This is a genomic window from Actinomadura sp. 6K520, assembly GCF_004349245.1.
GTDB lineage: Bacteria > Actinomycetota > Actinomycetes > Streptosporangiales > Streptosporangiaceae > Spirillospora.
Map to the genome: position 1 here is coordinate 1 of NZ_SMLC01000039.1, position 52,201 is coordinate 52,201.

The window sequence follows — 52,201 nt, forward strand, 5'->3', positions numbered from 1 at the left end:
GGAAGGGCGGGCGAGCTTCGGACATGACGGCCTCCTCTGGTTGAGAACGTACGTTCTCGACATCTGCCGCTAACCTAGGGAACGGTCGTTCTCGACGTCAAGGCAGGAGCGATGTGATGCCGGCCGCGATCACGCAGGAGCAGCAGGCCCGGGACCGCGGGGCACTGCTGGACGTCGCCGAGGACCTCTTCTACTCGCGGGGCGTCCAAGCGGTCGGCATGGACGAGCTGCGGGCCGTCTCAGGGCTGCCCCTGAAGCGCATCTATCGCCTCTTCCCGACGAAGGAGTCCCTCGTCGTCGCGATGCTGGAGCGCCGCGACCGGCGCTGGCGGGGGAGCCTGGCGGCCTACGTGGCGAAGGTGCCGGACCCCCGGGAACGCGTGCTCGCGATGTTCGACTGGCTCGGCGGGTGGTTCGCGGAGCCCGGCTTCCGCGGCTGCGCGTGGGCCAACGTCCACGGCGAGCTCGGCGCGTCGTCCCCGGCCATCGCCGCGGCGGTGCGTGCGCACAAGCGGGCGTTCCACGACCAGGTCGTCGAGCTGGTCTCCGCCGTGGCCCCGTCCGCCGCCGAACCGATCCACCTGCTCGCGGAGGGGGCCATCGTGGTGGCCGGCGTCCACGGCGACCCCGCGGCGGCCACCGGCGCCCGAACCGGCGCCCGCGCCCTGCTGGACGGGACCTCCTAGCCATACTCGGCCCCGCCCAACGGACCCCGTGGGGCCTTGGCGCTGGAAAACGGGCTGCTCCGGTGGCCGGCGGTCGGGTAGCGTGCGGGCCATGTCGAGCCCCGAGGCGTCCAGGGTGGGGGCTTTCGGTCACGCCGTCAGCTCCCTGAACCACTGAGCTCCCCGTCCCGCCGCGCCCGCGGCCGGACCGGTGCGCCATCGGGCGCTGACCGCGGTGACGAGACGTCCCCTCTCGTACTCCTCCTCACCTCGGGATCGACTCGATGCCTCTCTCGCTGTACCTGCTCGCCCTGGCGGTCTTCGCCATGGGCACCTCGGAGTTCATGCTGGCCGGGCTCCTCCCGGACATCGCCGCGGACCTCGGCGTCACGGTCGGGGCGGCGGGCACCCTCACCTCGGCCTTCGCGATCGGGATGGTCGCCGGTGCCCCGCTCATGGCCGCGCTCGCCCGCAACCGGCCCGGACGGGCCGCCCTGCTCGGCTTCCTCCTGCTGTTCTCGGCGGCCCACGCCGTGGGCGCCGTCACCACGAGCCTCCCGGTGCTGCTCACGACCCGCGTGCTCGCGGCGCTCGCGAACGCGGGATTCCTCGCCGTGGCCCTGACGACCGCCGCCGCGCTCGTCCCGCCCGGCCGGAAGGGACGCGCGCTCGCCGTACTGCTGTCGGGCACGACGATCGCCACGATCGCCGGGGTCCCCGGGGGATCGGTGCTCGGCACGCTGCTCGGGTGGCGGGCCACGTTCTGGGCCGTCGCCGCGCTCTGCCTGCCCGCGGCCGCCGGCGTCCTCAAGGCGATCCCGGGCCGCCGCGCGGAGCCGGACACCGCCGCGTCGCCGCTGCGCGCGGAGCTCGCCCGGCTCGCGAGGCCGCGGCTGCTGCTCGTCATGCTGCTCGGCGCGCTGGTCAACGCGGCGACCTTCGCGAGCTTCACGTTCCTCGCCCCGGTCGTGACCGGCACCGGCGGGCTGGACGAATGGTGGGTGCCGGTCGCCCTGGTGCTCTTCGGCGCCGGGTCCTTCGCCGGGGTGACCATCGCGGGACGGCTGTCCGACCGCCGTCCCGGCCTGGTCATCGCGGTCGGCGGACCGCTGCTGCTCGCGGGCTGGCCGGCCCTGGCGGTGCTCGCCGGCGAGCCGGTCGCACTGCTGACCCTCGTGTTCGTCCAGGGCACCCTCTCGTTCGCGCTGGGCGGCACGCTGATCACGCGCGTCCTCTACGAGGCGGCGGGAGCCCCCACCATGGCCGGCTCCTACTCGATCGCGGCGCTCAACGTCGGCGCCGCCGCCGGCCCCCTCATCGCCGCGACCACCCTCGGCACCGCGGCCGGCGAACTCGGGCCCCTGTGGACGAGCGGACTCCTCGTCGCCGTCGCCCTGCTCCTGGCGCTCCCCTTCCGCCCCGCGGTCACGGGCGACCAGCGGCACGCGGCGCCGCAGGGCCGCGTAGAGAGGACGCACCCACCACACACCGAAAGCGACCATCACCGCCACTGAGGGATTCGTCCGCGAGGGGCCGACCCGGACGTGCGGGCGAAGCTTGCCCGATCCGGGGCAGCCGATGACTTTCCTCCGCCGCCGAGGTCGGTACAGGCTGCACACAGGCTCCTCGTGGAGGGAGGGAACATGGCGCTGGACCTCTTCGCCGGCATTCCCGTCACCGACTACAACGCGGCGCTGCCGTGGTACGAGCGGTTCTTCGGCAGGGAGCCGTCGTTCCTGCCGAACGACGTCGAGGCCGTGTGGGAGGTGGCCGAGCACCGGTACGTCTACATCGTCCAGGACCCGGACCGCGCGGGGCACGCCCTGGTGTTCTCGTACGTCGACGACCTCGACGAGCGGGTCGGGGCGATCACCGCACGCGGAACCGAACCCGCGGATCGCGAAACGTACGGGAACGGCGTGACGAAGGTGATCTACCGGGACCCCGACGGCAACGAGATCAGCCTCGGCGGCGGGCCGGGCTGAGCCCAGGAGATCCCGACCCCGTCGACCCAGGCGGCTCAGGGCGTTTCAGGGCGTCAGGACGCCGCGTCCGGTGGGCGAGTGGGCGCCCTGGCGGGCCTCGTTGCCGCAGTGGCGGCAGATCACCATCGGGCTGACCGGGTTGCCGCAGGAATGCTGCCAGCGGACGGGCGGGTCGTCCGCGTGCAGGTGGCGGTCGCCCCACTTCATCAGCATGAGCAGGACGTCGCTCAACTCGACGCCCGCGGCGGTCAGGTGGTACTCGTAGCGGGCGGGCCGGTCGCTGTAGCGCTCGCGGCGGATGATGCCGTTCGCCTCCAGTTTGCGGAGGCGGGAGGTGAGGATGTCGCGCGACGCCCCGGTGTTCCGGGCGATCCGGTCGAAGCGCCGCACCCCGTACACGAGTTCGCGGATCACGAGCAGGCTCCAGCGCTCGCCGACCAGATCCAGCGTGTCGGCGACCGAGCACTCGCGCGGATGGGCGTCCTTCGGCATACCACGCAGCCTAATGCGCCGCTCCCGTTGTTCCGTCGGGCCGACGGCCCGCACCGGTCGTGACCGGGCCGGCGGCGGCGTCCCGTCCGGGTCCGCGGGCGGTGCGCCACGGTCCGGTGCGGGCCGGTGGGCGTCCGTGGACGCCGCACCGGCCGCCGTGCCCGTCCGGCCCATGCGTCAGAGTCGCTCGATGACGGTGGCGTTGGCCAGGCCGCCCGCTTCGCACATGGTCTGGAGGCCGTAGCGTCCGCCGCGGTCTTCGAGGGCGTGCAGGAGCGTCGTCATGATGCGGGTACCGCTGGCGCCGAGCGGGTGGCCGATCGCGATCGCGCCGCCGCGGACGTTGACCCGGGCCGGGTCGGCGCCGGTCTCGCGCTGCCAGGCCAGGACGACCGGGGCGAACGCCTCGTTCACCTCGAACAGGTCGATGTCGCCGAGGGACAGGCCGGCCCGCTCCAGGACCTTCCCGGTCGCCGGGATGATCGCGGTGAGCATCAGCAGCGGGTCGTCGCCGGTCACGGCGAACGCGTGGAAGCGGGCGCGGGGACGCAGGCCGAGGCGTTCGGCCACATCGGCGCCCATGACGAGCACGGCGGCGGCGCCGTCGTTGATCGGGGACGCGTTGCCCGCGGTGATCTTCCAGGCGATCTCGGGGAACCGCTCGGCCGTGCGCTCGTCGTAGTAGGCGGGTCCGAGCCCGGCGAGGATCTCCGGGGACGTCCCGGGACGGACGGTCTCGTCCCACTGGCCCGCCCAGGCGACCTCGCGGTCGAACTCGCCGTTCTTCCACGCTTCGGCGGCGCGGCGGTGCGACTCGTAGGCGAAGGCGTCGAGTTCCTCGCGGGGCAGGTCCCAGCGGGCGGCGATCAGTTCGGCGCTGATGCCCTGGCCGACGAGGCCGTCCGGGTACCGCTCGCCGAGCAGCGTCCCGAACGGGTCGGTGCCGGGCAGCACGCTCGACCCCATCGGCACGCGGGACATCGACTCGACGCCGCACGCGATCGCGATGTCGTAGGCGCCGCTCTGCACGCCCTGCGCCGCGATGTGCAGGGCCTGCTGCGACGAGCCGCACTGCCGGTCGACGGTCATGGCGGGGACGCTCTCCGGGAACCCCGCGGCGAGGACGGCCGTGCGGGTGATGTTGAGCGCCTGGTCGCCGACCTGGGTGACGACGCCGCCGACGACGTCGTCCACCTGGGCCGGGTCGACGCCCGCGCGTTCGACGAGCGTCTGCAGCGTCCGGGCCAGCAGGTCGGCCGGGTGGTCGTCGTGCAGCGTCCCGTTCGGTTTGCCCTTGCCCACCGGGGTGCGCACGGCCTCCACGATCACCGCGTCGCGCATGACTCCCACCTCCGTTGTGTTTTCCAACTCACCACCGGAGTATCCGGTCAGTAAGTTGGAAAACACAACCCACTAGGTGCGTGGGCTGCCTCACACGAGAGAAACCCGGGAGCCCGGCGTATACCGCCGCGACTCCCGGGCCGTCGGACCGCTCAGCGGGAGGGGCCCATACTGTGGTCCGTCTCTTTCCTCCATACGCCGAAGGGCCCCGTGGTGGAGCCGCCCGACAGTGCGAGGTCGGACAAGCGCACCTCCTTCATGCCCTTGACGTCACGTTCACCTCGGACACTAGCCCCAAATACCCCGAAAAGCCCCCAATGGGGATTCAAGGGCCAGCAAGCATCAGCTGACGGTCGGTGCCCGCTCCCCCGACACGAGGCGCAGCCGCACCACCGTGGGCACCGAGTCACGCTCGAGAGCGGCGCGCAGGCGCGGCACGGCCTCGTCCTGGACGCGCCCGCGCAGTTCGGCGGGGTCCGCGTCCCGCCCGTACGCGATGTTCAGCCACAACTCGGGCGCCCGGGACGAGCCGAGCAGCCGGGCCCGCACGTTCTGGACGCCCGGATACTCGCCGATCTCGGCTTCGAGCGCGCCGGCGATGGCCTTGGCCGACAGCCGCGTCGTCCCCGCCCCGGCGTCCGGCTCCAGCGCCAGGCCGGGGAGCCTCCCGGTGCGTCCCTGGGCGAGCAGCCAGGCGAGCCCGAGCAGCGCCAGGACCACCGCCGCGGCGGCGACGGCCGGCCAGAACCAGTCGTTGTCCTCGGCGAAGCGGCGCGCCCCGGCGGTGAGGACCGGCGCGGACGCCCGCCCGTCACCGAAGGCGCCCAGCCCCCGGGCGAGGCCCGCACCCCCCGCGGCCGTGAGGACGACGCCCGACAGGATCAGCCCGGTGCGGTTGAGGTGCGCGGGTCGGCGGTCCATCACGCCCCCCGGTGCCGCAGCTGCACCCGCACGGACCGGTCGGGCAGCGGCTCAAGCCGGTCGAGACGGTCGTGCACCGCCTCGGCTACGCCCTCGTCCAGCCCCGCGGGCTCGTGCACGGGCGTCTTGGCCACCACCCTCACCCGGCGGCGCCCCAGCCGGACCCGTGTCACACCCGACACGCCCGGCGCCTCCTCGGCCGCCGCGGCCACGGCGCGTTTGAGCCCGCGCCTGCTCACCCCCATCACCAGGCCCGGGTCGTCGCCGTGCAGCGGAACCATCCGGGACCGGCCCGGCAGCAGGGCCGCCAGCAGGAAGAGCAGCCCGAGCAGCGCCAGCGCGGCGAAGATCGCCAGCGCGTACCAGTCGTCCCACTCCGCGTCGTCGACCCACCCGTAGGGGAAGATGCCCGCGGGGCGGTCGAGCAGCGCCGAGATGACCTCGATCGCGGTGAGCACGCCCGCCGCCGTCAGCAGCAGCGCAGCGACCATGGCGGACGGCACCCGCCGGGAGCGGAACACGTGCTTCGCCGCGCGGTCGGCCTTGCGCGAACTGGGCCCCGGCCCTTCCCGCTCGACCGCGGGCCGAAGACCGGCCTGCGCGGTCACCGCACGGTCCTTTCACCGGCGCCCGGAAGGCCCAGCTCGGAGACGTCGATGTCCACCTGCCGGACGGTGAGGCCGGTCAGCTCCGCCACCCTGTCGCGCACGCGCTCGCGCACCCGCCCCGCCACGGCGCGCACCGGCATCGGGTAGGTCACCGACATCGCCACCTTGGCGGTGACGACGTCCCCGTTCACCCGGACCTCGGCGCGAGCCGGGCGGCGCCCCGGGACCGGCACGCCGAGCACCGTCCGGCCGACCCCTCCGGACTCGTCCACCTCCGCCGCGGCCCTGGCGACGATGCGCGCCACGGCCTGCTCGCGGATCGTCGTGGTGCCCCGTTCCCCGTCGTTCATCGCGACCGCCGGCCGGTACCGATCAGCCGCCCGACGTCGAGGTCTCCCTCGATGGCGCGCCCGACCAGGAAGCCGAGCCCGCCGAGGAACAGGACGATGAAGAACGGCCCGAACCCCCCGAACGCGCCGGCGAACCCGAGCGCCACCCCGAAAGCCATTCCGACCAGGGGCCACAGCAGTCTCATGTCCATGACCGAATCCCCCTCACCGCACCTGCCGTTCGTCGGCGAAGTCCCCGATCAGGACGTTCACCCGCCGCCCACCGGCGAGCGGGCGCACCAGCCGCCGGACGTCATCGGCGATCTCCGCACACGGCCGTCCGTACCTGACGACGACCCCGACCTCGACCTCCCCGGAACGCACCGCCACCCCCGCGAGCGGCGGTCCCGGACGATGCGTCGCGATCCAGCCGCGCGGCCCGGAGGTCAGTTCCAGCACGTCCGGGCACCCCAGCGCCGCCTCGCCGACCCGCAGCGCCAGGTCGACGACCGAGGCCCGCTCCCCGCGTTCCACCACGGACGCCTCCTCCAAGACCCCCGGACCGGACCCGCCGGGCGCCTCGTCCGTCCAGGCGATCATCGAACCCGGGGCTCTTCGGACCGCCCGCCCTCGTCGTCGCCGTCCAGGTGGACGTCGTCCACGGTGATGTTCACCTCGACGACCTCCAGGCCGCACATGTGCTCGACCTCGTTGACGACGTTGGCGCGCACCGCGCCCGCGAGGTCCGGGATCGAGAGCCCGTATTCGACGACCAGGTCGATGTCCACGGCGGCCTGCCGTTCGCCGACCTGGACGTCCACGCCCTGGGTGTCGTCGGAAGCCACGCCGGGCACCCGCTCCCTGACCGACCCCAGCGTCCGCGACATCCCCCTGCCCATCGCGTACACGCCGCCGACCTGCCGCGCCGCCATCGTCGCGATCTTGGCGACGACGGTGTCGGCGATCCGGGTCGTGCCGTCCGACGTGACGAGTTCGCTGGAACCGCCGTCAGGGCCCCGCTTGCGCAACGTCCCCGTGGCGCCCTGACCGGCGGCCCGTGCGTCGTCCTGACTCATGCCGTCCCCCCAAAGTCACTGATGTCCGATTCATGCTCGCCGCGCCGCACATGAACCGCCACTTTGGAGAAAGAGCAGGCCAACGTCGATTTACTCGGCGGGTGCGGAGCGGGTGCCGCCGCCGCGGGATGTGGGCCGGGCCTCGCCGGCCGACTTCGTCGCGTGGAACATCGCGCGCATCTTGCGTGCCGCGTCCCCGGGCTTCTTCGGGCCCTCGCCCGTACCGCCCTCCCGCCCGGTGTTCCCGGCCGCCCTGTCCTTGCCCTGCTTGTCGTTCACGACAACACTCCCCCGATGTCGATCACACTCGTCACATGAGTACCCCGTCTACCCGGGGTAGAAGCGCACTTCCGGGCGCCCGACCTGACCGTAGTGCGGGCGGCGGTGCGCGAGGCCGTTCTCCGCGAGGTATTCGAGGTAGCGGCGGGCCGTGACGCGGGAGACGCCGGTGAGGTCGGCCGCCGCGGCGGCCGACAGCCCGTCGGCGGCGCCGGCCAGCACCTCGGTGACGGCCTGGAGCGTCTCGTCGCTCATGCCCTTGGGCAGCGTGCGGTGGCCGGGGGTGCGGAGCGTGGCGAGCATGCCGTCCACGTCGGCCTGGCCGCTGACCTCCCCGGCGCCGACCGCCTGCTCCCGGAACCGCGCGTAGCGTTCGAGCTTGTCGCGCAGGGACGCGAACGTGAACGGCTTGAGCAGGTACTGGACGACGCCGACCGCCACCGCGGACCGGATCACGGCCAGGTCCCGGGCGGAGGTGACGGCGATGACGTCCACGTCGCTGCCCGCGGCGCGGAGCGCACGGCACACCGTGAGGCCGTGGGTGTCGGGGAGGTAGAAGTCCAGCAGGACGACGTCCACGGCGGAGCGCTCGCAGAACCGCAGCGCGTCCGCCCCGGAGTGGACGACGCCGGCGACGGTGAAGCCGGCGACGCGCTCGACGTAGGAGCGGTGCGCCTCGGCGGCGACGGGGTCGTCCTCGACCACGAGCACCCTGATCATGACGCGTCCAGGGGCAGCCGGACGGTGAACACGGCGCCCTCGTCGTGGCTCACCCGGACGTCGCCGCCGTGGCGGCGGACGGCCTGCCCGACCAGCGCGAGGCCGATGCCGTGGCCGACGGGCCCGCCGGACGTCTTGGTCGTCCAGCCGCGCCGGAACATCTCGGGCACCGCGGCCGGGTCCACGCCCGGCCCGCTGTCGGACACCTCCAGCACGAGGGCGCCGCCCTCCTTCCGCGCGCTGACGACCACGCGGGGCGGGCGGACGTCCGCGCCCGCGAGCGCGGCGTCCACCGCGTTGTCGATGAGGTTGCCGAGGATGGTGACGAGGTCGCGGGGCTCGGGCACGCCCTCGATGGCGGTGTCCTCGGTGACGGCGAGCTCGACGCCGCGCTCCCCCGCCTCCGCGGACTTGCCGAGCAGCAGGGCGGCCAGCACCGGTTCCGACACCGACCCGACGACCCGGTCGGTGAGCCGCTGCGCGGTCCGCAGCTCGGCGGTGGCGAACTCGACGGCCTGGTCGGGACGGCCCAGCTCCACCAGCGACACCACGGTGTGCAGCCGGTTCGCCGCCTCGTGCGCCTGCGAGCGCAGCGACTCGGCGAACCCGCGCACGGTGTCCAGCTCGCCGGTCAGCACCTGCAGCTCGGTGTGGTCCCGCAACGTGACGACGTTGCCCATCGCGGTGTCCCGCGACCGGACGGGCTGGGTGTTCACGACGAGCACCCGGGTGTCGGCGACGTGGACCTCGTCCGACCGCGGCTCCGCCGAGACGCAGGTGGTGGCCAGCTCGTCCGACAGCCCCAGCTCCGTGACGTGCCGCCCCCGCGGATCCGGGTCCAGGTCGAGCAGGTCGCGCGCGGCGTCGTTGCACAGGACGACGCGGCCCGAGTGGTCGAGGAGCAGCAGGCCCTCCCGGACGGTGTGCAGGATCGCCTCGTAGTACTCGAACATCTCGCGCAGCTCGCCGGGCGCGACGCCGCGGGTCTGGCGGCGCAGCCGGGCGGCGACCAGGTAGCTGCCGCCCACGCCGACGGCCAGCACCGCGGCGGCGACGACGGCCAGGGCGATGAGCCGCTGCCGCAGCTCGGCGGTGATGACGCGGATCGTGATGCCGACCGCGACCAGGGCCACGATGCGTCCGCCGTCGAAGACCGGGGCGACGGTGCGGACGGACGGGCCGAGCGTCCCCGTGTAGGTCTCGGTGAACGTCAGCCCCGCGAGGGCGGGCCCGGTGTTGCCGACGAACCGTCCGCCGATCCGGGCCGGGTTCGGGTGGGTGTACCGGATCCCGGCCGGGCTCATGATCGTGATGAAGTCGACGCCGGTGTCGCGGCGGACGCGTTCGGCGTACGGCTGCAGGAGCCGGCTGGGATCGGAGGTCGCGACCGCGACGCGGACGTTGTCGGCGTCGGCGATGCTCTTCGCGACCGCCGTCACCGTCTGCGCCGCGGCGTCGTCGGCGGACCGCCCGGCGTCCAGGTAGGCGATGCTCGCGCCCGCCGCCACCAGCAGCCCGACGATCGCCGCCTGCAGCACCAGCAGCTGCCGCGCCACACTCCAGCGGCCGGGGATCGTCCATGCGGGACGCCGCACGCGCGCACCTTTCGTCTCGGCCACACCGTGAACGAAATGTACACAAGGGTGACCGCCGGCTCCGGAACGCGCATAGTCCGGTACGGAACCGAGTCCCTCGCCGAGCAAAGCGTCGACCTGCGCGGCCCCTCCCCCCACGCAGGCGCCCACCGTGTGCATGTGCCCGCTCCGCCGGCACATGGGCGTCTGTCCCAGGGCGCGGGCGCCCGTCCGGAATCAGGAGACTGTGCGGGCCTGATCCGGACGGGCGCCGCCCCTACCTATTGCATTGCCCTTGGCGGTCAGGCGCTGGAGCGCCCTCCCTTCGGCGGGCAATGCGCGCGATCGCTGCATCGCTCCGGCTCGCCCAGGGGCTCGCTGCGCGATCAGGTTTCTCGCTTCGCTCGAAACCTGCCTTCGGACGCGATCGCAATGGTTCGGGTCGTTGCGGGGTTGCGGTGACGGCTGAGGTGGTCGGGTCAGGCGGGTTCCGGTTGGGCGCGGTGGCGGCGGGGCGGGCGCGGGAGGTCCGGGTGGAAGCGGATCACCACCGGCAGGTCGGGCATGCCGACGGCGTCGCGGTAGCGCTCCACCGGGCCCGCGCCCAGTTCGCCGTAGACCTCGCTGATCAGTGTGTCGCCCGCGCAGGCGAGCCGCACCAGCAGGCGGGGCCGGTCGGCCGTGCCCGTGAGGCGGACGCGGGAGTCCCGGACGCCGGGCATGGCGCGCGCGTCCCGGTTCAGGTCGTCCGCGGCCGCACGGGCGCGGATGCGGGTCTCCGGGTCGACGTCCGGCCACCACCGGTGCACGACGCGGCGGACCTGGACGACCAGCCACAGCTGCCCGGCGAGCGCCAGAATCTCCGCGGCGCCCGCGGCGACCGGCAGGAACCAGCCGTGGCCGCCGGTGAACCGGGCGAGCGCGGGGTCGAGCGGCGGGCGGTCCACGACGGCGCCGCCGAAGGCGCCGAGGCCCGCGGCCAGCGCCGCGGCGCCGCAGGCGAACAGGACGGCCCCGGTGGCCGCGATCGCGACGCGCATGTCAGTCCCTCCGCCAGCCGAGCCGGACGTCGATCCGCGGCCGGTTCATCGGCTCGATGCGGTCCAGCCGGGCGTCGATCGCCAGCCGGACGAGGTCCGCGAGGTTCGCCGGGTTGCGGTAGCCGGTGGTGACGCGGACGACGAGGACGCCGCGGAACGGCCCCGGCCCGCGCACGCGGGCGCGTTCGATGCCGGGGACGCCGAGCGCCGCGTCCGCGAGCGTCCGGCGCAGGGCGGTGCGTCCGACGGCGCCCGCCTGCCGCGGGTCGGACCCCGCCAGCGGGACGCCGCGGAGCCGGCCCGGCAGCGCCGCCAGCAGGAACGCGGCACCGGCGAGGGTGATCGCGCCCGTGACCGCCAGGAGGTCGTGCCAGCTGTGCCGCCGGAGCGCGTCCGCCACCGCGGCCACGCCCGGCACGGGGTGGACGGCGGAACCGAGCGCGGCGGCCAGCAGTTCGATGGCGGCGACCCCGCCGGCCGTGGTCACCAGCAGCGCGGCGGCGAAGCCCGCGAACGCGCGGCGCGGCCGGAACTCGCGGACGGCGAGCCGCCGCGCCCGCCGCCTGTTGTGCTCCTCCTCGATCAGGTCCCTGACCAGCGCCTCGGCCATAGCCACCCCCGTGAGCCATCGGCACGTCCGACATCATCACTCATGGTGCGGCAATGTCACGCGGAGTGAAACACGCCATGCCGACATCTCGCGCGTTCGCCGGGTGGCGCGGCCGCGGGTCAGCGGAAGACGACCGTGCGGTCCCCGTTGAGGAGGATGCGGTGCTCGCAGTGCCAGCGGACCGCGCGGGCGAGGGCGAGGCACTCGACGTCGCGGCCGACCGCCACCAGTTCCTCGGGGCTGTGGCCGTGGTCGACGCGGGCGACCTCCTGCTCGATGATCGGCCCCTCGTCCAGGTCGGCGGTGACGTAGTGCGCGGTGGCGCCGATCAGCTTCACGCCGCGCGCGTGCGCCTGGTGGTAGGGGCGGGCGCCCTTGAAGCTCGGCAGGAACGAGTGGTGGATGTTGATGATCGCGCCGGGCAGCTTGGCGCAGAAGTCGTCGGAGAGGATCTGCATGTACCGGGCGAGGACGACCAGGTCGGCGCCGTAGTGGTCGACCAGCGTCAGGATCTCGGCCTCCTGCGCGGCCTTGCCGCCCGGCCCGACCGGCAGGTGGTGGTAGTCGATCCCGTACGACTGGGTGAGGGGGCGCAGGTCGGGGTGGTTGGACGCGACCGCGACGATGTCGATGTCGAGCAGCCCGGAGCGCGTCCGGTACAGCAGGTCGTTGAGGCAGTGCCCGCCCTTCGACACCATGATCAGCACGCGCGGCCGCTCGGCGAGCGCGTGCAGCCGCCACTGCAGGCCCAGCTCCGGCGCCAGGGACGCGAACGCGCCGCGCAGCTCGTCCGGGTCGGTGTCGTCCAGGGCCGCGAACTGCACCCGCATGAAGAAGGTGCCGGAGTCGCCGTCGCCGAACTGCTGGCTCTCCAGGATGTTGCAGCCGCGCTCGGCCAGCAGCCCCGAGACGGCGGCGACGATGCCGGGCCGGTCGGGGCATGACAGGGTCAGCACATATTCGCTCAACGGTCTCACTCTTGTCGCGACGGGGCAGCTCAGGACGGGTCTCTTCGAGCTTACGCGGCGTCCGCCGCTCCCGCCGCCTTACCGGCCGGGACGGCGAGGCGTCACCGGGACCGTGCACCCACCGCCCTACTGATGAGTAGTTTAAGGGCTCGCTTTGAGGTTAGTTTTGCCTCCATGCGGCGAATCGGGTTCGTGGTACTGGCGGTGGCCCTCGCTCTCGCGGGCTGCACGGCGGAGACCGGCGACGGCGGCGAGGGCGGACGGCCCGCGAAGGTGGACGGCATCCCCACCGCGCAGGGCACGCACAAGCAGAAGCTGGACGTGGGGACGGTCGGGCACCGCGAGTTCCTGCTGCACGTCCCGGCGAAGGTGGCCGACGGCGAGTGGCGGGACGGCAAGCCCGCCGACCCGCCCGCGCTGGTCGTCGCCCTGCACGGCGGGCTCGCCACGATGGAGAAGATGGCGGAGCTGTCCGGCTTCAACCGGCAGTCGGACGAGAGCGGCTTCCTCGTCGCCTACCCCAACGGCTTCATGACGACGTGGAACGCCGGCGACTGCTGCGGCGCGGCGAAGCTCGGCGACGTGGACGACGTCGGCTTCCTCACCAAGCTGATCGACAAGCTCACCGGCGCGGGGCTGGCCGACCCGAGTCGGGTCTACGTCACGGGCTTCTCCAACGGGGCCGGGATGGCGTACCGGATGGCCTGCGAGAAGCCCGGCAAGGTCGCGGCGATCGGGGTCGTGGAGGGCGCGCTGGTGACCGACTGCGACCCCGGCGAGCCCGTCTCGGCGATGATCTTCCACGGGACGGCGGACGGGAGCGTCCCGTACAACGGCGGCGGGAACCGCGACTTCAACGACCGGCGGCCGTTCCCGCCCGTGTCGAAGGCGGTCGAGTTCTGGCGCCGGGCCGGCGGGCTGCCCGAGCCGGAGAAGCGCGTCAAGGCGCTGACCGGGAACACCGAGTGCCAGAGCACCGGGAAGGGCGAGCGCGGCGTCGCGGTGACCTTCTGCAAGATCAACGGCGGCGGGCACGAATGGCCGGACCGGGCGGGGGCCATGCTGTGGGACTTCTTCGCCGCCCACCCGCGTCCGGAATGAGTGGTACGTGAGAGGTTTTCACATTCGTGGATAGTGTGGCAGTGTGACCACCATGAACCTCCGGGACCGCTACGACGCCGCGACGGCCGGGATCGAGGCGCCGTTCGCCGTCGTCGACCTGGCGGCCTTCCGCGCGAACGCCGCCGGCCTCGTCCGCCGCGCCGCCGGCAAGCCGATCCGGGTGGCGAGCAAGTCGGTGCGCTGCCGGCCGCTGCTGGAGGACGTCCTCGCCATGGACGGCTTCGCCGGGGTCATGGCGTTCACGCTCCCCGAAGCCCGCTGGCTGGCCGCGGAGGGCGTCAGCGACGACATCCTCGTCGCCTACCCCACCACCGACCGGACCGCCATCGCCGCGCTCGCCGCCGACCCCGCCGCCGCCCGAACCGTCACGCTCATGGTCGACTCCCCCGAGCACCTCGACCTGATCGAGTCGGCCGCGGGCGACCGCGACATCCGGGTCTGCATCGACATCGACGCCTCCTACCGCCCGCTGGCCGGACGGGTCCGGATCGGCGCACTGCGCTCCCCGCTGCGCACCCCCGCCCAGGCCCGCGCGTTCGCCGAGCAGATCCTCAAGCGGCCCTCGCTGCACCTCGTCGGGCTCATGGCGTACGAGTCGCAGATCGCCGGGGTCGGGGACGTCCCGCCCGGACGCCCCGCCCGCGGCCGCGTCATCCGCACCATGCAGCAGCGGTCCCGCCTCGAACTGGCCCGCCGCCGCGCCGCGATCGTCCGCACCATCACGGAACTGACCGACCTGGAGTTCGTCAACGGCGGCGGCACCGGCAGCGTCGAGAAGACCGCCGCCGAACGCGCCGTCACCGAGGTCGCGGCGGGCTCCGGCCTCTACCAGCCGCACCTGTTCGACCAGTACTCCAACTTCAGCGGACGGCCCGCCGCGCTCTTCGCCCTCCCGGTCGTGCGCCGCCCCGCACCCGGCGTCGCGACCTGCCTCGGCGGCGGCTACCTCGCCTCCGGCCCCGGCGACACCATCCGCCTTCCCCAGCCCTACCTGCCGACCGGCCTCGGCTACGCCCCCAACGAGGGCGCCGGCGAGGTGCAGACCCCCCTGCTCGGCCGCTCCGCCGACCTCCTCGCCATCGGCGACCGCGTCTGGTTCCGGCACACCAAGGCGGGCGAACTCTGCGAGCGATTCGACGCCCTCCACCTGATCGAAGACGACCGAGTCGTGGCCACCGTCCCGACGTACCGGGGCGAAGGCCGCACCTTCCTGTGAAGGGGGGCGACCCCCTTCGACCCCCGTTGCGCTCGGCGAACCGTGCGGCCTCCGGGCGCGGAACGCCCTCCGGCCGTACGACCCGTGGGGCGATCATGCAGGTGGGCGTGCCCCTGGAAACCTCCACGGATTCGTTCTGGCGGCACAAGGAGCGAACCCGCAGTGCGGGCGGCGTAGGTTGGGGGGATGAGCGATGCTCCCTTGATCAGTGTTCGTGGTGAGGCCGTGCTGGAGGTCGAGCCGGAGATCGCGCGGCTGGTGGTGCACGTCCAGTCGCAGGAGTCCGACCGGCGGGACGCACTCGACCGGCTGACCGAGCGCAACCGGCGATGCCTTGAGCTGGTCAGGTCGTACGGGGAGGCCGTGGAGAAGCTGGAGACGGGCGGGCTGTCGATCGTGCCGCTGCTGAAGTACCGGCGGCGGGAGGGCGACGTCCGCGCCTACCGGGGGACCGTGCAGCTCAAGATCGTGGTCGCGGACTTCGGGGTGCTCGGGGAGCTGGTCACCCGGCTCGGCGACATGGAGCGCACCTACGTGGACGGGCCCGAGTGGGCGCTGCGGCCGGACAGCGAGGTTTACGGGCGGGCCGCGCGGCAGGCCGCCCACGAGGCCGTCGAGCGGGCCCGCCGCTACGCCGAGGCGCTCGGGTCCCGGCTCACCGGGCTCGTCGAACTGTCGGACGAGGGGCTCGGCAGGCCCCAGGACGCGGGCGGCCCCGTCACGCTGGCCGCCGCGTACGGGGCCGCCGCCGGGACGGCGGAGGAGCCCGAGCCGATCGACCTGGAGCCCGCGAAGCAGGTCGTCCGGGCCGCGGTCGAGGCCCGGTTCACCGGGTCGCCGCCCGATTTGGAGCCTCGGTGAAGATCGCGATCATCGGGGCCGGCAGCGGCTACATGCCGGGGGTGATCCGCGGGGTCCTGCACCGCGCCGAGGCCCTGGCGGGCACCGAGCTGGCCTGCCACGACATCGACACCGGGCAGCTGGTGACCATGACGCGGCTGGCCCGCGCCATGTTCTCCGCCAGGGGCGCCGCCATCACCGTCTCCGCGCACACCGACCGCAAGGCCGCGCTGGACGGAGCGTCCTACGTGTTCACGACGTTCCGTCCCGGCGGGCTCGCGGCGCGCCACCTGGACGAGTCGATCCCGCTCAGGCACGGCGTCGTCGGGCAGGAGACCGCCGGGCCCGGCGGGTTCCTGATGGCGCTGCGGTCCGTTCCCGTCCTGCTGGAGATCGCGGCCGCCGCGCCGGACGCCTGGATCGTCAACTACACCAACCCGACGAACATCGTCACCGACGCCGTCGCCCGCACCACCGGAGCGCGCATCATCGGGCTGTGCGACCAGGCCATCGGGGACACCGAGATGTGGGCCGGCCTGCTGGGCCTCCCCTCCGCGGGGCTGGAGGCCGACTGGATCGGCCTCAACCACGCGACCTGGGCGCAGCGGCTCCGGCTCGACGGCCACGACCTCGATGTTCCGGCGCTGCTGGACGAGCTGGAGATCCCGGGCGGCGGCGCGACGCCGTGGCGCGACCCGTCCCGCATGGCCGAACTCGCCAAGACGCTCGGATTCCTGCCGAACTCCTACGCCAAGTACTACTTCTTCCACGACGAAGTGGTCGAGGAGCTGCGCGAGAAGGGCACGACCCGCGCGCAGGACATCCTCGCCATGCTCCCCGCCTACTACGAGCAGGTCGCCGCCGAGTCGCGGAAGCCCGACCCCGACCCGTCCCGCGAGCGCGGCGGCGGGGAGCACGGCGAGTTCGCCGTGGACGTCATCTGCGCCCTGCACCGCGACGAGGGCCGCCGGATGATCGTCAACACGCGCAACAACGGCGCGATCTCCTCGCTGGACGCGGACGCGATCGTCGAGGTCCCCTCGCTCGTCGGGCGCTCCGGCCCGGTCCCGCTGACGATGGGCCCGCTCCCCGGGCCGGTGCGCGGGCTCACCCAGGCGATCCACGCCTACGAGCGGCTCGCGTCCGAGGCGGCCGTCACCGGCGACCACCGGACCGCCCTGCAGGCCCTCATGGCGCACCCGTTCGTCCGCAGCAAGCACACCGCCCGGAAGATCCTGGACGAGGGACTCGCCGCGCACCGCGACCACCTGCCGCAGTTCATCTGACCGTGACCTCGTCCGCCTGAACGGGGAACGTCCCCGACCCGTACCCAAGGGTGTGGGAGGAACGGATTGCGGGGAGTACCGCTTCGGCCTCGGCGTCTACGCCCTCGGACGGCTGCCCGGCGCCGAGGCCGACGAGCTGTCGGCGCACCTGCGCGGGTGCCCGTCCTGCCGCGCGGAACTCGCCGAGCTGCGCGACGTCGCCGAGCTCCTCGCCCGCAGTGTCCCGCAGCCGCCCGGCCACGGCCCAGTGACACGAAGAGGCGCCGGCCGCAGACCGCGGACCGGCGCCTCCCTGAACGGCCTCAACGGCGCCTGCGCCTACGGCTCCAGAGGACCAGGGCGGTCACGGTGACGGCGGCGCCGACGCCCGCCAGCACCACGCGTTTGTCGATCCCGCCGCCTTCCGGGTCGTCGTCCGCGGGCGCACCGATCATCGCGCCTACGGCCTTGGCGACCTGACCCGCCTCCTCTTTCAGCCGGTCGGCGCCCCGCCGCGCGACGTTCTTCGGATTCGTCCGGTCGGCGATCTCGTCGACCGTGCGTGCGAGCTCCTGGACGTTGCGCTCTATGTACCTTTCCAGCGCCTCCGGGTCGCTGGGCCTGTCGTCCATGCCGTGTCCTTATCGTGTGGGGCGAAACCGTGACCAGCGAAGCATGATCCGGACAGTCTCGCAGGTCTTCCCCCGGAACGCCCGCCGCACCCCCGGCCCGGTACGGTTGGAGCCACCATCCGAGCGAAAGGCGGGACAGGGTGTCCGAGCGGCTGCAGCCGGGCGACGTCGCCCCCGAGTTCGAGCTTCCCGACGCCGACGGGTCCCCGGTGTCGCTGGCCGCGCTGCGCGGCAGGCGTGTGATCCTCTACTTCTACCCGGCGGCCATGACCCCCGGCTGCACCAAGGAGTCGGTCGACTTCGAGGGCAGCCTCGGCGACCTCGACGCCGCGGGCGTCACCGTCGTGGGCGTCTCCCCCGACAAGCCCGCCAAGCTCGCCAAGTTCCGGGAGAAGGAGGGCCTGACCTTCCCGCTGCTCTCCGACCCGGACACCGGGGTGCTGAAGGCTTACGGCGCGTACGGGGAGAAGAAGCTGTACGGCAAGGTCGTCGTCGGCGTCATCCGCTCCACCTTCATCATCGACGCCGACGGGAAGATCGAGAAGGCGTACTACAACGTGAAGGCCACCGGCCACGTGGACCGCCTCCGCCGCGACCTGGGCATCTGAACCGGCGGTACGAGAAGGCCGGCCCGCGGCGCGGGCCGGCCTTCGCATGTGGAGGGGTTCGCGTGTGGAGGATTCGCACGTGGGGTGCGGGCGGGGGGATTCGAACCCCCACGGTGTCTCCACCAACAGGACCTAAACCTGCCGCGTATACCTGGTTTCGCCACGCCCGCCTGCGCCTCCCGCCGGAGGCGCGTTCAGCTTAGCGGCTCGGCCGGAGGGCCGCGGGTGGTCGCCGGTCCCGGGGAGCGCGGCCCGGGCCCGGCGTGCGCGGGAGAGGGCGGCCACCGCGACGGCGGTGACCGCCAGCGCGATCGAGGCGGTCAGCATCGCCGACTGGACGCCGTCGGCGAACGCCGTCCGGGCCTCCGCCGCGATCTCGGGCCCGGCCCGCAGCGCCATCGCGAGTGACTCCTTCGCCTGCTCCGTGACGGGTGCCGGCACGCCCTCCGGGGCCAGGTTCGCGCGGTACCCGGACTGGAGGACGCTGCCGAGGACGGCGATGCCGAGCGCCCCGCCGAGTTCCCTCGCCAGGTCGTTCATCGCCGACCCGACGCCCTGCTTGTCGCGGGGCAGCGCGTCGATGATCGCGGCCGTGGCCGGGGTCATGGCGAGGCCCATGCCGGCGCCGAGCGGGAGCAGGCCCGCCAGCAGGAGCCAGTAGCCGCTGGTCTCGTCCAGCAGCGAGAAGACCAGCAGTGCCGCGCTCACCAGCAGCAGGCCGGCGGTGATCACGCGGGGCGGCCCGACCCGGGCGGCCAGCCGGGGCGCGATGACCCGGGCGAACGGCATCATCGTGAGCGCCATGGGCACGAGGCTCAGCGCCCCGACCAGTGCGCTGTCGCCCTTCACCAGCTGCAGGTACTGCAGGACGATGAAGATGAACCCGAAGAAGGCGAAGAACTGCAGCGTGATCGACAGCGTTCCGGCGGAGAACGGCCGGATGCGGAAGAGCCTGGGGTCCAGCAGCGGGTTCGGCCGCCGCAGCTCCCAGGCGACGAAGCCGGCGAGGACGAGGGCGCCCGCGGCGAGGCCCGCGAGGGTCCGGACGCTCGCCCAGCCCACGACGGGCGCCTCGATGATCGAGTAGACGAGGACGCCGAGCCCGGCGACGGTGATCGCGGCGCCGGTGAGGTCCAGCTTCGGCGCGTCCGGCTCCGCGGACTCCGGGACGGCCGCGAGCGTCGCGACGAGCGCGGCGACCGCGAGGACGACGTTCAGCACGAACACCGATCGCCACGACCAGAACTCCAGCAGCGTGCCGGAGGCGAGCAGCCCGAAGACGGCGCTCGCGCCGGCGACGCCCGCCCACATGCCGACCGCCCGGGTGCGCGCCTCCGCGGCGAACGTCGAGGTGATCGTGGACAGCGTGGCGGGCATGACGAGGGCCGCGCCGACGCCGAGGACGCCGCGCATCGCGATCAGCCAGTGCGGGTCGGTGACCAGCGCGGCGGCGGCCGAGCCCGCGCCGAAGACGACGAGGCCGGCGGTGAGGGCGCGGCGGCGCCCGTAGCGGTCGCCGATGGCGCCGCCGAGCAGCAGCAGCGCGGCGAAGACGAGCGCGTACGCGTCGATGATCCACGCCAGTTCCGTCTGCCCGGCGCCGGTGTCGCGGGCGATGGACGGGACGGCGGTGTTGAGGGACGCCACGGCGGACACGACCGTGGCGAGGGAGAGCATCACGGTGGGCAGGACCGCGCGATGCGCGGTTCTCCCCTCCGGAGTGACGGCGGCCATGGCGAGCCTCCTTGTGCGTTTCCGTTCGGCGTGCGTTTCTCTTCGGCCACCTCGAATCTGGCCGCCGCACCGGCTATATTTCAACCATGATGAATAAAGCGGGGGCCGCCGCGCGGGGGCGGCGGCGCGGGAGCCCGGACACCCGGCGGGAGATCCTCGCGGTGGCCCGCCGCCGGTTCCTGTCGGACGGCTACGGGCCCGTCACGATGCGCTCCATCGCCGCCGAGGCGGGCGTCGACGCCGCACTGATCAGCTACTTCTTCGGATCGAAGAAGGGGCTGTTCGGCGCGGTGCTGGGCCTGGTCGCCAACCCGCCGGAGGTGCTCGCCGGCGCGCTCCCCGGCGACCCCGCGACGCTGCCCGAACGCGTCCTGCGCGCGCTGCTGACCGCGTGGGACGACCCCGAGGGCGGCCGCCCGCTCGTGCTCATGGTGCGGGCGGCGGCGCAGGATCCCGAGCTCGGGCGGCTGCTGCAGGAGATCGTCGAGAACGAGCTGGTCGGCCGCATCGCCGACCACCTCGCCGGCACGGGCGCGGTGTCCGCCGACGTCCGGGGCCGGGCGGGCGTGTTCGGCGCGCAGCTCGCGGGCGTCATCTTCACGCGCCACCTCCTCGGTGTGGAACCGGTCGCATCGATGCCGCGCGATGAATTAATCGCGCGCCTCGCGCCGGGCCTGCGCGCGGTGCTGTACGGGCCGCCGCGCCGGTCGCGCCCCGGGCCGGGCGACCCGGCGGGCCGGGCGGCGCGCGGCCGCCCCCGGTAACGGACAGCGCCACATCGGAATTGCGGACTAAAGCCTTTGATTTCGCCGCATTATTTGAAAAAGCCCCTCGGCAGGGCCGCCGCGGGCGGCCTAGGCTTGATGGGTCCGGCCGTCGGCCCAGGCGGTGACGCCATGATCGCAAGTTCGCCGGGGAACGTCGTGAACACGTCCTTCGCGCACCGCCTCCTGCCCTACGACGGGGCGGACCGGTTCCTCGACGGCGCGCTCCCCTTCCTGGTGGACGGGCTCGACGCGGGCGACCGGGTCGTCGCCGTCTGCGGGACCGGGCAGGAGATGCTGCTGCGCGACGCGCTCGGCCCCGCCGACGCCGGCGTCGAGTTCCGCGAGCCGCGGGACTGGTACGGCCACCCGGCGCGGACGCTGGCGGACTGCCTGAGCGCGGCCGACGACGCCACCGGGCGGGGACGCCGGCTGCGCGTCCTCGGGGAACCGGCGTGGACCTCGCGGACCCCGCTCGAGGTCGTCGAATGGCAGCGGATCGAGGCCGTCGTCAACGTCGCGTTCCGCGAGACCGGCGCCTCGCTCATGTGCCCGTACTCGACGTCGCTGCCGGCGGGCATCGTCGCGGCGGCCCGCAAGACCCATCCGGAGACCGTGCGCGGCGGGCGCGCCGTGCCCAACCCCGGCTTCGTCGACCCCTGGTCCTACTGCGCGCAGTGCGACCGCGAGCCGCTGCCCGCGCCGCCGTCCGACGCCGACACGCTGCGGTTCGACAGGGCCGACCTGTACTGGCTGCGGGCCTACGTCACCGAGTACGCGCGCCAGACGACGCTCCCCGAGGAGGACCTCCAGCGCCTCCTGGTCGCGGTCACCGAGGTCGTCACCAACGCGATGCGGCACGGCGAGCCGCCCATCGTCCTGCGCATGTGGACGGAGCCGGGCACCGGAGCCGCCCTCGTCTGCGAGGTCGCCGACGAGGGCCGGTGGGCGCCCGGGACCGGCTACGGGCTCATCCCGCCACGGCCCGGGGGCGCCGCGTCCGGGGGCCGGTTCGGGCTGTGGGCCGTGCGGCTCCTGTGCGCGACCGTGCAGATCAGGACGGGCGAGGGCGGCAGCATCGTCCGGCTCAGGCTCGCGCTCCCCGGCGCGGCCGGCACCGGCCACCGGACGGAGAGTGAGGGGTTCCATGCGTTGGGCTTCCCAAACCCTCCGCGCGGCGTACGCTGAACACACACCACCGATCTCGATGGGCAGGCCATGGAGACACCCTGGTTCGCCGAACGTCCCGTCGGAGAAGTCCGGCCGGGCGACCACGGCTGGCTGGCCTACAGCGGTTCCGAAGAGCGCGACCAGGTCATCGGGACCTTCGTGCGGGAGGGCCTGCGGACCACCGAGAAGGTCGTCTACGTCACCGACGCCCCGGCCCACCGGCTGCCCGGCGTCGGTCCCCGGCACGGGATCGACGTGGACGCCTACAGCCGCGCGGGCCAGCTGCGGGTGATCTCGCGGCGGGACGCCTGCGTCGACCGCCGCGGCGAGTTCGAGCCCGCCATGATGCTGGACACGCTCGGCCGCGAGGTCGACAAGGCGTTGGACGAGGGTTTCCGCGCCGTCCGCCTCACCACCGACTACAGCTGGCTGCTGCAGCGCCCCGGGCCGCCCGACCTGGCCCGGATGCTGGGGTGCGAGCACCGCGTCGGCAACGCGGTGTCGCCGAGCACGATGGCGATGGCGATCTGCCAGATCGACAAGCACGCGTGCCCGCCGGACGAGCTCGCCGCCCTCCGTGACACACACGAGGTCCTCGTGGAAGTGAACCCCGAATACGACGACGGGATCCTGAAGATAGTGCGCACGTTCGAACCCGACGGCCTGCGGCTCGAAGGCGAGCTGGACGCCGCGCGGCACTCGGTGTTCGCCGAGAAGCTCGCGCAGGTGAGCACCGACCGCCGCCGCGTCCACCTCGACCTGTCCCGGCTCGGCTTCATCGACCTCGGCGGCCTGCACCTGCTGGCCCGGCACGCCACCGGGCTGCCCGCCGGCGAGCCGCTGGTCCTCGACCATCTGGCGCCCGACGTGGAGAACGTCATCGAGATGGTCGGCTGGCACCGGCTGCCGGGCCTCGTGCGCGGCGGCCGGCGGACCTCCCCGGACCCGGAGGGCACCACCTGATGATCATGGAGCACAGGGCGTTCCTGTACCGCGGCGCCGACGAGTACCTGTCGGTCACCGTGCCCTACCTGGAGTCCGGGCTGGCGAGCGACCAGAGCGTCATCGCCGTCGTCCCCGAACCGAACCTGACCGCGCTCAGGGACGTCTTCGCCGGGTCCGGCCGGCGGATCCGGTTCTTCGACTCGGCGGAGTTCTACCGGCATCCCGTCCGCACCCTGCGCGACTACCAGGCCGTCGTGAAGCAGAGCGCGCCGCGGCGCGTGTGCGCGCTGGCCGAACCCGTCTGGGAGGGCTGGGACGAGCGGCAGATGCTGGAGTGGATCCGCTACGAGTCGCTCATCAACGTGGTGTTCGCGGGGTCCGGCGCGCGTGCGCTGTGCCCGTACGACACCGGCACGCTGCCGCCCCGCGTCGTCGCGGAGGCGAAACGGACCCACCCCCTGCTGCTGTCCCCCGGCCACGAGGGCGAGAACCACGAGTACGTCGAACCCGCGACGTTCGGGGCGGGCTGCGACCGCCGCCCGCGCCCCGCCCGTCCCCGCGACGCCGAGTACCTCCCCGTCGACGGTGCCGACCTGCACCTCCTGCGGGCGTTCGTCGGCGAGCGCGCGGCCCGGCACGGCCTCGCGAAGCGGCCGGCGCGGAACCTCGTCACGGCCGCGAACGAGGTCGCCGCCAACGCCCTCCAGCACGGCACGCCGCCGGCCGGCCTGTGGATATGGCGGGACGGCGACGACGTCGTCTGCGAGATCGGCGACAGCGGCTTCTGGCACCCGCCGCCCGACTCGCTGACGGGGTTCATCCCGCCGGACACCGCCCTCCAGCGCGGCTTCGGGCTGTGGACCGTCCGCCTCCTGGTCGACCTGATGGAGATCCGGACAGGCTGGGAGGGCACCTTCGTACGCCTCAGCGTTTCGCGCGGCACCACCGGGCACGCCGGGGCGGCGACGGCCGGCCTCGCCTAGGAGAGGCCGGCGGCGGCGACGATGTCGGCGAGGGCGCGGAACGCCTTGCCGCGGTGGCTGATGGCGTCCTTCTCCTGCGGGGCCATCTCCGCGGTCGTGCGGGTCTCGCCGTCCGGGACGAAGATCGGATCGTAACCGAAGCCGCCGGTGCCGCGCGGCTCGCGGATCAGTGCGCCGCGCATCCGGCCCTCGACGCAGTGCTCGGCGCCGCCGGGGACGACGAGGACGGCCGCGCACACGAACGCCGCGCCCCGCTGCTCGTCGGCCACGTCGGCGACCTGGTCGAGCAGCAGCCGGAGGTTGGCGGCGTCGCGGTCGCCGGTGGCCGCGCCGAACCGCCCCGACCAGCGGGCCGACAGGACGCCCGGCATGCCGTTCAGCGCGTCCACGCACAGGCCGGAGTCGTCGGCGACCGCGGGCAGGCCGGTGAACGCGGCGATCGCGCGGGCCTTCAGCAGCGCGTTGCCCTCGAACGACAGCTCGGTCTCGGGCACGTCGGGGGCGCCGGGGAACTCGTCGAGGCCGACGATGTCGAGACCGCCGAGGATCCGGTGCAGCTCCGCGACCTTGCCCCGGTTGTGGCTCGCGAGGACGATCCTGGTCATCGGGCGGGGGCCTCCGTGGTGAGGGCCTCCGTGCTGAGGGCCGCCGCCTGGAGCCGGGTCAGCTCGGCGCAGCCGCCCGCCGCGAGGTCGACCAGCGCGTCCAGTTCGGAGCGGTCGAAGGGGGTGCCCTCGGCGGTGCCCTGCACCTCGACGAACCGCCCGTCGCCGGTGCAGACCACGTTCATGTCGGTCCCGGCGGCGGAGTCCTCCTCGTAGCAGAGGTCGAGGCGGGGCTCCCCGTCCACGACGCCGACGCTGATCGCCGACACCGAGGCGATGAGCGGGTCGCCCTTGAGCAGCCCGCGCCCGCGCATCCAGCTCACCGCGTCGGCCAGCGCCACGTACGCGCCGGTGATCGCGGCGGTGCGGGTGCCGCCGTCGGCCTGGAGGACGTCGCAGTCGAGCTGGACGGTGTTCTCCCCGAGCGCCTTGAAGTCGAGGCATGCCCGGACGGAGCGGCCGATCAGCCGGGAGATCTCGTGGGTGCGCCCGCCGATCCGCCCCTTGACGGACTCGCGGTCGTTGCGGGTGTTGGTGGCGCGGGGCAGCATCGCGTACTCGGCGGTGACCCAGCCGAGCCCGCTGTCGCGGCGCCACCGGGGCACCAAGTTCTGCACGGACGCCGCGCACAGCACCCGGGTCGCGCCGAACTCGATCAGCACCGACCCTTCCGCGTGGTCGAGCCATCCGCGCTGGATACGGACGGGACGGAGCTGGTCGGACGCGCGGTCATCGGGGCGAGGCATGGCCTCAACCCTAGTGGGCCTCAGAGGGTGTACCGGGCGCCCACGCGGGCCAGCTCGATGTCGCCGCCGTAGGGACTCGCCTTGGCCTCCTTGAGCGACAGGTCCGCGTCGTTCCACGGCACCAGGTGGGTGAGGACGAGCCGCCCGACCTCGGCGCGGGCGGCGTGCTCCCCGGCCTCGCGGGCGGTCAGGTGCAGTTCCGACGGCAGGCCCGGCCCGTCCAGGAAGGACGCCTCGCACAGGAACAGGTCGGCGCCGGACGCGAGCTCGACCAGATCGTCGGAGGGGCCGGTGTCGCCCGAGTAGGCGAGCGCCTTGCCGTCGTGCTCGATGCGGAACGCGTACGCCTCGACCGGGTGCGGCATCAGCGCGGCCGTGATGCGGAACGGTCCGATCTGCTGGTGGCCGCGGCGCAGGGTGCGGAAGTCGAAGGTGCCGCTCATGCCCGGGTCGGGATCGAGGTCGTAGGCCCGCGCCATCCGCGCCGCGGTGCCGGCGGGCCCGTACACCGGGATGGGCGGCGGCGGGCCGCCCGGCCGGTAGGTGCGCGCGACCCAGTACCCGCACAGGTCGAGGCAGTGGTCGGCGTGCAGGTGCGAGATGCAGACGGCGTCGATCTCGTACAGCGAGCGGAACCGCTGCAGCGACCCGAGCGCGCCGTTGCCGAGGTCGAGCACCAGCGCGAAGCCGTCCGCCTCGATCAGGTAGCTGGACGCGGGGCTGTCCGGCCCCGGGAAACTGCCGGAGCAGCCGATCACAGTGACCCGCACGCTCAACTCCTCCTTCGGATTCCCGAGGAATCAGGTCGTCAGCGCCGTGCCCGGCGTGGTCTCCACCGTCTCCACCGAGCCGATCTCCGGGCCGAGGAAGCGGCGGCCGAGCTCGGCGAAGACGCCGGGGTCACCGGTGGCGCGGAACCGGTGCCGCGGCCGCGGCGTCGCCTCGGCGCGGGCAAGCCCCCGATCGTGCAGCACGCGATACACGTCCTTGGCTGTCTCGTCGGCACTTGACACCAGTGTGACCCCGTCTCCGACGACATACGAGATGACACCGGTCAGCAGTGGGTAATGCGTGCAGCCGAGGATGAGGGTGTCGCACCCGGCGGCCACGATCGGGCGGAGGTAGCCGCGGGCCGCCTCCAGCAGATCGGGGCCCATCGTCACGCCCGCCTCGACGAACTCGACGAAGCGGGGGCACGCGGCGCTGACCAGCTCGATGTGCGGCGCGGCGGCGAACGCGTCGTCGTAGGCGCGGCTGTTCACCGTCGTCTGCGTGGCGATCAGCCCGACCCGGCCGTTCGAGGTGGCGCGGGCCGCGCGGCGAGTGGCGGGGTTGATGACCTCGACCACCGGGACGTCGTACCGTTCCCGGGCGTCGCGCAGCATCGCCGAGCTGGCGCTGTTGCAGGCGATGACCAGCATCTTCACGCCCTCGGCGACGAGCCGGTCGAGCATCTCCAGCGCGTAGGCGCGGACCTGCGCGATGGGCCGCGGCCCGTACGGCTGCCGCGCCGAGTCGCCCAGGTAGATGATCGGCTCGTTCGGCAGCTGGTCGAGGATCGCGCGGGCCACGGTGAGCCCGCCGAAACCGCTGTCGAAGACCCCGATGGGGGCGTCCGGCGGGCCGTCCCCCCAGGATGCGTCGCTCCCCCGGGACGCTGCCCCCCAGGATGCCTCTGACATGGTGCATAAGGCTAAGCGAGAAGGCCCCGCTCAGGTGCGTCATGCGTTGGACATCACACCGTCACGCGCCGGAAAACCGTCCAGTTCGGGCCATGCGGGGGCCGGCGGGTGCCGATCCGGGGCGAAACGCCGGTGCCCAGGGCCGGAGACCGCCTCACCCGCGGGTGCGGGGCACCCGGGCGATCTGCCGGCTCTGCGCGACGAGCCGGTCCGCGGAGTCCCAGACCTCGACCTCCTCGTCGAACCAGCCGTCCGCGAGGAGCCGGCCGGTGCCGTGCACGGCCAGCCAGCCCTGCGCGGGCACCGCGCGCATGTGCCAGGTCAGCTCGACGGTCGGGGCCCAGCCCTGCGCGCCGAGGTTCAGCGCGACCGGCGGCAGCGCGTCCACGGCGAGGGCGAGCGAGTAGCCGTCGATCGGCTCGTCGCCGTGGTGCCGGAACCAGCCGCGGATGTCGGGACGCCCGGTCGGCCGCCCGTCCAGCCAGCCCATCGTGGACCGGTCGAAGCGCATGTCGACCTGGTCGGCGAACCCCCCGCCCGCCGGGGGGCGGAAGTCGGTGCACTCCTCCACCGGCGGCATCGCCGGGGGCCCCTCATCGGCCCACTCGGGCTCGGCGGCGGCGTCGAGGGTGCCGGTGGTGATGAGGGCGTCCACGACGGAGCGGCCGTCCTGGACGAGGGTGACCAGCGACGCCGCGGCGGTGCGGCCCGCCTTGCGGGACTCCACGACCACCTCGGCCGGTCCGGCCTTGGTGACCCGGTGGAAGTTCGCCGCGGTGGAGACCGGGTGGGCGTGCGGGGAGGCGTCGACGGCGGCGCGGGCCATCACGGCCATGAGGTAGCCGCCGTTCAGCGCCTCGCCGATGGCGTAGCCGCCGTCGAGGACGATCTCGTACCGGCCCTCGCCGACCTGCTTCACGGCGGTCGCGTCGCCGAACCCGCTCATCCGCACTCTCCCGTGTCCGGCCGCGCGGCGGGCGCCGTCACCCGTCCGACACGGTTCTAGAATCACATTCGATAGCGAACTCTACCGTGCCGGACGGATCGCCGCCCTGGTCGGCAGGCCGCGCGACCCGGCCGCGCCGGGCGCGGCCGGGAACGAACGGGACGGGGCTCAGGCCCAGAGCTGGCCTTCGAGGCGGGCCTCCGCCTCGTCCAGGGTGCCGCCGTACGCGCCCGTCGACAGGTACTTCCAGCCGCCGTCCGCGATCACGAAGACGATGTCGGCCCGCTCGCCCGCCTTGACCGCCTTCTTCGCCATCCCGATCGCCGCGTGCAGCGCGCCGCCGGTCGAGATCCCCGCGAAGATCCCCTCCTGCTCCAGCAGCTCGCGGGTGCGGCGCAGCGCGTCCCCGGACGTGACGGAGAACCGCGTCGTCAGCACCGACCCGTCGTACAGCTCCGGGATGAAGCCCTCGTCGATGTTGCGCAGCCCGTACACCAGGTCGCCGTACCGGGGTTCGGCCGCGACGATCTTCACGTCCGGCACCTGCTCCCGCAGGTACCGGCCGACGCCCATCAGCGTGCCCGTGGTGCCGAGCCCGGCGACGAAATGCGTCACCGAGGGCAGGTCCGCCAGGATCTCCGGGCCCGTCGTCTCGTAGTGCGCGAGCGCGTTGGCCTCGTTGCCGTACTGGTAGAGCATCACCCACTCGGGGTTCTCCTCGGCCAGCCCCTTCGCCACCCGGACCGCCTCGTTCGAGCCGCCCGCCGCCGGGGAGAAGATGATCCGCGCGCCCCACATCTCCAGCAGCTGGCGGCGCTCGTCGGAGGTGTTCTCCGGCATCACGCACACCATCTCGTAGCCGCGCAGCTTGGCGACCATGGCCAGCGAGATGCCGGTGTTGCCGGACGTGGGCTCCAGGATCGTGCAGCCCGGCGTCAGCAGCCCCTCCTTCTCCGCCTTCTGGATCATGTAGAAGGCGGGGCGGTCCTTGACCGAGCCGGTGGGGTTGCGGTCTTCGAGCTTGGCCCAGAGCCGGACGTCGTCGCTCGGCGACAGCCGCGGCAGGCCCACCAGCGGCGTGCGGCCGAGCGAGTCCAGCAGCGAGTCGAATCGCATGTGCCGCCGTCCTCCAGCCCGGCTCAGCCGCCGGCGACGGCGGGGAGGATGGTGACGCCGTCGCCGTCGGCGACCTGCGTGTCCAGCCCGCCGAGGAAGCGGACGTCCTCGTCGTTGAGGTAGACGTTGACGAACCTGCGCAGTCCCTTGTCGTCCACCAGCCGGTCGCGCAGGCCGGGGTGGCGCGCGTCCAGGTCGGTGAACAGCTCGTCCAGGGTGGCGCCCTTGCCCTCCACCGACTTGGCCCCATCGGTGAGGTTGCGCAGGATCGTCGGGATGCGGACCTCGATCGCCATCGCGGTGATCTCCTTCTACGTCGTACGGGGGCTTCCCGCCCTCTGCGTCACAACCGGGCGGGAAGCGGGAAGATTCCAGGCAAGATCAGCGCGTCAGCGACAGTCGTAGACGACCTCGGCGCGCGAGTGCCCGAACAGGAAGCTCTGCACGGGTGGCACCGCGGAGGGGCCGGGGCGACGCCGCACAGCGCCCGTCCGGTGACCGCTCGTCCACATGACCGCCAGTTTACCGGCCGCTTTCCCGGGCCGCCCCGCCGCCTTCGGCCACGCGCCGCCGGCCGCCGTCAGCCGTACGAGTCGACGATCTCGACCTCTTCCTCGACCGGTTCGCCGTCCACCAGCAGGTACGAGCGGAACTCCACCCGGTCCGGCTCCCGGGTGGACACGATCACCCGGTGGACCCGCGGGTCGGCCAGCGACGACCGCAGGTAGTCGAGGTCGGTCCGCGACGGGTACGCCTCGGTCGAGGTGTGCGAGTGGTAGTGGACGACCATCTCCTCGTCGTTGTCGAACATCTCCCGGTCCACCCGGTACCACTCGTCGTTGTCGAAGCTGTGGTAGGTCGGGGACCGCTCGGCGTTCGTCATCGGGACGAACCGGGTGGGCCGGTCCGATCCCTCGGGTCCGGCCACGATGCCGCATGCCTCGTCGGGATGGTCGGCGCGTGCGTGCGCGATGATCTTGTCGACTAGGGCACGTTCGATCGTCAGCATGGTCGCAGGCTACCCGGCGGCGCCCGCCCTCCCCGGCCGTGCCCCGCCGCCCCGCACGCGCACGCTCAGCCGATCCGGACGCGCATGCGGACCTGGGTGCCGTGCGGGCCCGAGCGGGTCTCCACGATGTGGCACAGCCGCCGGACGGCCCACATCGCGGCGTCGTGCCCCTTGGCGCCCGGCGGCTCGTAGCCGAGGAACCGGTCGGCCAGGACGCGCACCGGGTCGGCGACGTCGCAGATCAGCTCGCCGGCCTCGGCCCACAGCCACAGGGAGCCGCGGCCGCCGCCGTCCCGGATGATGCCGGTGGCGACCTCGTTGACCGCGAGCACGAACGGGAGCGTGCGCTCCTCCGGCAGCCCGAGCCGGGCGGCCTCGGTGAACAGGAAGCTCCGCAGCCCCGGCAGCCCGCCCGTCGCGAACGACCTGCGGGCGGCCACGGCCGGCGGCGGGGGCAGCGGGCTCGCGTCGCACTCGGCGCAGAACTCGGCGGGGGCGGTGTACCGCCCGGCGGCGGCGGGACCGTCCGGCCCGGTCAGCTCCGGGTGGGTGCGGACCGCGGCGTCCAGCACATGGCCGGGCAGGACCGCCGTGTCGTACGCACACATGATCATGGTCGGGGTGCCGGCGAACACGACGTTCAGCAGCGCGTCGTGGCGCTTCCACTCCCGGGTCTCCAGCGGCGTCCGGCCGCGCCAGACCGGCTCGGCCAGCAGCCGCAGCCGCCCGCGCGGCCACCAGTCGGCGCGGGCCCGGTCATGGCAGGACGCCAGCGCGTGCATCGGGCCGTGGGACCACACCGCCGCGTCGAGGAACTCGATGTCCGCGGCGGTCTCGCGGCCGAGCCGCCCGCGCAGGGCCGCCGCCACCGGCGGCTCGACCAGCACGACGACCGCGTCGCCGGCCCGGCGCCCGGCGCGCAGGTACGGCACGGCGGTCAGCAGGTACTCGTGCCGCGACCCGTACATCAGCGCCTGGTGCACGAGGACGTCCTGGTCGCCGTGGGCGGCAACGGCGGGCCCCGTCGGCCCGGGCCCGGTCACGCGGTCGCCTCCGCGACGATGCCGGGCGCGGTGTCCCAGCCGCAGACGCGCATCATCAGCTCCATGCAGCCGGGCATGGACCGCAGGATCACCTGCCGGTCGAGGACGGTGCTCAGCTCGTTCGCGCGGATCAGGGTGCGCAGCCCGTCCAGGTCGCAGAAGTCGAGCCGGGAGAGGTCGAGGCACAGGTGCGCGGAGCCGTCGCCGGCGTCGCGCAGCGCCTCGACCAGGCCCGGCAGCGTCGACTCGTCGATCGCGCCGGACAGCCGCAGGCCGGGCGGCGCGAACAGCGGCACGATCGTCAGCACCCCGTCGTCGAAGACCGCGTCGGCGCCGGCCCGCCCGCCGTGGTGGCGCTCCACCTCGCGCAGGTGCTCGGCCGCGAACCAGCGGCGGTCGAACTGGCACAGCGCCATCGCCGGGCTCCCCGGCCGGGTGACGGCCCGGTGGACGGCCTCCTCGAACGACGCGAAGCGCTCCGTCCCGGGCCAGCCGCGCAGGGACGGGCACGCCTCGCCCGTGATGCGCACCCCCGGATGGCCGTGCGCCAGCGCCGACTCCAGCACGGTGTCGAGGTCGGTCTCGGCGGTGGGCAGCACGGTCAGCCGGCCGTCGTCGAGCGCCGCTCCGAAACCGGCACGCAGGTGTCCGGCGGCGGCCCCGCCGTCCACGAGGTAGACCAGGGCGTGCCCGGCGCGCAGGCCGTCGTTGAGGAACGCCGTCAGGACGGCGTGCCGTTCCTCGTCGTTGACATACGTGAGGCACAGATGGTCCCCGGGCCGCATCTCACCGACCGGCCTGGCGGGCTCGCCGGGCCGGGAGCGGACCTTCTCGGGAGCCATGCGGCCCTCCTCACCGGGGACGGTATTCGACGGCGATTCCCGGGGTGCCGTCCAAACCCTCCTCGCGGAACCTGTCGTGGAGGGCGGGCGGCACCCCGCGCAGCAGGAGCCCGTGCCCCCGCCTCCGGCCGGGACCGAAGGCCCCGGTCAGCAGGCGCAGCCCGGCCGCGTCGCACCCCGTCAGGCCGCTGAGGTCGAGGCACAGCAGGCCGGTCCGGGTCGTGATCGACGCCAGGACGTCCTCGGCGGCGGCGAGGTTCGACCCGTCGATGGTCCCGGCGAGTTCGGCGCCCGGCGGGTTGAAGATGGGCGTGATGCGCAGCGATCCGTCGTCGTGGTAGTCGTTGACCCGGACGCGCCCCATGTGGCGGGTCTCCACCTCCGCCAGCCGCGCGTCGTCGAACCAGCGCCGGTCGAACTGGCAGACGGCCATGGCCGTCGGGTCGGAGGTCAGGAAGGCGTCGTCGAGCAGCTGCTCGAACTCGCCGAACCGCTCGGTCCCCGGCCAGCGGCGCAGCGAGAACCGCGCCTCGCCGGTGATCCGCACGCCCCGGTAGCCCTGGACGCGGGCGAGGTCGATCTCGGTCGCGATCAGCTCGATGCTCTCGGCGGGGTCGAACCGGCCGCTCGCGAGGAACGTCTCCTCGGCGGTCCGCACGATGAAGTGCCCGGCGTCCATGGCCTCGGACAGATCCGGCGTGTCCTCCTGCGGACCGGGCCCGGTGGCCGCGCCCTCGGCGAGCAGCCAGGCGAGTACCTCCGCGGCGGTGACGCCGTCGGAGATGTAGACGATCTTGTGGCCGGCGCGGACGCCGTCGCGCGCGTAGGCGGCCATGACGGACCGCCGTTCCTCGTCGTTGTCGTAGAGGAGGGCGAGATGGTCACCCAGCTCCATCACGCCTACGGGCTTGGCGGGGGTGTCCACCATCGTCATCGCGGCCTCCAAGTGCTCTCCGGCCCGCCGCCACGGGCCCTGACGCCCGGACACCACGCTAAGGACTCTCCGCACCGGCGTCTCGACAATCGGTAATGTCCCGTGACCAGGTGTGGACGCGCAGGCGGTCACCAGAGGACGCGGACGAGGCTCTCCTGCAGCATCGTGAGCCAGTCGTAGGCCGCGAACATGGGCGCACGCGGGTCGCGGGGGTCCAGGCCCTCCGCCTCCTCGTACCACTCCTCGGTGATGTCGAGCCGGGTGCCCAGCGCCAGCCGGACGTCGTTCAGCGCCCGCAGCCACGCCTGGGCCTGCTTCTCGTCCAGCATGACGTCGCGGCCGGGCCCGCCGAGCGAGCCCAGGACCGTCTCGGCCGCCTCGCGCTTGCCGTCGCGCAGACCCATCTCGGTGTAGCGGCGGAACTCCCCCGCCGCCTCGCCGTCCTCGTGGTACGCGTCGGGGAACAGCCGCGCCAGCACCGGGTCGTCCGATTTGGTGGCGTTGTCGGCGATACCGATGGACGCCAGCTCGTCGTCCGCGCCGGGCGTGTCGCCCAGCAGCGCGAGCAACTGCTCCATCAGGGCGCGCAGGAGCGCGACCTCCTCGGCCTCAAGGCGCACCCTGATGCCCTGGCGGGTCTTCTTCACATGGCTCACGGGTCGCTCCGCTCCGGACGGCTCATCGGATCGCTCCGCCCACAGGCACTAGTCGTCCCGCTTCACGGTTGCCCACAGGCCGTAGGAGTGCAGGATCTCCACGTCCCGCTCCATCTCCTCGCGGGTGCCGTTGGCCACGACGGCGCGGCCCTTGTGGTGCACGTCGAGCATCAGCTTCTCGGCCTTGGTCTTCGGGTAGCCGAAAACGGCCTGGAACACGTACGTGACGTACGACATCAGGTTGATCGGGTCGTTCCAGACGATCGCCAGCCAGGGCCGGTCCGCGCTGACGTCCTCCTCGACGTCCGGCCGCTCCAGTTCGACGGGTGCGGGCGCCGTGCTCATGGCGCTCATGTCCGCGTCTCCCCCTTTCCGCGTGATGTCCGTCCGCCCATCGCACCCGATGCTATGCGCCGCCACCCCGTCCGGGTGTGACGGTCCGCACCTCTATGGTGCCCACGGCAAGGCTTAGGGTTCCAGATGTGGACCCCGGTGACGGTACTGCCCTGCTGACCGACCAGTACGAGCTGACCATGCTCCAGGCCGCGCTCCGCAGCGGGGCGGCCGACCGGCGTGCGGTCTTCGAGGTGTTCGCGCGGAGCCTGCCCGCGGGCCGCCGGTACGGGGTCGTCGCGGGGACGGGGCGGCTGCTGGACGCGATCGAGGCGTTCCGCTTCGAGCCCGCCCAGCTGGAGTTCCTGGCCGCGAACGGCATCGTGGACGAGCCCACGCTGCGATGGCTGGAGAAGTACCGCTTCACCGGGGACGTCTACGGTTACGCCGAAGGCGACTGCTTCTTCCCGGAATCGCCGATCCTGGTGGTCGAGGGGACGTTCGGGGAGGCCGTCCTCCTGGAGACCCTCGCCCTGTCGATCCTCAACCACGACTGCGCGATCGCGTCCGCGGCGTCCCGGATGGTCCAGGCCGCCCAGGACCGGCCCCTCATCGAGATGGGGTCGCGGCGCACCCACGAGCGCGCCGCCGTGGCCGCCGCACGCGCCGCCTACATCGCGGGGTTCGCCACCACGTCCAACCTTGAGGCGGGCCGCCGCTACGGCGTGCCGACCGCCGGGACGAGCGCCCACTCGTTCACCCTCCTGCACGGCAGCGAGCGGCACGCGTTCGAAGCGCAGCTCGCCTCGCTCGGGGCGGACACCACGCTCCTCGTCGACACCTACGACGTCGAACGGGCCGTCCGCACCGGCGTGGACCTCGCCGGGCCGTCCCTCGGCGGCGTGCGGCTTGACAGCGGCGACCTCGGCGTGCTGGCGCGCCGCGTCCGGGAGCAGCTCGACTCGCTGGGCGCGGACGGCACCCGCATCGTGGTCACCGGCGACCTCGACGAGTACGGCATCGCGGCCCTCGCCGCGGCGCCCGTGGACGGCTACGGCGTGGGGACGTCCCTGGTGACCGGTTCGGGCGCCCCCACGGCGTCCCTCGTCTACAAGCTCGTCGCCCGGGCGGACGGCCCCGGCGAGGACGCTCCCGTCCGCCCGGTGGAGAAGCGCTCCCCCGGCAAGCCGAGCCGCGGCGGGCGCAAGACGGCCGTCCGCCGCCTCGACGGGCACGGCGTCGCCCGCGCCGAGGCCGTCTTCACGGGCGAGGCCACCCCGGGCCCCCGCGACCGTGTCCTGCACGTCCCGCTGGTGCGCGACGGCGAGATCGTCGGACGCGAACCGCTCACCGCGAGCAGGGAACGCCACGCCCGCGCGGTCGCGGAACTGCCGGCGTCGGCGGTGCGCCTCTCCCGCGGCGAGCCCGCCGTCCCCACCGAGTTCACCGGCGACGGCACGCGCCCATGAGCCGTGCCCCCGCGCTGGGATAGCGTCCCTGGTGTCTGGGCAAGTCCCGAGGAGAAACCTGTACAGGGAGCGCTCATGGGCAAGAAGGCTCTGATCATCGTCGACGTGCAGAACGACTTCTGCGAGGGCGGCTCGCTCGGCGTCGGCGGCGGCGCCGACGTGGCGGCCGCCATCTCCGGGCACGTGGCCGGGCACCGGTCCGACTACGCCCACATCGTGGCGACCCGCGACTTCCACCTCGACCCGGGCGACCACTTCTCCGCGGAACCCGACTTCGTCGACTCGTGGCCGGCGCACTGCGTGATCGGCACCCCCGGCGCCGACTTCCACCCCAACCTCGCGCTCGCCCCCATCGAGGCGGTGTTCAGCAAGGGCCACGAGCACGCCGCCTACAGCGGCTTCGAAGGCGTCTCCGACGACGAGCAGCCGCTCGCGGACTGGCTCGCCGGCCGCGGCGTCGACGCCGTGGACATCGTCGGCATCGCCACCGACCACTGCGTCCGCGCCACCGCCGTGGACGCCTCCCGCGCGGGCCTTCGCACCACCGTCCTCCTCGACCTCACCGCCGGTGTCGCCAAGCCCACCGTCGACAAGGCCCTGGAGGAGATGGCGCAGGAGGGGGTCACCCTCACCGGCGCCCCCGTGGTGACCGCCTGACCACGACCGGCTCCGGGGGGATCATCATCGCGGGCGCCCCGGGACCCCAGCGCGCACCGGTTCCGGTCTCGCCGGGTCACAGGAAGCGGCGGATGGGGTTGACCGCCGCCTCCTTGACGCGCTGGGAGGTGGAGCGGTCGTCCCAGCGGGCGTGGTCGATCCGCACGCTGCGGGCCAGGTCCTCGTCGAAGTGGTCGTGCAGGGTCGCGGTGAGGCGGTCGTCGATGACCGCCAGCATGACCTCTTCGTCGTGGTCGAGGGACCGGCGGTTGAAGTTGGTGGAGCCGACGAGGGCGACCGTGTCGTCCATCAGGACGATCTTGGTGTGCAGCATCGTGGGCTGGTACTGGAAGATGCGCACGCCGCAGTCCAGGAGTGTCTGGTAGTGGCGCTGGCTTGCCAGCCGGCTGACGCGCTTGTCGGCGTGCGGGCCGGGCAGCAGGAGCTCGATCCGCACGCCGCGGCTCGCGGTGGCGCACAGCAGCTCGGTGAAGTAGTCGTCGGGGGCGAAATAGGCGGAGGCCAGCCGGACGCGGTGCCGTGCCGATTCCAGCACGACACGGATGAGGGTCTGCATGTCCTGCCAGCCGATACTGGCCGAGCCCCGGACGACCTGGACGACCGCGTCCCCGGCCGGGGGCTGCTCGGTGAAGCGGTCGCGTTCGTCCATCAGGTCGGGGTGGCTTTCGGCCCAGCTCTGCGCGAACGCGGCGGCCACGCCGTCGACCGAGGGCCCCCGGATCTGGAAGTGGGTGTCCCGCCATTCGCCGGAGTCGCGGGCGTCGCCGCACCATTCCTCGGCTATGCCGACTCCGCCGGTATAGGCGACGTGCTCGTCGACGACCAGGACCTTGCGGTGGCAGCGGTGGTTCTGCTTGAACGGTGACAGCTGGTGGGGCTTGCGGAACCAGGCCACCGTCACCCCCGCCTCCTGCATCCGGTCCAGCAGGTCCTTCTCGATCTTCAGGCTCCCGACCCCGTCCAGCAGCAGGCGGACGCGGACTCCGGCGCGGGCCCGGTCGGCCAGCGCCTCGGCGAACTCGGTGGCGATGTCCCCGCGCCAGTAGACGTAGGTCATCATGTCGACGGTGTTCCGCGCGGCCCGGATCGAGTCCAGCATCGCCGGGAAGATCTCGTCGCCGTTGCGAAGCGGGACCACCGCGTTGCCCTCGGTCGCCGCGATCCCGATCAGCCGCTCCAGCCGCCGCCGGATCCGGAAGCGCTCATCGCCGTTCCGCGGCTTCCGCTGCCGCGGGAGGGCATCCGGCGCCGACGCACCGCGGGGACGCTCCGGCGGGTCCGCCGTGAGGTCGTCCGGGGGGCTGGCTTGGTCGGTCATCGCGGCTCTCCTCGGTGCCCTGAGCGATGGGGGCAGAGTCACCTTATGGCCGGTTTTTCGTGCTATACGCAGTTCACCGTGCTGAGCTGCGGTGACGAGACCCGGTGCGCGCGTGCCCGCGCAGGCGGAAACCGGCGCCCGCCCTGCCGGTGCGCGTCCCCCGCTCGCCCCCGGCCGGGGACGTCAGTGGCGGCGTTTCGCGGCCCATTCGCGGATCTTGGCGATGCGCTTCCGCACGTCCTCGGCGGTGGCCTGGGCGATGGCGGGGCCGCCGCACGCGGCGCGGAGTTCGGTGTGGATGACGCCGTGCGGCTTGCCGGTGCGGTGGTTCCAGGCCCCGACGAGGCCGTTCAGCTCCCGGCGGAGGGCGGCGATGTCCTCGGCGGCGGTGCGGTCGGCGCGGGGGTCGCCGGTCTTGCGCTTGCGCTCGCCGGCGATCTGCTCGGCCTGCCGCTTGCGGAGCAGCGCCGACACCTGCTCGGGTTCCAGCAGGCCGGGGATGCCGAGGTACTCCTCCTCCTCGGCGGAGCCCGGCTCGGCGTGCATGCCGAACTCGCCGCCGTCGTAGAGGACGCGGTCGAACGTGGCGGACGCCTCGACCGTCTCGAACGGCAGCTCCTCCCCCACGTCGGAGGTGTCCTGCCTGCGGTTGGCCTCGGCGAGGAGCTCGTCGTCCAGGCCGTCCTCCCGGACGGGACGGTCGAGGACGTGGTCGCGCTCGGTCTCCATCTCGGCGGCGTGCCCCATCAGCGTCGGCACCGACGGCAGGAAGACCGAGGCCGTCTCGCCGCGCCTGCGGGCGCGGACGAAACGGCCGATGGCCTGCGCGAAGAACAGCGGCGTGCTGGTGGACGTGGCGTAGACGCCGACGGCGAGGCGCGGGATGTCGACGCCCTCGGAGACCATCCGGACCGCGACCATCCAGCGGTCGTCGGTCTCCCCGAACTGCTTGATCTTCTTCGACGCGGTCGGGTCGTCCGACAGCACGACCGTGGCGCCCTGGCCGGTGACGGCGCGCAGCATCCTGGCGTAGGCGCGGGCGGCCTCGTGGTCGGTCGCGATGACCAGGCCGCCCGCGTCCGGGATGGCACGGCGCAGCTCGGTGAGCCGGCGGTCGGCCGCGCCGAGGACCTGCCCGATCCAGTCGCCCTTGGGGTCGAGGGCGGCGCGCCACGCCTGGGCGGTCTGGTCCTGGGTGAGCGGCTCGCCGAGCGTCGCGGTGATCTCGTCGCCGGCCCGGGTGCGCCAGCGCATCTCCCCCGCGTACGCGAGGAAGATCACCGGGCGGACGACGCCGTCGGCGAGGGCGGGGCCGTAGCCGTAGGTGTAGTCGGCGCGGCTGCGCCGGACGCCGTCCGGCCCCTCCTCGTACTGCACGAACGGGATCGGGTTGACGTCGGTGCGGAACGGCGTGCCGGACAGCGCGAGGCGCCGCGCGGCGGGCTCGAACGCCTCCCGGACGGCGTCGCCCCACGAGAGCCCGTCACCCGCGTGGTGGACCTCGTCGAAGATGACCAGCGACTTGCGCGACTCGGTGCGGTTGCGGTGCAGCGCGGGGCGCGCCGCGACGGTCGCGTAGGTGACGGCGACGCCGTGGAAGTCCTTGCCGACGGGCCCCTGCCCGTTCTGGTACTCCGGGTCGATCCTGATGCCGACGCGGGACGCCGACTCGGCCCACTGCCGCTTGAGGTGCTCGGTGGGGCAAACGACCGTGATCGCGGAGATGACGCGGCGTTCCATCAGCTCGCGGGCGAGGCGGAGCGCGAACGTCGTCTTCCCGGCGCCGGGCGTCGCGACGGTGAGGAAGTCGCGCGGGCCCGGCTTGGTGCCGTCCGTTCCGAAGTATGCCTCCAGCGCCTGCTGCTGCCAGGCGCGCAGGGACGACGCCGTCCCCCAGGCGGCCCGCTCGGGGAAGGCGGGAGGCATGCTCGATGCGGCGAAGGTGCTCACGGTCATTGAAGGCTACCGAGGCGCACCGACAGATCGTGCTCCGGTCGCCGGTCCTGTGCCGAGATCCACACTCCGGGCGCCGCGCCGCGGGCCGCGGTAGGCGGCCCACGCCGCCCGGATGCGGCGCCCCTGACCTGCGGTGAACTCCCTCATGCAGGCGTCGTGGGCGTAGTCCATGAAGTTGTGGATGGGGTCGCGGCCCCGCTGCCGGCAGGTGTCGCGGAAGCGCGGGCAGCCGTCCGCCGGCCGCGCCTCGTACGGGGTGTCGGCGATCCCGTCGCCGGGTGAGCGGCACCCGTTCTCGAACGTGTGGAAGAGGCCGAGCCAGTGCCCGATCTCGTGGACGGCCGTGTACCCGCGGTCGTAGTGGCGGAACGACCCGCCCGGCAGGCTGCGGTAGTCGATGACGACGCCGTCCATGTGCGGCTTCCTCCGGTACCACTGGGGGAACGTGGAGAAGCCCAGGACGTCCGTGCCCACGGCGGCGGTGTAGACGTTGAGCGTGCCGCGTCCTCCCTTGCGCAGCCGCCTCTTCATCGAGCTCTCGTACGTTCGCGGTCTGTAGAACCACGCCGCGCTGTTGGTGTGGCCGTAGCTGTCCAGACGGAACCGGACGCGGGTGTCCACGCCGCCCTTCGCTCCCCCGTACGCGGCGTTCAGCGTGGAGATCTGCCGGCGGACGTCGTTCTTCGACAGCCATCCGGTGCGTCCGTTGCGGATCACGTGGAACCGCACGGGGACGACGAGGCGGCCCGCCCGGCGCATCGTGGAGTCGAGGCGCCGTTCGTCGGAGGTGCCGTATCGGTCGGCGAGCGTCCGGCGGAGATCGGCGAGCATGGCGACGACCTCCTCGTGCCCGAGGTGGGCATGGTCGCGGGGACGCGTCCCCGGATGGGACGTCCGGGCGCCGGAGTCCGGGCCGCACCCGTCGTCCTGCTCCGTCACCGGCGCCGCCCGGACCCGTGACCGGTCACCCACCGGAACGGAAAGCGAACACATCGTAACCATCAGTGCGCACAGCGAAACCCCGGCCAACCGCCGCATACATCCCCCCGAATGTACGAACCCCGTATTTGTGTAATGGAAGTCCCGCGGTCAGCGTCTCACCGGGCAGAACCCGGCAAGGGACCGCTCACCGCGGGACCATGCGCGCGCACGCCGAAACCGACGGCGCGCCATCGGCCGCCTCCCGGCGGCCGGCTGCCAACGCTTCTCACCCTCGGCCGGATGAGAAGCGGTCACTCCTTGCCCTCGCCGCCCGACTTCATGGACTCGTAGATCTCCTTGCACTCCGGGCAGACGGGGTACTTCTTCGGATCCCGGTTCGGCACCCAGACCTTGCCGCACAGCGCGATCACCGGCGTTCCGGTCACCGCACTCTCGGTGATCTTGGCCTTCTTCACGTAGTGGGCGAACCGCTCATGGTCGCCGTCACCGTGCGACAGGTCAGGCCGTACATCGCGCTCGGTGTCGCTGTCGGGAAGGATCTTCGTACTCACGTGTTCACCTTAGTTCAGCGTGGGGTCCTCGGGAAAAGTGGAGACGAACGCCAGGTCGCCGCCCTGCCTGCGCAGCACCTCCTGCCAGAGCCGGTCCGGGTCTGCGGCGAAGACGTCCCCGGCCTCGGCCGGCACGAGGTACCACGAACCGTCCTCGATCTCGGCGCGCAGCTGACCGGCCGCCCATCCGGCGTAGCCGGCGAACACCCGCAGCTGCAGCAGTTCGGCGGCCAGCAGACCGGGCGGGGCCTCCAGGTCGACCAGGCCCACCCTGGACACCTCGGCGCCGCCGTCCAGCGCCCGCCACCCTAGCGGCTCCTCCTCACCGGGGAGACGGGCCAGGGCCAGCGCGTTCTCCAGCGCGACCGGGCCGCCCTGGAACACCACGGCGGGCCCGGTGGCGAGCTCGGCCCAGGGCGGCAGCACGCGGTCGACGGGAATCTCGGTCGGCCGGTTGAGGACGACGCCCAACGTGCCGCCCTCGCCGTCGTGCTCGACGAGCAGCACGACGCTCCGCCGAAAGTTGGGATCCTCCAGCTGAGGGGTCGCGACCAGCAGGAGCCCCACCCTGATGCCGTCTTCCATGGGTTCCATGATGCGTTGCGCCGACCTCCGGCGGCACGCTCCCCCACTCGTTAGCCTGTTACGCATTCCTATCGATGGGGATATCGGCACCACAAGGTCCTAGGTTAAGAATGATCTGGCATCACCGGCCACCCGCTTGGCGTACGCCGGGCGGCCAAGGAGGACAGCGATGCAGTTGCCGCGGGTCGTCATCGCCGCCGTGTTCGCCGTCATCGCGGCGCTGATCGCGGTCCCGGCCATCATCAACAGCACGTCGGGCGAGTCGAGCGCGTCCACCTCGGCCACCACGTCCGGCAGCCCGAGCCCCTCCGGGTCGGACACCTCACCGGCGCCGAACCCGTCCGGGACGTCGGCGTCGCCCCCCGCGCAGCCGGTGACCGCCTCGATCGGGTCGGAGGTCTCCTGCCCGGCCCGCACGGTGCAGGTCACCGTCCGCAACACCGGCGACCGCACCGAGGACTTCGGGATCGAGAAGAACGACGACACCGCCGCGATCCCCGGCGAGATCCCCGCGAACTCGACCCGGACGGTCGCCGTCAAGCTCCGCGAGGACCGCACCACCCGCGTCACCGTCAACTGGGCCAACAAGCGGATCGGCAGCGCGACCGTCAAGGCCGACTGCGAGAAGGCGGGCGCGGCGCCGGCGCCGACAAAGACACCGCCGGAAGAGCTCCCCAGCACCGGACCGGACACGGTCCTCTGGGCACGCGGCGCGACCGGCGTGGCCATCATCCTCACCGGCGCGATCATCTTCTGGTACGGCGGAATCTGGCCCCGCCGCCGCGAGCAGGTCTTCCCCAAGAAGGGGGGATGACCCGCTCGGGCTCCCGCTCCGCGGCCGGTCAGGCTTCGGTGCGGGGGCGGCCGCCGGCTGCTTCGCGGACGGCGCCGGCGACGAAGTTGCTGACGTCGGGGTGGAAGACGCTGGGGACGATGTAGTTGGGCCCCAGCTCGTCGGGCGTCACGACCTCGGCGAGGGCCTTGGCGGCGGCGGCGAGCATGTCCATGGTGACGATGTCGGCCTGCGCGTCCAGGAGGCCGCGGAAGACGCCGGGGAACGCCAGCACGTTGTTGATCTGGTTGGGGTAGTCGCTGCGTCCGGTGGCGACGACGGCGGCGTGCTCGCGGGCCTCGTCCGGGTCGACCTCGGGCTCGGGGTTGGCGAGCGCGAACACGATCGCGTCGTCGTTCATCGTGGCGATGTCGTCGCCGGTCAGGATGCCGGGGGCCGAGACGCCGATGAACACGTCCGCGTCCTTGACGGCGCCGCGCAGGTCGCCCGCGTAGCACTCGGCGTTGGTGTGGTCGGCGATCCAGGACAGCGAGTCGTCCATGTCCTCGCGGCCCTTGTGGACGGCGCCCAGGTAGTCGCAGACGACGAGGTCGCGGGCGCCCGCGTGCATGAGCAGCTTCAGGATGGCGGTGCCGGCGGCTCCCGCGCCCGCCATCGTGATGCGGACGGAGCCGATGTCCTTGCCGACGACGCGCAGCGCGTTGGTCAGCGCGGCGAGCACGCAGATCGCGGTGCCGTGCTGGTCGTCGTGGAAGACCGGGATGTCGAGCAGCTCGCGCAGCCGGGCCTCGACCTCGAAGCAGCGCGGCGCGGAGATGTCCTCCAGGTTGATGCCGCCGAACGCGGGCGCGAGGATCTGGACGGTCCGGACGATCTCGTCGGTGTCCTGGGTGTCGAGGCAGATCGGCCACGCGTCGATCCCGGCGAACCGCTTGAACAGGGCCGCCTTGCCCTCCATGACGGGCAGCGCGGCCTCCGGGCCGATGTTGCCGAGGCCGAGCACGGCCGAGCCGTCGGTGACGACGGCGACGCTGTTGCGCTTGACCGTCAGCCGGCGGACGTCCTCGGGGTTGCGGGCGATGGCGAGCGAGACGCGGGCGACGCCCGGCGTGTAGGCCATCGACAGCTCGTCGCGGTTGCGCAGCGGCACCTTGGACTGCATCTCTATCTTGCCGCCGAGGTGCATCAGGAACGTCCGGTCGCTGACCTTGTGGATCTTGACGGACTCGATCTGCTCCAGCGCGGCGGCGATCGCCTCGGCGTGCTGGGTGTCGCGGGTCGCGATCGTGACGTCGATGCGCAGCGTCTCGTGGCCGGCGGTGTTGACGTCGAGGGCCGTGACGATGCCGCCCGCGTTCTCGACGACGTGGGTGATCTGGCTGACGGCCCTGCCGCCCGCCGGCACCTCCAGCCGGACGGTGATGGAGTACGACACGCTCGGCACGCTCGCCACGGCAAATGCTCCCTCTGCTCCGGGTTGTCCACGCGTCCCGCGCGCCTCGCTCCGGTCCGGGGCGGGCGGGCCGGGACGGTGCGTCCGGGGGCCGCGGCCCGGTCGCGTCCCGCGGCTCACACCGCCGGGGCCGCGACGACGATCACGGGCACGGGCGGCCCCATGGTGTCGATCACGAGGTGGTAGAGCCGCGGATCGGCGGGGTCGGCCCCGTAGCAGTGCTGCACGCAGGCCGTCCGGGCGCGGTCGTTGCCACCGAGCATACGCTCAACATCGCGATCGGGTGACCCGCTCCGCGCAGCTCGTCCCGCCCGGGAAACGCCCCCCGGGAGCAACTGGGTTCCAGGGGGCGCCCCCTGGCAGAGCACAGCCCCCGGGCTGGCTCAGAACAGGGCCGACTGGAGGGAGCGGCGGGCCTTGGTGACGCGCGGGTCGTCCGGCGGGAGGAGCTCGAACAGCGACAGCAGGTGCTTGCGCGCCGCGTCGCGGTCGTCCCCCGCGGTGCCGCGCACCGCGGTCACCAACCGCTCGAACGCCTGCTCCATCAGGCCGGACACCATCTCCACGTCCGCCGCGCGGATCTGCGCCTGGACGTCACCGGGCTTCGCGCCGGCCTCCTGGAGGGTGCGGTCCGGGTCCAGCGACTGCACCCGCCGGCTCAGCTCCACCAGCGCGACACCCTGCTTCGCCTGCGCGTTGCGGGGGTCGGCGGCGAGCATCTCCTCGAACGCGGCCTTGGCGCCCTCCAGGTCACCGCGCTGCAGGGCGTCCTCGGCCCGCTGGGTCACCGGGTCGGCCATCGGCGCGTCCGCCGCACCGGCGGGCTGCTCGCCCTCGGGGGCGTCCGGCAGGATGCCCTCCTTGCGGAGCGCCTCGAAGAGCTGGTCGATGGCCTGGCGCACCTGCGGCTCGGGGGCCGCGCCGTTCAGGAACGGCAGCAGCTGCCCGGCGACGACCGCCGCCACGAACGGGATGCCGCGCACGCCCATCTGCTGCATGTACGCGCCGAGCTGCGGGTTGGCGTCGATGTCGACCTTGGCCAGGATCCACTGGCCGGCCGCCTCGTTGGCGAGCTTCTCCAGGATCGGCCCGAGCTGTTTGCAGGGCCCGCACCATTCGGCCCAGAAGTCGACGAGGACGGGAACGGACTGCGACCGCTCCACGACCTCGGTGTTGAAAGTCTGGTCGGTGACGTCCACGACGTACTGGCCGCCGGCCGCACCCGCGCCGCCGGACTGGGCCTGGCGTCCCTGCTGCTTCCTGGCGGCCGGCTGACGCGCCCCCAGGTCGATGGCCCCGTGCAACGAAAAGTCCCGAGAAGGCATGGGTCCATCCTGCCCCATGAGCGCACGTGACCGTGCGCCCGTACGCTCCCAGCGGAGCGCCGCGCCCGGCGAGCACGCCGGGCACGCCCTAATTTGTTGCACAATTCGACTGTTGTCGGCTTTTTTGGAATTCGCCGTCCCGAACGGCAGGCAAAGATTCGAGACGTCCTGCCGTAAAGGCGAAAAGATTGCTGGCAGCCATCACCAAGCCCGGTTATAGTCACGATGTCGATGCATCGCGGCACGGCAAAAGCGACCGCGTACCGGGCCGCCGAACGGCGGCCGGAACGGCGGGCACCGCGTGGCAGGGTTGGGGGACCGCGGCCACCGGAGGTACCCGGACACGGGAATCGCGCCCGGCGCCGCGAGGGCATGACGAGCAATGGGGGGAAACTTGTGATCGCGGAGCATTCCGTGATCGTGGCCCGAGGAATGGGTGTCCGCCGCGGGGGGCGGTGGCTCCTGCGCCCGGTGACCTTCGGCGTGCCCGAAGGCGTGGTCGGCTTGGCCGGTCCACCTGGTGCCGGTAAATCCACTCTGCTGGCCACGTTCGCGACCTTGCGCAGGCCGAACGCCGGCGTGCTGCACATTCTCGGACACGACGTCGCGCACGCCGCCGGGGTCCGGGCCGCCCGGGCCGCCATCGGCTACCTGCCCGCCCGGTTCTCCCGGGCGGAGCACATGACGGCCGGGGAGTTCGTCGAGTACGCGGCCTACTACAAGCGGACGAGCGCGTCCGCCGCGCGTTCCATGGTGCGGCGCCTCGACCTCGGCGAGGCCGCCGGCACCGAGCTGGCGCTGCTGCCGCCCGACGTCCGGCTGCGCGCCGGTCTCGCCGCGGCGTGCGTCCACGAGCCCGAGCTGGTGCTGCTGGACGACCCGTTCGGCGAGCTGTGCGCCGCCGCCGAACCCTGGCCCACCGGCGCGGGCGGCCCCGGACGCCACGCGCTGACCGCCGCCATGGCGGAACTCGTCCCGGTGCTGCGCACCCTCGCCCCGACGGTGCTCGTCACGGCCGACGCACCCGAGACGCTCACCGGCTGGTGCGACCGCCTCCTCACCCTCGCCCGGGGCCGGCTGACCGAGCACGCCACCGGCTCGGCCGGCGCCCGCCGCGGCCGGAGCGCCGCCGACCGCCGCGCCGCCGACCCGGCCGGCCCGCCGCCCGCGCGCCTCCCGGCGGAACGCCGGCCCGCGCGGCTGGCGCCGCCGCAGATGACGCTGCCCAGCGTGCCGCTGCCGCAGCTGACGAGGCTCCGGGTGCGCAGGCCGCCCGCCGGAAGCGCCACCGGTGTCTGACCTCGGGCGGGTGCTCCGGCTGGACGCCCGCCGCTCGGCGCTGCTGGTCGCGATGCCGGTCCTCACCGCGGTGGGGACGGCGGCCGCCGCGCCGTCGCTCTACCCGGCGGTCGCCTACTGGGACAACGCCGTCGTCGCCCTGGTCAACGCGGTCCGCTTCGTGGGCCCGGTGGCCGCGGCACTCGCCGCGTGGACGACGGTCCGGGAACGCCCGCTCGACTACCTGCGCGACCTCACGGCGCGGTCCCCCGCCACCGGGGCGCTCTTCGACCTGCTGCTGCTGTCCGCCGCCGCGCTGCTCTCCTACGCCACGGTCACGATGCTGGTCGTCGTATTCACCCTCGCCCAGGACGGTGCCGGGCACCTCCACCTGGTGGGCGTGGCCGCGGGGGCGGGTTCGCTCGTCCTGCACGTCGTCGCCGGCTACCTGATGGGACGCGCCGCACCGCACCGCGCCACGGCCGTCCTCGTCCTCGCCGTGACGTCCCTGTGGGCCGCGCTCCGCGTCCCCGGCATGTCGTGGTGGAGCCTGCTCCCCCCGGCGGCGTTCGACCACATCGCCCTGTTCACCACCCTGCGCCCCCGCGTGCTCCTCGACCAGGTCACCTGGACGGCCGGGCTGACCACCGCGCTGGTCCTCGGCTACGTCATGTGGGTGACGCGGCGGTTCCTGATCGTCCTCCCGCTGCTGGTGGCGCTGGGCGCGACGGGCACCGCGACGCTCGGCCTCCGCGCCTCCGGCGGGACGGTCACGCCCGTCCACGCCGAACCGGTGTGCCGGGAATGGCCGATCACCGTGTGCGTCCACCCCGCGCTGGACGACGCGCTGCCCGTGCTGACGGCGGCGGCCACTCCCCTCGCCGCGCGCCTCAGCGACACGCCCGGCGCGTTCACGCGCGTGGAGCAGCGCCCGGCGTGGAAGCCCGTCTCGGTGTCGGACGGCGTCGCCACCGTCCACCTGGACGAAACGCTCTCGCCCGGGTACGAGTCACGTGCCGTCCGGCAGATCAGCCGCAGCCTCCGCGACGCCCAGGCGTGCGCCGCCTCCCCGGACACCCCCGACCACTACCGCGCGCTGGTCGACGCGTGGCTCCTCGGCGAGGATCCGCCGGCCGTCCCCGACGCCCGCGCCGCCCGCCGCTTCGCCTCCTGGAGCGAGGCACGCCGCCGCGCCTGGCTACGGCTCAACTTCGCCGACTACCACTCCTGCGCCCTGACCTCCGCCGACTTCCTAGGGGGCGCTTGACGCCGGCGCGCTCGTCGTGTGCGGGGGCCTGGTCCAGTGGCGCTCGACGAGGAACGGCGCGACCGGGAGCACGGCCGCACCCAGGGCGAGGACCGTGCGCTTGATGTCCCAGCGGAGCGCGTCGCGGACGAGGAAGACCATCCCCACGTAGGCCATGAACAGGACCCCGTGCAGCGGGCCGACCAGTTGGACGCCCACCTCCGCCTCCGCGCCGTACTTCAGCGGCATCGCGATCAGCAGCAGGACCAGGAAGGACACCGCCTCGGCGATGGAGACCAACCGGAAAACGCGAATCATGTCCACGCCGGGAGGAACGCGCAGGTCCCCGGCCGGGTTTCGCGGCGGGCTATGGCTTCGCTCACATCGACCTAACCGGCTCGACAGGTAAGAGGCGGTCCTTCCGGGAATGTCCCGTACATGGCTCGCTCGGAAACGAAGAACGACTCGCCCCGGAAGTCGTCCGCCGTCCGGTCCCGCTCCCGTTGGCGCGGACTGCTCACCCCCGCCCTGCTCATCATCGCGACCATCGCGATCGTGCTGGTGGCCCAGCAGGCGCTGCGCGGCCTCCCCGGATGGCTGAACCCGTTCGGCGTGGAGACGAAGGACCGCAGCGGGCCCGTCCTGCTGAAGTCGATCCGCGACCTGCACCGCTACGAGGCGGCCAGCGGCAACTTCCAGGTCGTCGTCGACCTGGAGAAGGACGCGAAGTTTCTGCCGGACTCCCTGCGCGGCAACCGCACGCTGTTCGTCGGCAACGGCTCCGTCGACGCCTACGTCGACTTCTCCAGGGTGGGCGACGGCGCCGTCAAGGTGAACGGCGACCGGACGGCCGCGACCATCACGCTGCCGCCCGCGCAACTGGAGCGGACCAACCTCGACCAGAAGAACAGCTACGTCTACTCCACCGAGCGCGGCCTGATCGACCGCTTCGGCGACTTCTTCAGCAGCAACCCCAACAACCAGCAGCAGCTCTACGTCCTGGCCGCCCAGAAGATCCAGACCGCCGCGGCCCAGAGCGGCCTGAAGCAACGCGCCGACGCCAACACCAAGACGATGCTGGAGAACATGCTCAAGGCCCTGGGCTTCACGAAGGTGACCGTCCAGCAGTCCAACACGCAGTGACCCGCCCTGCCGTCAGCGACAGACGCGCCGCCCTCAGGTGTCAGACACGAATAACCAGAGCATCTCCTTGGCCGCCGCCGCCGCAGAGGCCGGCGGCGCCGATGCCGCCGCCGCGGCGCTTCAGCTCGTAGGCCAGGGCCAGGACGATGCGGGCGCCGGACATGCCCACCGGGTGGCCGAGGGCGATGGCGCCGCCGTTGACGTTGACCTTGTCCGGGCCGACGCCGAGGTCGCGCATCGACTGGATGCCCACGGAGGCGAACGCCTCGTTGATCTCGACGAGGTCGAGGTCGCCGACGTCCAGGCCCTCCTTGCCGAGCGCGTGCTTGATCGCGTTGGCGGGCTGGGACTGCAGTGAGTTGTCGGGGCCGGCGACGTTGCCGTGCGCGCCGATCTCGGCCAGCCACGTCAGCCCGAGCTCCTCGGCCTTGGCCTTGGCCATCACCACGACGGCGGCGGCGCCGTCGGAGATCTGCGAGGACGAGCCGGCGGTGATCGTCCCCTCCTTGCCGAAGGCGGGACGCAGCTTCGCGAGGGTCTCGGGGGTGGTGTCGCCGCGCACGCCCTCGTCGGCGGAGAACACGACCGGCTCGCCGCGCCGCTGCGGAATCTCGACGGGCGCGATCTCGTCGTCGAACAGGCCGTTCTTGATGGCCTCGGCGGCGCGCCGGTGGGAGCGGGCGGAGAACTCGTCCTGCTCCTCGCGGGAGATGTCCAGCTTCGCGTTGTGGTGCTCGGTCGACTCGCCCATGGAGACGCCGTCGAACGCGTCGGTCAGCGCGTCGTAGGCCATGTGGTCGAGGACCTCGACGGAGCCGTACTTGTAGCCGCCGCGCGACTTCGGCAGCAGGTGCGGGGCCTGCGTCATCGACTCCATGCCGCCGGCGACGACGATCTCGAACTCGCCGGCCCTGATCAGCTGGTCGGCGAGCGCGATCGCGTCCAGGCCGGACAGGCACACCTTGTTGATCGTGATCGACGGGACGCTCATCGGGATGCCCGCCTTGACGGCCGCCTGCCGGGACGGGATCTGGCCCGCGCCCGCCTGGAGGACCTGGCCGAGGATCACGTACTGGACCTGGTCGCCGGAGATCCCGGCGCGCTCCAGCGCCGCCTTGACCGCGTGCGCCCCGAGGTCGGCCGCGGAGAAGTCCTTCAACGAGCCCGTCAGGCGCCCGATGGGGGTGCGTGCTCCGGCGACGATCACGGACGTGGTCATGTGGGGGCCTCCAGGGTGGTGCTGCGGCGACGTTTGCCACCATACCCAGGAGAACCTTGTTCGGTTCAGTTCGCCCCGCCTGGCCGCCCGAGTAGGGAGAAAGCCCATGCTGACCCGTATCGACCACATCGGTATCGCCTGTCACGACCTGGACGCCACCGTCGAGTTCTACAGGGCGACCTACGGCTTCACCGACGCGCACTTCGAGGTGAACGAGGAGCAGGGCGTCCGGGAGTGCATGCTCAAGATCAACGACACCGGCGACGGGGCGGCGAGCTACCTGCAGCTGATCGAGCCGATCCGGGACGACTCGCCGGTGGCCAAGTGGCTCGCGAAGAACGGCGAGGGCGTGCACCACATCGCGTTCGGGACCGACGGGACGGTCGAGGACGAGGCGGCCGGCATCGCGGGCCGGGGCGTCCGGGTCCTGTACGACGCGCCGCGCGGCGGATCCATGGGATCCTTGATCAACTTTTTGCACCCCAAGGACTGCCACGGCGTCCTCACCGAACTGGTGCAGAAGCGCTGACGGGGCCGCATGATCTTCGAGTGCCGCCGCCACGGGGGTGCGACCGGATCGTGACGTGTTCGATATCACGGTGACGGACGGCGGGCCGTTGACTGCCGCTCTGTGACCGTTCCGCCACATCTGGTGCATTTGTGGTGCCCGTACCTGGGCCGGGACCGACCCGGAGACGAGGGCCATAAAAGGGACAAAACACGCAGCGCGTCAAGATGAGCCCCCAACACGGCAGTGTCCGGAGTACGCTTCATTCGCCGGAAGAGGTCTGGGGCACTGCGCCCGTCATGCCAGGCGATCAACCGGTCCCCGGAACCACCCGTAGCCCCGTCACATCAGGATTGAGCCACATGCAGTCCGACATCGACGCCCAGCTCAGCAACTTCTTTGAAGACACGCCCCCGCGCGAATTCGACGTGGTGCTCCGCGGCTACGACCGGCACCAGGTCGACGAGCACATCAAATCGCTCGACAACGAGGTCCGGCAGACCCGCGAGCAGACCCAGGCCCTGCAGCGGGAGCTGTCGGACGCCCATCGTCAGCTGCAGGAGCAGGAACGCCCCACGTACTCCGGTCTCGGCGCGCGCATCGAGCAGCTGCTCAGGCTCGCCGAGGAGCAGGCCACCGAGCTCGTGCAGGCCGCCCGCTCCGAAGCGAACGAGATCAAGGCCGCGGCCAAGGTCGACGCCGCCGAGCAGCGCGCCACCGCCGAGAACGACGCCGCGGAACTGCGCGCCAACGCCCAGCGCGAGGGCGACGACATGCGCAACGCGGCCGAGCGCGAGGCCGAGGAGGTCCGCACCTCCGCCCGCCGCGAGGCCGACGAGCTGACCTCCACGACCGAGCGCGAGGTCGCCAAGCTGCGCGCGACCGCCGACCACGAGGTCGCCGAGAAGCGCGCCGCGGCCGAGCGGGAGATCGCGAAGCTGCGCACCACCACCGAGCGCGAGGTCGCGCAGCTGCGCGCGTCCACCAAGCGCGAGCGGGACGAGATCCTCACCACCGCCAAGCGGCAGGCCGACGAGATGCGGGCCCAGGCCCAGCGCATCCTGGAGGAGAGCGAGGCCCAGCGCGCCCAGGCCGAGGCCGAGTTCGAGATCCAGCTCGCCGCCCGCCGCGAGGAGGCCGACCGGCAGGACGCCGAGCGCCACTCGGCCGCCCAGGCCGCCACGCAGAAGCTCGTCGCCGAGGCCGAGCAGCGCGCCGCGTCCGCCGAGCAGCGGGCCGCCAAGGCCACCCAGCAGGCCGAGCAGACCCGGCGCGAGGCCGACTCGCACGCCAAGCAGCTCATGGCCAACGCGCGCAAGAACTCCGACAACGTCATCGCCGAGGCCAAGGCGCAGGCCGAGCAGCTGCTCGCCGAGACCAAGGCCGAGGCCGACCGCGTCCGGACGGCGGCGCAGCGCCAGGTCGACGAGCTCACGCGCCAGCGCGACAGCATCACCAGCCACCTCAACCAGCTGCGTCAGCTGATCGGCGGGGTCGCCCCGAACCTGGGCGGCGACGCCGAACTGGCCGCGCCGCCGGAGCCCGCCGCGATCCCCGCGGCGGAGCCCAAGCCGGCCCCGCAGCAGGCCGAGCCGCCCCGGCAGCAGCCCGCCGCCCAGCAGGCGAAGCAGGCCCCGCCCGCCAAGCAGGCCCAGGCCAAGAAGTCCGACGAGGACGACGAGGACTGGTGGCAGGAGTGAACCGGCCGGCCGCTTGACGACGGCCGACACGTGACGGGAAAGCCTAGAGGCAGCGGAAACGCCTCTAGGCTTTCCGTCGTCTGACCCAGTAGCGCACTGTCCGCGGCTCCGGACATGTGCATGGGAACCGCAGGACGGAAGAGGAGAGCGGCGTGTCCGACGAGACCCCCCACGAGGACGGGCCTGAGGCGAAGCCCGGCTCGGGCCGCCCCGCCACCGGCCGCAAGGTCCCCGCTCC

Annotated in this window: 60 protein-coding genes and 1 tRNA gene; 20 read left to right on the forward strand and 41 right to left on the reverse strand. The window is 73.0% G+C overall.

Annotated elements, in window-relative coordinates:
- Nucleotides 1–116 precede the first annotated feature (116 nt).
- The 3 genes from E1289_RS13270 (at nt 117) to E1289_RS13280 (ending at nt 2,650) form a co-directional block, all read left to right on the forward strand.
- The gene (locus E1289_RS13270; RefSeq protein WP_131979765.1) at nt 117–686 is read left to right on the forward strand and encodes a TetR/AcrR family transcriptional regulator; all 570 of its coding nucleotides are present in this window, start codon (nt 117–119) and stop codon (nt 684–686) included.
- Between the two features lie 263 nt (nt 687–949).
- Nucleotides 950–2,179 (forward strand): Cmx/CmrA family chloramphenicol efflux MFS transporter, encoded by a 1,230-nt coding sequence (locus tag E1289_RS13275; RefSeq protein WP_131979768.1) that lies wholly within the window; start codon nt 950–952, stop codon nt 2,177–2,179.
- A gap of 129 nt (nt 2,180–2,308) precedes the next feature.
- Nucleotides 2,309–2,650, forward strand: a complete 342-nt coding sequence (locus E1289_RS13280) for a VOC family protein (RefSeq protein ID WP_131979772.1) — start codon at nt 2,309–2,311, stop codon at nt 2,648–2,650.
- Between the two features lie 45 nt (nt 2,651–2,695).
- Here the strand turns inward: E1289_RS13280 and E1289_RS13285 are convergent, their stop codons facing one another.
- The 14 genes from E1289_RS13285 to purU form a co-directional block, all read right to left on the reverse strand.
- Complete coding sequence (locus tag E1289_RS13285; RefSeq protein ID WP_131979775.1) at nt 2,696–3,142, reverse strand: helix-turn-helix domain-containing protein; 447 nt, start codon at nt 3,140–3,142, stop codon at nt 2,696–2,698.
- Between the two features lie 177 nt (nt 3,143–3,319).
- Nucleotides 3,320–4,483, reverse strand: a complete 1,164-nt coding sequence (locus E1289_RS13290) for a thiolase family protein (RefSeq protein WP_131979778.1) — start codon at nt 4,481–4,483, stop codon at nt 3,320–3,322.
- Nucleotides 4,484–4,825: 342 nt separating this feature from the next.
- On the reverse strand, nt 4,826–5,404 hold the full coding sequence (locus E1289_RS13295; RefSeq protein ID WP_131979780.1) for an alkaline shock response membrane anchor protein AmaP: 579 nt from the start codon (nt 5,402–5,404) through the stop codon (nt 4,826–4,828).
- Nucleotides 5,404–6,012 carry a DUF6286 domain-containing protein gene (locus E1289_RS13300; protein WP_131979783.1) on the reverse strand — a complete coding sequence of 203 codons (609 nt, stop codon included), beginning with the start codon at nt 6,010–6,012 and terminating at the stop codon, nt 5,404–5,406. Before E1289_RS13300 ends, E1289_RS13295 begins: the two co-directional genes overlap by 1 nt.
- Entirely contained in the window at nt 6,009–6,362 is a 354-nt protein-coding gene (locus E1289_RS13305; protein ID WP_131979785.1) for an Asp23/Gls24 family envelope stress response protein, read from the reverse strand. Before E1289_RS13305 ends, E1289_RS13300 begins: the two co-directional genes overlap by 4 nt.
- Nucleotides 6,359–6,538, reverse strand: a complete 180-nt coding sequence (locus E1289_RS13310; RefSeq protein WP_131979884.1) for a hypothetical protein — start codon at nt 6,536–6,538, stop codon at nt 6,359–6,361. The genes E1289_RS13305 and E1289_RS13310 overlap by 4 nt, the downstream gene beginning before the upstream one ends.
- Before the next feature lie 28 nt (nt 6,539–6,566).
- A complete protein-coding gene (locus tag E1289_RS13315) occupies nt 6,567–6,941 on the reverse strand; it encodes a hypothetical protein (protein ID WP_243712800.1) in 375 nt (124 codons plus the stop codon).
- Nucleotides 6,938–7,417 (reverse strand): Asp23/Gls24 family envelope stress response protein, encoded by a 480-nt coding sequence (locus E1289_RS13320; RefSeq protein WP_131979788.1) that lies wholly within the window; start codon nt 7,415–7,417, stop codon nt 6,938–6,940. The genes E1289_RS13315 and E1289_RS13320 overlap by 4 nt, the downstream gene beginning before the upstream one ends.
- A gap of 90 nt (nt 7,418–7,507) precedes the next feature.
- Nucleotides 7,508–7,696: a hypothetical protein gene (locus E1289_RS13325; RefSeq protein WP_131979791.1), complete on the reverse strand. Its 189-nt coding sequence runs from the start codon at nt 7,694–7,696 to the stop codon at nt 7,508–7,510.
- 48 nt (nt 7,697–7,744) lie between these two features.
- Nucleotides 7,745–8,416 (reverse strand): response regulator, encoded by a 672-nt coding sequence (locus tag E1289_RS13330; protein ID WP_131979794.1) that lies wholly within the window; start codon nt 8,414–8,416, stop codon nt 7,745–7,747.
- Entirely contained in the window at nt 8,413–10,011 is a 1,599-nt protein-coding gene (locus E1289_RS13335; protein WP_131979796.1) for a sensor histidine kinase, read from the reverse strand. The genes E1289_RS13330 and E1289_RS13335 overlap by 4 nt, the downstream gene beginning before the upstream one ends.
- A gap of 458 nt (nt 10,012–10,469) precedes the next feature.
- On the reverse strand, nt 10,470–11,030 hold the full coding sequence (locus E1289_RS13340) for a hypothetical protein (protein WP_131979799.1): 561 nt from the start codon (nt 11,028–11,030) through the stop codon (nt 10,470–10,472).
- A 1-nt stretch (nt 11,031) separates the two neighbouring features.
- Complete coding sequence (locus E1289_RS13345) at nt 11,032–11,640, reverse strand: DUF6286 domain-containing protein (protein WP_131979802.1); 609 nt, start codon at nt 11,638–11,640, stop codon at nt 11,032–11,034.
- Nucleotides 11,641–11,759: 119 nt separating this feature from the next.
- Complete coding sequence (gene purU, locus E1289_RS13350; protein ID WP_165970456.1) at nt 11,760–12,617, reverse strand: formyltetrahydrofolate deformylase; 858 nt, start codon at nt 12,615–12,617, stop codon at nt 11,760–11,762.
- 165 nt (nt 12,618–12,782) lie between these two features.
- Between purU and E1289_RS13355 the strand changes: the two genes are divergently transcribed.
- The 4 genes from E1289_RS13355 to E1289_RS13370 all read left to right on the forward strand — a co-directional run bounded on the left by E1289_RS13355 (nt 12,783) and on the right by E1289_RS13370 (nt 17,072).
- Entirely contained in the window at nt 12,783–13,709 is a 927-nt protein-coding gene (locus tag E1289_RS13355) for a PHB depolymerase family esterase (RefSeq protein WP_131979807.1), read from the forward strand.
- Between the two features lie 52 nt (nt 13,710–13,761).
- The gene (locus E1289_RS13360; RefSeq protein WP_131979888.1) at nt 13,762–14,946 is read left to right on the forward strand and encodes an amino acid deaminase/aldolase; all 1,185 of its coding nucleotides are present in this window, start codon (nt 13,762–13,764) and stop codon (nt 14,944–14,946) included.
- A 186-nt stretch (nt 14,947–15,132) separates the two neighbouring features.
- Nucleotides 15,133–15,807 carry an SIMPL domain-containing protein gene (locus E1289_RS13365; protein ID WP_131979809.1) on the forward strand — a complete coding sequence of 225 codons (675 nt, stop codon included), beginning with the start codon at nt 15,133–15,135 and terminating at the stop codon, nt 15,805–15,807.
- The gene (locus E1289_RS13370; RefSeq protein ID WP_131979812.1) at nt 15,804–17,072 is read left to right on the forward strand and encodes a glycoside hydrolase family 4; all 1,269 of its coding nucleotides are present in this window, start codon (nt 15,804–15,806) and stop codon (nt 17,070–17,072) included. The genes E1289_RS13365 and E1289_RS13370 overlap by 4 nt, the downstream gene beginning before the upstream one ends.
- On the opposite strand, the gene E1289_RS39570 is transcribed toward E1289_RS13370, so the two are convergent.
- Complete coding sequence (locus E1289_RS39570) at nt 17,065–17,313, reverse strand: hypothetical protein (protein ID WP_243712801.1); 249 nt, start codon at nt 17,311–17,313, stop codon at nt 17,065–17,067. The two genes, E1289_RS13370 and E1289_RS39570, sit on opposite strands and share 8 nt — an antisense overlap.
- Nucleotides 17,314–17,374: 61 nt before the next feature.
- On the reverse strand, nt 17,375–17,683 hold the full coding sequence (locus tag E1289_RS13380; RefSeq protein ID WP_131979815.1) for a DUF3618 domain-containing protein: 309 nt from the start codon (nt 17,681–17,683) through the stop codon (nt 17,375–17,377).
- 140 nt (nt 17,684–17,823) lie between these two features.
- Here E1289_RS13380 and bcp point away from each other — a divergent pair, with 140 nt between their 5' ends.
- Nucleotides 17,824–18,291: a thioredoxin-dependent thiol peroxidase gene (gene bcp, locus E1289_RS13385; RefSeq protein ID WP_131979818.1), complete on the forward strand. Its 468-nt coding sequence runs from the start codon at nt 17,824–17,826 to the stop codon at nt 18,289–18,291.
- An 85-nt stretch (nt 18,292–18,376) separates the two neighbouring features.
- Here the strand turns inward: bcp and E1289_RS13390 are convergent.
- Both E1289_RS13390 and E1289_RS13395 read right to left on the reverse strand, forming a co-directional pair.
- Nucleotides 18,377–18,461, reverse strand: a tRNA-Leu gene (locus tag E1289_RS13390).
- Nucleotides 18,424–20,025, reverse strand: coding sequence for an MFS transporter (locus E1289_RS13395; protein WP_131979820.1), 1,602 nt, complete (start codon nt 20,023–20,025; stop codon nt 18,424–18,426). Before E1289_RS13395 ends, E1289_RS13390 begins: the two co-directional genes overlap by 38 nt.
- 86 nt (nt 20,026–20,111) lie before the next feature.
- On the opposite strand from E1289_RS13395, the gene E1289_RS13400 reads away from it, so the two are divergent.
- From E1289_RS13400 to E1289_RS13415, 4 genes are all read left to right on the forward strand, one after another.
- On the forward strand, nt 20,112–20,789 hold the full coding sequence (locus tag E1289_RS13400) for a TetR family transcriptional regulator (RefSeq protein WP_243712802.1): 678 nt from the start codon (nt 20,112–20,114) through the stop codon (nt 20,787–20,789).
- Nucleotides 20,790–20,921: 132 nt separating this feature from the next.
- Nucleotides 20,922–21,977 carry a sensor histidine kinase gene (locus E1289_RS13405; RefSeq protein ID WP_131979822.1) on the forward strand — a complete coding sequence of 352 codons (1,056 nt, stop codon included), beginning with the start codon at nt 20,922–20,924 and terminating at the stop codon, nt 21,975–21,977.
- Between the two features lie 30 nt (nt 21,978–22,007).
- Nucleotides 22,008–22,922 carry an MEDS domain-containing protein gene (locus E1289_RS13410; RefSeq protein WP_131979824.1) on the forward strand — a complete coding sequence of 305 codons (915 nt, stop codon included), beginning with the start codon at nt 22,008–22,010 and terminating at the stop codon, nt 22,920–22,922.
- Nucleotides 22,922–23,887 carry a sensor histidine kinase gene (locus tag E1289_RS13415; RefSeq protein WP_131979826.1) on the forward strand — a complete coding sequence of 322 codons (966 nt, stop codon included), beginning with the start codon at nt 22,922–22,924 and terminating at the stop codon, nt 23,885–23,887. Before E1289_RS13410 ends, E1289_RS13415 begins: the two co-directional genes overlap by 1 nt.
- On the opposite strand, the gene rdgB is transcribed toward E1289_RS13415, so the two are convergent.
- The 13 genes from rdgB to clpS form a co-directional block, all read right to left on the reverse strand.
- Entirely contained in the window at nt 23,884–24,492 is a 609-nt protein-coding gene (gene rdgB / locus E1289_RS13420; RefSeq protein ID WP_131979828.1) for an RdgB/HAM1 family non-canonical purine NTP pyrophosphatase, read from the reverse strand. The two genes, E1289_RS13415 and rdgB, sit on opposite strands and share 4 nt — an antisense overlap.
- Nucleotides 24,489–25,238: a ribonuclease PH gene (gene rph / locus E1289_RS13425; protein ID WP_131979830.1), complete on the reverse strand. Its 750-nt coding sequence runs from the start codon at nt 25,236–25,238 to the stop codon at nt 24,489–24,491. The genes rdgB and rph overlap by 4 nt, the downstream gene beginning before the upstream one ends.
- A gap of 20 nt (nt 25,239–25,258) precedes the next feature.
- Entirely contained in the window at nt 25,259–26,008 is a 750-nt protein-coding gene (locus tag E1289_RS13430) for an MBL fold metallo-hydrolase (protein ID WP_131979832.1), read from the reverse strand.
- A gap of 30 nt (nt 26,009–26,038) precedes the next feature.
- A complete protein-coding gene (gene murI, locus E1289_RS13435) occupies nt 26,039–26,920 on the reverse strand; it encodes a glutamate racemase (RefSeq protein WP_131979834.1) in 882 nt (293 codons plus the stop codon).
- A 154-nt stretch (nt 26,921–27,074) separates the two neighbouring features.
- The gene (locus tag E1289_RS13440) at nt 27,075–27,866 is read right to left on the reverse strand and encodes a thioesterase family protein (protein WP_131979836.1); all 792 of its coding nucleotides are present in this window, start codon (nt 27,864–27,866) and stop codon (nt 27,075–27,077) included.
- Nucleotides 27,867–28,034: 168 nt separating this feature from the next.
- Nucleotides 28,035–28,982 carry a cysteine synthase gene (locus E1289_RS13445; protein ID WP_131979838.1) on the reverse strand — a complete coding sequence of 316 codons (948 nt, stop codon included), beginning with the start codon at nt 28,980–28,982 and terminating at the stop codon, nt 28,035–28,037.
- Between the two features lie 23 nt (nt 28,983–29,005).
- Nucleotides 29,006–29,278, reverse strand: a complete 273-nt coding sequence (locus E1289_RS13450; RefSeq protein ID WP_131979840.1) for a MoaD/ThiS family protein — start codon at nt 29,276–29,278, stop codon at nt 29,006–29,008.
- A 284-nt stretch (nt 29,279–29,562) separates the two neighbouring features.
- Nucleotides 29,563–29,991, reverse strand: coding sequence for a M67 family metallopeptidase (locus E1289_RS13455; RefSeq protein ID WP_131979842.1), 429 nt, complete (start codon nt 29,989–29,991; stop codon nt 29,563–29,565).
- 65 nt (nt 29,992–30,056) lie between these two features.
- Nucleotides 30,057–31,034, reverse strand: a complete 978-nt coding sequence (locus E1289_RS13460) for an MEDS domain-containing protein (protein ID WP_243712803.1) — start codon at nt 31,032–31,034, stop codon at nt 30,057–30,059.
- Nucleotides 31,031–31,876: an MEDS domain-containing protein gene (locus E1289_RS13465; RefSeq protein WP_131979844.1), complete on the reverse strand. Its 846-nt coding sequence runs from the start codon at nt 31,874–31,876 to the stop codon at nt 31,031–31,033. Before E1289_RS13465 ends, E1289_RS13460 begins: the two co-directional genes overlap by 4 nt.
- Nucleotides 31,877–31,886: 10 nt before the next feature.
- Entirely contained in the window at nt 31,887–32,867 is a 981-nt protein-coding gene (locus E1289_RS13470) for an MEDS domain-containing protein (RefSeq protein ID WP_131979846.1), read from the reverse strand.
- 71 nt (nt 32,868–32,938) lie between these two features.
- Nucleotides 32,939–33,466: a DUF2017 domain-containing protein gene (locus E1289_RS13475; RefSeq protein WP_131979848.1), complete on the reverse strand. Its 528-nt coding sequence runs from the start codon at nt 33,464–33,466 to the stop codon at nt 32,939–32,941.
- A 48-nt stretch (nt 33,467–33,514) separates the two neighbouring features.
- Nucleotides 33,515–33,811 (reverse strand): ATP-dependent Clp protease adapter ClpS, encoded by a 297-nt coding sequence (gene clpS, locus E1289_RS13480; RefSeq protein WP_131979896.1) that lies wholly within the window; start codon nt 33,809–33,811, stop codon nt 33,515–33,517.
- A 104-nt stretch (nt 33,812–33,915) separates the two neighbouring features.
- On the opposite strand from clpS, the gene E1289_RS13485 reads away from it, so the two are divergent.
- Entirely contained in the window at nt 33,916–35,268 is a 1,353-nt protein-coding gene (locus E1289_RS13485) for a nicotinate phosphoribosyltransferase (protein ID WP_131979850.1), read from the forward strand.
- Nucleotides 35,269–35,343: 75 nt separating this feature from the next.
- Nucleotides 35,344–35,925: an isochorismatase family protein gene (locus E1289_RS13490; protein WP_131979852.1), complete on the forward strand. Its 582-nt coding sequence runs from the start codon at nt 35,344–35,346 to the stop codon at nt 35,923–35,925.
- 76 nt (nt 35,926–36,001) lie between these two features.
- On the opposite strand, the gene E1289_RS13495 is transcribed toward E1289_RS13490, so the two are convergent.
- The 5 genes from E1289_RS13495 to E1289_RS13515 all read right to left on the reverse strand — a co-directional run bounded on the left by E1289_RS13495 (nt 36,002) and on the right by E1289_RS13515 (nt 41,298).
- Complete coding sequence (locus E1289_RS13495; RefSeq protein ID WP_131979854.1) at nt 36,002–37,264, reverse strand: phospholipase D-like domain-containing protein; 1,263 nt, start codon at nt 37,262–37,264, stop codon at nt 36,002–36,004.
- A gap of 183 nt (nt 37,265–37,447) precedes the next feature.
- A complete protein-coding gene (locus tag E1289_RS13500) occupies nt 37,448–39,190 on the reverse strand; it encodes a DEAD/DEAH box helicase (protein ID WP_131979898.1) in 1,743 nt (580 codons plus the stop codon).
- Nucleotides 39,191–39,226: 36 nt separating this feature from the next.
- On the reverse strand, nt 39,227–40,159 hold the full coding sequence (locus E1289_RS13505; RefSeq protein ID WP_243712804.1) for a zinc metalloprotease: 933 nt from the start codon (nt 40,157–40,159) through the stop codon (nt 39,227–39,229).
- A 293-nt stretch (nt 40,160–40,452) separates the two neighbouring features.
- Nucleotides 40,453–40,713, reverse strand: a complete 261-nt coding sequence (locus tag E1289_RS13510; RefSeq protein ID WP_131979858.1) for a DUF3039 domain-containing protein — start codon at nt 40,711–40,713, stop codon at nt 40,453–40,455.
- 9 nt (nt 40,714–40,722) lie between these two features.
- Nucleotides 40,723–41,298, reverse strand: a complete 576-nt coding sequence (locus E1289_RS13515; RefSeq protein WP_131979860.1) for a YqgE/AlgH family protein — start codon at nt 41,296–41,298, stop codon at nt 40,723–40,725.
- 169 nt (nt 41,299–41,467) lie between these two features.
- Between E1289_RS13515 and E1289_RS13520 the strand changes: the two genes are divergently transcribed.
- Nucleotides 41,468–42,112 (forward strand): hypothetical protein, encoded by a 645-nt coding sequence (locus E1289_RS13520; protein ID WP_131979862.1) that lies wholly within the window; start codon nt 41,468–41,470, stop codon nt 42,110–42,112.
- 28 nt (nt 42,113–42,140) lie between these two features.
- Here the strand turns inward: E1289_RS13520 and E1289_RS13525 are convergent, their stop codons facing one another.
- The 3 genes from E1289_RS13525 to E1289_RS13535 form a co-directional block, all read right to left on the reverse strand.
- Nucleotides 42,141–43,544: an NAD-dependent malic enzyme gene (locus E1289_RS13525; protein ID WP_131979864.1), complete on the reverse strand. Its 1,404-nt coding sequence runs from the start codon at nt 43,542–43,544 to the stop codon at nt 42,141–42,143.
- Nucleotides 43,545–43,660: 116 nt separating this feature from the next.
- Nucleotides 43,661–43,807 carry a hypothetical protein gene (locus E1289_RS13530; RefSeq protein WP_131979866.1) on the reverse strand — a complete coding sequence of 49 codons (147 nt, stop codon included), beginning with the start codon at nt 43,805–43,807 and terminating at the stop codon, nt 43,661–43,663.
- Between the two features lie 120 nt (nt 43,808–43,927).
- Nucleotides 43,928–44,869, reverse strand: coding sequence for a tetratricopeptide repeat protein (locus E1289_RS13535; protein WP_131979868.1), 942 nt, complete (start codon nt 44,867–44,869; stop codon nt 43,928–43,930).
- A 471-nt stretch (nt 44,870–45,340) separates the two neighbouring features.
- On the opposite strand from E1289_RS13535, the gene E1289_RS13540 reads away from it, so the two are divergent.
- Together E1289_RS13540 and E1289_RS13545 are read left to right on the forward strand one after the other, a co-directional pair.
- Nucleotides 45,341–46,168 carry an ATP-binding cassette domain-containing protein gene (locus tag E1289_RS13540; protein ID WP_243712805.1) on the forward strand — a complete coding sequence of 276 codons (828 nt, stop codon included), beginning with the start codon at nt 45,341–45,343 and terminating at the stop codon, nt 46,166–46,168.
- Nucleotides 46,161–47,414: a hypothetical protein gene (locus tag E1289_RS13545; RefSeq protein WP_131979872.1), complete on the forward strand. Its 1,254-nt coding sequence runs from the start codon at nt 46,161–46,163 to the stop codon at nt 47,412–47,414. Before E1289_RS13540 ends, E1289_RS13545 begins: the two co-directional genes overlap by 8 nt.
- On the opposite strand, the gene E1289_RS13550 is transcribed toward E1289_RS13545, so the two are convergent.
- Nucleotides 47,400–47,693: a DUF3817 domain-containing protein gene (locus E1289_RS13550; protein ID WP_243712806.1), complete on the reverse strand. Its 294-nt coding sequence runs from the start codon at nt 47,691–47,693 to the stop codon at nt 47,400–47,402. The two genes, E1289_RS13545 and E1289_RS13550, sit on opposite strands and share 15 nt — an antisense overlap.
- A 138-nt stretch (nt 47,694–47,831) precedes the next feature.
- On the opposite strand from E1289_RS13550, the gene E1289_RS13555 reads away from it, so the two are divergent.
- A complete protein-coding gene (locus E1289_RS13555; RefSeq protein WP_131979876.1) occupies nt 47,832–48,536 on the forward strand; it encodes a DUF4230 domain-containing protein in 705 nt (234 codons plus the stop codon).
- 40 nt (nt 48,537–48,576) lie between these two features.
- On the opposite strand, the gene E1289_RS13560 is transcribed toward E1289_RS13555, so the two are convergent.
- Nucleotides 48,577–49,755: an acetyl-CoA C-acetyltransferase gene (locus E1289_RS13560; protein ID WP_131979878.1), complete on the reverse strand. Its 1,179-nt coding sequence runs from the start codon at nt 49,753–49,755 to the stop codon at nt 48,577–48,579.
- Between the two features lie 106 nt (nt 49,756–49,861).
- Here E1289_RS13560 and mce point away from each other — a divergent pair, with 106 nt between their 5' ends.
- Both mce and E1289_RS13570 read left to right on the forward strand, forming a co-directional pair.
- A complete protein-coding gene (gene mce, locus E1289_RS13565) occupies nt 49,862–50,284 on the forward strand; it encodes a methylmalonyl-CoA epimerase (RefSeq protein WP_131979880.1) in 423 nt (140 codons plus the stop codon).
- A gap of 341 nt (nt 50,285–50,625) precedes the next feature.
- A complete protein-coding gene (locus E1289_RS13570; protein ID WP_131979882.1) occupies nt 50,626–51,963 on the forward strand; it encodes a DivIVA domain-containing protein in 1,338 nt (445 codons plus the stop codon).
- The last annotated feature ends 238 nt before the right edge of the window (nt 51,964–52,201 follow it).

Excerpts from the sequence above, each read along its gene's own strand:
- E1289_RS13270 (WP_131979765.1), top strand. The coding sequence starts at position 117 with ATGCCGGCCGCGATCACGCAGGAGCAGCAGGCCCGGGACCGCGGGGCA.
- E1289_RS13275 (WP_131979768.1), top strand. The coding sequence starts at position 950 with ATGCCTCTCTCGCTGTACCTGCTCGCCCTGGCGGTCTTCGCCATGGGC.
- E1289_RS13280 (WP_131979772.1), top strand. The coding sequence starts at position 2,309 with ATGGCGCTGGACCTCTTCGCCGGCATTCCCGTCACCGACTACAACGCG.
- E1289_RS13285 (WP_131979775.1), bottom strand. The coding sequence starts at position 3,142 with ATGCCGAAGGACGCCCATCCGCGCGAGTGCTCGGTCGCCGACACGCTG.
- E1289_RS13290 (WP_131979778.1), bottom strand. The coding sequence starts at position 4,483 with ATGCGCGACGCGGTGATCGTGGAGGCCGTGCGCACCCCGGTGGGCAAG.
- E1289_RS13295 (WP_131979780.1), bottom strand. The coding sequence starts at position 5,404 with ATGGACCGCCGACCCGCGCACCTCAACCGCACCGGGCTGATCCTGTCG.
- E1289_RS13305 (WP_131979785.1), bottom strand. The coding sequence starts at position 6,362 with ATGAACGACGGGGAACGGGGCACCACGACGATCCGCGAGCAGGCCGTG.
- E1289_RS13315 (WP_243712800.1), bottom strand. The coding sequence starts at position 6,941 with ATGATCGCCTGGACGGACGAGGCGCCCGGCGGGTCCGGTCCGGGGGTC.
- E1289_RS13320 (WP_131979788.1), bottom strand. The coding sequence starts at position 7,417 with ATGAGTCAGGACGACGCACGGGCCGCCGGTCAGGGCGCCACGGGGACG.
- E1289_RS13330 (WP_131979794.1), bottom strand. The coding sequence starts at position 8,416 with ATGATCAGGGTGCTCGTGGTCGAGGACGACCCCGTCGCCGCCGAGGCG.
- E1289_RS13340 (WP_131979799.1), bottom strand. The coding sequence starts at position 11,030 with ATGCGCGTCGCGATCGCGGCCACCGGGGCCGTCCTGTTCGCCTGCGGC.
- E1289_RS13345 (WP_131979802.1), bottom strand. The coding sequence starts at position 11,640 with ATGGCCGAGGCGCTGGTCAGGGACCTGATCGAGGAGGAGCACAACAGG.
- E1289_RS13355 (WP_131979807.1), top strand. The coding sequence starts at position 12,783 with ATGCGGCGAATCGGGTTCGTGGTACTGGCGGTGGCCCTCGCTCTCGCG.
- E1289_RS13360 (WP_131979888.1), top strand. The coding sequence starts at position 13,762 with ATGAACCTCCGGGACCGCTACGACGCCGCGACGGCCGGGATCGAGGCG.
- E1289_RS13365 (WP_131979809.1), top strand. The coding sequence starts at position 15,133 with ATGAGCGATGCTCCCTTGATCAGTGTTCGTGGTGAGGCCGTGCTGGAG.
- E1289_RS13380 (WP_131979815.1), bottom strand. The coding sequence starts at position 17,683 with ATGGACGACAGGCCCAGCGACCCGGAGGCGCTGGAAAGGTACATAGAG.
- E1289_RS13395 (WP_131979820.1), bottom strand. The coding sequence starts at position 20,025 with ATGGCCGCCGTCACTCCGGAGGGGAGAACCGCGCATCGCGCGGTCCTG.
- E1289_RS13400 (WP_243712802.1), top strand. The coding sequence starts at position 20,112 with ATGATGAATAAAGCGGGGGCCGCCGCGCGGGGGCGGCGGCGCGGGAGC.
- E1289_RS13405 (WP_131979822.1), top strand. The coding sequence starts at position 20,922 with ATGATCGCAAGTTCGCCGGGGAACGTCGTGAACACGTCCTTCGCGCAC.
- E1289_RS13410 (WP_131979824.1), top strand. The coding sequence starts at position 22,008 with ATGGAGACACCCTGGTTCGCCGAACGTCCCGTCGGAGAAGTCCGGCCG.
- E1289_RS13415 (WP_131979826.1), top strand. The coding sequence starts at position 22,922 with ATGATCATGGAGCACAGGGCGTTCCTGTACCGCGGCGCCGACGAGTAC.
- rdgB (WP_131979828.1), bottom strand. The coding sequence starts at position 24,492 with ATGACCAGGATCGTCCTCGCGAGCCACAACCGGGGCAAGGTCGCGGAG.
- rph (WP_131979830.1), bottom strand. The coding sequence starts at position 25,238 with ATGCCTCGCCCCGATGACCGCGCGTCCGACCAGCTCCGTCCCGTCCGT.
- murI (WP_131979834.1), bottom strand. The coding sequence starts at position 26,920 with ATGTCAGAGGCATCCTGGGGGGCAGCGTCCCGGGGGAGCGACGCATCC.
- E1289_RS13440 (WP_131979836.1), bottom strand. The coding sequence starts at position 27,866 with ATGAGCGGGTTCGGCGACGCGACCGCCGTGAAGCAGGTCGGCGAGGGC.
- E1289_RS13445 (WP_131979838.1), bottom strand. The coding sequence starts at position 28,982 with ATGCGATTCGACTCGCTGCTGGACTCGCTCGGCCGCACGCCGCTGGTG.
- E1289_RS13450 (WP_131979840.1), bottom strand. The coding sequence starts at position 29,278 with ATGGCGATCGAGGTCCGCATCCCGACGATCCTGCGCAACCTCACCGAT.
- E1289_RS13455 (WP_131979842.1), bottom strand. The coding sequence starts at position 29,991 with ATGCTGACGATCGAACGTGCCCTAGTCGACAAGATCATCGCGCACGCA.
- E1289_RS13465 (WP_131979844.1), bottom strand. The coding sequence starts at position 31,876 with ATGGCTCCCGAGAAGGTCCGCTCCCGGCCCGGCGAGCCCGCCAGGCCG.
- clpS (WP_131979896.1), bottom strand. The coding sequence starts at position 33,811 with ATGAGCACGGCGCCCGCACCCGTCGAACTGGAGCGGCCGGACGTCGAG.
- E1289_RS13485 (WP_131979850.1), top strand. The coding sequence starts at position 33,916 with ATGGTGCCCACGGCAAGGCTTAGGGTTCCAGATGTGGACCCCGGTGAC.
- E1289_RS13490 (WP_131979852.1), top strand. The coding sequence starts at position 35,344 with ATGGGCAAGAAGGCTCTGATCATCGTCGACGTGCAGAACGACTTCTGC.
- E1289_RS13495 (WP_131979854.1), bottom strand. The coding sequence starts at position 37,264 with ATGACCGACCAAGCCAGCCCCCCGGACGACCTCACGGCGGACCCGCCG.
- E1289_RS13500 (WP_131979898.1), bottom strand. The coding sequence starts at position 39,190 with ATGCCTCCCGCCTTCCCCGAGCGGGCCGCCTGGGGGACGGCGTCGTCC.
- E1289_RS13515 (WP_131979860.1), bottom strand. The coding sequence starts at position 41,298 with ATGGAAGACGGCATCAGGGTGGGGCTCCTGCTGGTCGCGACCCCTCAG.
- E1289_RS13520 (WP_131979862.1), top strand. The coding sequence starts at position 41,468 with ATGCAGTTGCCGCGGGTCGTCATCGCCGCCGTGTTCGCCGTCATCGCG.
- E1289_RS13530 (WP_131979866.1), bottom strand. The coding sequence starts at position 43,807 with ATGCTCGGTGGCAACGACCGCGCCCGGACGGCCTGCGTGCAGCACTGC.
- E1289_RS13535 (WP_131979868.1), bottom strand. The coding sequence starts at position 44,869 with ATGCCTTCTCGGGACTTTTCGTTGCACGGGGCCATCGACCTGGGGGCG.
- E1289_RS13555 (WP_131979876.1), top strand. The coding sequence starts at position 47,832 with ATGGCTCGCTCGGAAACGAAGAACGACTCGCCCCGGAAGTCGTCCGCC.
- E1289_RS13560 (WP_131979878.1), bottom strand. The coding sequence starts at position 49,755 with ATGACCACGTCCGTGATCGTCGCCGGAGCACGCACCCCCATCGGGCGC.
- mce (WP_131979880.1), top strand. The coding sequence starts at position 49,862 with ATGCTGACCCGTATCGACCACATCGGTATCGCCTGTCACGACCTGGAC.
- E1289_RS13570 (WP_131979882.1), top strand. The coding sequence starts at position 50,626 with ATGCAGTCCGACATCGACGCCCAGCTCAGCAACTTCTTTGAAGACACG.